General features: G+C 66.9%; 45 protein-coding genes (2 of these 45 cut by a window edge). 25 read left to right on the top strand and 20 right to left on the bottom strand.

Going from position 1 to position 57671, the window contains the following annotated elements; all coding sequences use genetic code 11:
* From GGD82_RS03045 to GGD82_RS03020, 6 genes are all read left to right on the top strand, one after another.
* Positions 1 to 1079, top strand: the 3' portion of a protein-coding gene (locus GGD82_RS03045; protein ID WP_150061076.1) for an aldehyde dehydrogenase family protein. It extends 577 nt beyond the left edge of the window; the window shows 1079 of its 1656 coding nt (coding positions 578-1656); its start codon lies off the left edge, out of view; it ends in the stop codon at positions 1077 to 1079.
* Positions 1080 to 1254: 175 nt separating this feature from the next.
* Positions 1255 to 1542 carry a BMC domain-containing protein gene (locus GGD82_RS03040; RefSeq protein WP_150061077.1) on the top strand — a complete coding sequence of 96 codons (288 nt, stop codon included), beginning with the start codon at positions 1255 to 1257 and terminating at the stop codon, positions 1540 to 1542.
* A gap of 84 nt (positions 1543 to 1626) precedes the next feature.
* Positions 1627 to 2544, top strand: a complete 918-nt coding sequence (locus GGD82_RS03035; RefSeq protein ID WP_150061078.1) for a glycyl-radical enzyme activating protein — start codon at positions 1627 to 1629, stop codon at positions 2542 to 2544.
* A gap of 434 nt (positions 2545 to 2978) precedes the next feature.
* Positions 2979 to 4313, top strand: coding sequence for a sensor histidine kinase (locus tag GGD82_RS03030; RefSeq protein ID WP_150061181.1), 1335 nt, complete (start codon positions 2979 to 2981; stop codon positions 4311 to 4313).
* Between the two features lie 39 nt (positions 4314 to 4352).
* Positions 4353 to 5399 carry a response regulator gene (locus tag GGD82_RS03025; protein ID WP_150061079.1) on the top strand — a complete coding sequence of 349 codons (1047 nt, stop codon included), beginning with the start codon at positions 4353 to 4355 and terminating at the stop codon, positions 5397 to 5399.
* Positions 5400 to 5811: 412 nt separating this feature from the next.
* Positions 5812 to 6717 carry a DUF7973 family transport facilitator gene (locus GGD82_RS03020; protein ID WP_150061080.1) on the top strand — a complete coding sequence of 302 codons (906 nt, stop codon included), beginning with the start codon at positions 5812 to 5814 and terminating at the stop codon, positions 6715 to 6717.
* A 461-nt stretch (positions 6718 to 7178) separates the two neighbouring features.
* On the opposite strand, the gene GGD82_RS03015 is transcribed toward GGD82_RS03020, so the two are convergent.
* From GGD82_RS03015 to GGD82_RS02975, 9 genes are all read right to left on the bottom strand, one after another.
* Entirely contained in the window at positions 7179 to 8429 is a 1251-nt protein-coding gene (locus GGD82_RS03015; protein ID WP_150061081.1) for an acetate/propionate family kinase, read from the bottom strand.
* 273 nt (positions 8430 to 8702) lie between these two features.
* Positions 8703 to 10130, bottom strand: coding sequence for an amidase (locus GGD82_RS03010; RefSeq protein WP_150061082.1), 1428 nt, complete (start codon positions 10128 to 10130; stop codon positions 8703 to 8705).
* Positions 10131 to 10245: 115 nt separating this feature from the next.
* Complete coding sequence (locus GGD82_RS03005; RefSeq protein WP_150061083.1) at positions 10246 to 10620, bottom strand: HesB/IscA family protein; 375 nt, start codon at positions 10618 to 10620, stop codon at positions 10246 to 10248.
* A gap of 69 nt (positions 10621 to 10689) precedes the next feature.
* Entirely contained in the window at positions 10690 to 11088 is a 399-nt protein-coding gene (locus tag GGD82_RS03000) for a DUF59 domain-containing protein (protein ID WP_150061084.1), read from the bottom strand.
* A gap of 64 nt (positions 11089 to 11152) precedes the next feature.
* Positions 11153 to 12418 carry an aminotransferase class V-fold PLP-dependent enzyme gene (locus GGD82_RS02995; protein WP_246163708.1) on the bottom strand — a complete coding sequence of 422 codons (1266 nt, stop codon included), beginning with the start codon at positions 12416 to 12418 and terminating at the stop codon, positions 11153 to 11155.
* Positions 12415 to 13755 carry a Fe-S cluster assembly protein SufD gene (sufD, locus tag GGD82_RS20945; protein WP_150061086.1) on the bottom strand — a complete coding sequence of 447 codons (1341 nt, stop codon included), beginning with the start codon at positions 13753 to 13755 and terminating at the stop codon, positions 12415 to 12417. The genes GGD82_RS02995 and sufD overlap by 4 nt, the downstream gene beginning before the upstream one ends.
* Before the next feature lie 34 nt (positions 13756 to 13789).
* A complete protein-coding gene (gene sufC / locus GGD82_RS02985; RefSeq protein ID WP_150061087.1) occupies positions 13790 to 14560 on the bottom strand; it encodes a Fe-S cluster assembly ATPase SufC in 771 nt (256 codons plus the stop codon).
* 83 nt (positions 14561 to 14643) lie between these two features.
* On the bottom strand, positions 14644 to 16098 hold the full coding sequence (gene sufB / locus GGD82_RS02980; RefSeq protein WP_150061088.1) for a Fe-S cluster assembly protein SufB: 1455 nt from the start codon (positions 16096 to 16098) through the stop codon (positions 14644 to 14646).
* A gap of 100 nt (positions 16099 to 16198) precedes the next feature.
* The gene (locus GGD82_RS02975) at positions 16199 to 16696 is read right to left on the bottom strand and encodes an SUF system Fe-S cluster assembly regulator (RefSeq protein WP_150061089.1); all 498 of its coding nucleotides are present in this window, start codon (positions 16694 to 16696) and stop codon (positions 16199 to 16201) included.
* 534 nt (positions 16697 to 17230) lie between these two features.
* Here GGD82_RS02975 and GGD82_RS02970 point away from each other — a divergent pair.
* From GGD82_RS02970 to meaB, 4 genes are all read left to right on the top strand, one after another.
* A complete protein-coding gene (locus GGD82_RS02970) occupies positions 17231 to 17593 on the top strand; it encodes a DUF2934 domain-containing protein (protein WP_150061182.1) in 363 nt (120 codons plus the stop codon).
* Positions 17594 to 18030: 437 nt separating this feature from the next.
* Positions 18031 to 20265: a 1,4-alpha-glucan branching protein GlgB gene (gene glgB / locus GGD82_RS02965; protein WP_150061090.1), complete on the top strand. Its 2235-nt coding sequence runs from the start codon at positions 18031 to 18033 to the stop codon at positions 20263 to 20265.
* 4 nt (positions 20266 to 20269) lie between these two features.
* Positions 20270 to 22195 (top strand): glycogen debranching protein GlgX, encoded by a 1926-nt coding sequence (gene glgX / locus GGD82_RS02960; protein WP_150061091.1) that lies wholly within the window; start codon positions 20270 to 20272, stop codon positions 22193 to 22195.
* A gap of 93 nt (positions 22196 to 22288) precedes the next feature.
* Complete coding sequence (gene meaB / locus GGD82_RS02955; RefSeq protein WP_150061092.1) at positions 22289 to 23284, top strand: methylmalonyl Co-A mutase-associated GTPase MeaB; 996 nt, start codon at positions 22289 to 22291, stop codon at positions 23282 to 23284.
* 122 nt (positions 23285 to 23406) lie between these two features.
* Here the strand turns inward: meaB and GGD82_RS02950 are convergent, their stop codons facing one another.
* The 5 genes from GGD82_RS02950 to GGD82_RS02930 form a co-directional block, all read right to left on the bottom strand.
* Complete coding sequence (locus GGD82_RS02950; protein WP_150061093.1) at positions 23407 to 24108, bottom strand: formyltransferase family protein; 702 nt, start codon at positions 24106 to 24108, stop codon at positions 23407 to 23409.
* 281 nt (positions 24109 to 24389) lie between these two features.
* On the bottom strand, positions 24390 to 25724 hold the full coding sequence (locus GGD82_RS02945; RefSeq protein WP_150061094.1) for a dihydroorotase: 1335 nt from the start codon (positions 25722 to 25724) through the stop codon (positions 24390 to 24392).
* A 63-nt stretch (positions 25725 to 25787) separates the two neighbouring features.
* On the bottom strand, positions 25788 to 26828 hold the full coding sequence (locus tag GGD82_RS02940; RefSeq protein WP_150061095.1) for a glycosyltransferase: 1041 nt from the start codon (positions 26826 to 26828) through the stop codon (positions 25788 to 25790).
* A 190-nt stretch (positions 26829 to 27018) separates the two neighbouring features.
* On the bottom strand, positions 27019 to 28014 hold the full coding sequence (locus GGD82_RS02935; protein ID WP_150061096.1) for a glycosyltransferase family 9 protein: 996 nt from the start codon (positions 28012 to 28014) through the stop codon (positions 27019 to 27021).
* Between the two features lie 10 nt (positions 28015 to 28024).
* Entirely contained in the window at positions 28025 to 29083 is a 1059-nt protein-coding gene (locus GGD82_RS02930; RefSeq protein ID WP_150061097.1) for a glycosyltransferase, read from the bottom strand.
* 98 nt (positions 29084 to 29181) lie between these two features.
* Between GGD82_RS02930 and ygfZ the strand changes: the two genes are divergently transcribed.
* Both ygfZ and leuB read left to right on the top strand, forming a co-directional pair.
* Positions 29182 to 30114: a CAF17-like 4Fe-4S cluster assembly/insertion protein YgfZ gene (gene ygfZ / locus GGD82_RS02925; protein ID WP_150061098.1), complete on the top strand. Its 933-nt coding sequence runs from the start codon at positions 29182 to 29184 to the stop codon at positions 30112 to 30114.
* A 302-nt stretch (positions 30115 to 30416) separates the two neighbouring features.
* The gene (gene leuB / locus GGD82_RS02920; protein WP_170284163.1) at positions 30417 to 31514 is read left to right on the top strand and encodes a 3-isopropylmalate dehydrogenase; all 1098 of its coding nucleotides are present in this window, start codon (positions 30417 to 30419) and stop codon (positions 31512 to 31514) included.
* Between the two features lie 49 nt (positions 31515 to 31563).
* Here leuB and GGD82_RS02915 read toward each other — a convergent pair whose 3' ends face one another.
* Positions 31564 to 34692 carry an ABC transporter transmembrane domain-containing protein gene (locus GGD82_RS02915; protein WP_150061100.1) on the bottom strand — a complete coding sequence of 1043 codons (3129 nt, stop codon included), beginning with the start codon at positions 34690 to 34692 and terminating at the stop codon, positions 31564 to 31566.
* A 236-nt stretch (positions 34693 to 34928) separates the two neighbouring features.
* On the opposite strand from GGD82_RS02915, the gene paaI reads away from it, so the two are divergent.
* Positions 34929 to 35378, top strand: a complete 450-nt coding sequence (paaI, locus tag GGD82_RS02910) for a hydroxyphenylacetyl-CoA thioesterase PaaI (RefSeq protein ID WP_150061101.1) — start codon at positions 34929 to 34931, stop codon at positions 35376 to 35378.
* Positions 35379 to 35499: 121 nt separating this feature from the next.
* Positions 35500 to 36813, top strand: coding sequence for a phenylacetate--CoA ligase PaaK (gene paaK / locus GGD82_RS02905; RefSeq protein ID WP_150061102.1), 1314 nt, complete (start codon positions 35500 to 35502; stop codon positions 36811 to 36813).
* A gap of 15 nt (positions 36814 to 36828) precedes the next feature.
* On the opposite strand, the gene GGD82_RS02900 is transcribed toward paaK, so the two are convergent.
* The 4 genes from GGD82_RS02900 to GGD82_RS02885 form a co-directional block, all read right to left on the bottom strand.
* Entirely contained in the window at positions 36829 to 38226 is a 1398-nt protein-coding gene (locus tag GGD82_RS02900) for a sensor domain-containing diguanylate cyclase (protein ID WP_170284150.1), read from the bottom strand.
* Between the two features lie 285 nt (positions 38227 to 38511).
* The gene (gene rpoH / locus GGD82_RS02895; protein ID WP_150061104.1) at positions 38512 to 39450 is read right to left on the bottom strand and encodes an RNA polymerase sigma factor RpoH; all 939 of its coding nucleotides are present in this window, start codon (positions 39448 to 39450) and stop codon (positions 38512 to 38514) included.
* An 803-nt stretch (positions 39451 to 40253) separates the two neighbouring features.
* The gene (gene trpE / locus GGD82_RS02890) at positions 40254 to 41753 is read right to left on the bottom strand and encodes an anthranilate synthase component I (RefSeq protein ID WP_150061105.1); all 1500 of its coding nucleotides are present in this window, start codon (positions 41751 to 41753) and stop codon (positions 40254 to 40256) included.
* Between the two features lie 52 nt (positions 41754 to 41805).
* Positions 41806 to 43695, bottom strand: coding sequence for a SurA N-terminal domain-containing protein (locus GGD82_RS02885; protein ID WP_150061106.1), 1890 nt, complete (start codon positions 43693 to 43695; stop codon positions 41806 to 41808).
* A gap of 223 nt (positions 43696 to 43918) precedes the next feature.
* Here GGD82_RS02885 and tpiA point away from each other — a divergent pair, with 223 nt between their 5' ends.
* From tpiA to GGD82_RS02850, 7 genes are all read left to right on the top strand, one after another.
* Complete coding sequence (gene tpiA, locus GGD82_RS02880) at positions 43919 to 44686, top strand: triose-phosphate isomerase (RefSeq protein WP_150061107.1); 768 nt, start codon at positions 43919 to 43921, stop codon at positions 44684 to 44686.
* A gap of 180 nt (positions 44687 to 44866) precedes the next feature.
* Positions 44867 to 45253, top strand: coding sequence for a preprotein translocase subunit SecG (gene secG / locus GGD82_RS02875; protein WP_150061108.1), 387 nt, complete (start codon positions 44867 to 44869; stop codon positions 45251 to 45253).
* Positions 45254 to 45415: 162 nt separating this feature from the next.
* A complete protein-coding gene (gene pyrG, locus GGD82_RS02870) occupies positions 45416 to 47050 on the top strand; it encodes a CTP synthase (RefSeq protein ID WP_150061109.1) in 1635 nt (544 codons plus the stop codon).
* A gap of 54 nt (positions 47051 to 47104) precedes the next feature.
* The gene (gene kdsA, locus GGD82_RS02865; protein WP_150061110.1) at positions 47105 to 47977 is read left to right on the top strand and encodes a 3-deoxy-8-phosphooctulonate synthase; all 873 of its coding nucleotides are present in this window, start codon (positions 47105 to 47107) and stop codon (positions 47975 to 47977) included.
* A gap of 77 nt (positions 47978 to 48054) precedes the next feature.
* Positions 48055 to 49332: a phosphopyruvate hydratase gene (gene eno / locus GGD82_RS02860; RefSeq protein WP_150061111.1), complete on the top strand. Its 1278-nt coding sequence runs from the start codon at positions 48055 to 48057 to the stop codon at positions 49330 to 49332.
* Between the two features lie 269 nt (positions 49333 to 49601).
* Complete coding sequence (locus tag GGD82_RS02855; protein WP_150061112.1) at positions 49602 to 52319, top strand: bifunctional acetate--CoA ligase family protein/GNAT family N-acetyltransferase; 2718 nt, start codon at positions 49602 to 49604, stop codon at positions 52317 to 52319.
* Between the two features lie 46 nt (positions 52320 to 52365).
* A complete protein-coding gene (locus tag GGD82_RS02850) occupies positions 52366 to 52632 on the top strand; it encodes a TerC family protein (protein ID WP_211364689.1) in 267 nt (88 codons plus the stop codon).
* 28 nt (positions 52633 to 52660) lie between these two features.
* Here the strand turns inward: GGD82_RS02850 and GGD82_RS02845 are convergent, their stop codons facing one another.
* A complete protein-coding gene (locus GGD82_RS02845; protein WP_150061113.1) occupies positions 52661 to 53257 on the bottom strand; it encodes an HD domain-containing protein in 597 nt (198 codons plus the stop codon).
* Between the two features lie 323 nt (positions 53258 to 53580).
* Here GGD82_RS02845 and GGD82_RS02840 point away from each other — a divergent pair, with 323 nt between their 5' ends.
* The 4 genes from GGD82_RS02840 to GGD82_RS02825 all read left to right on the top strand — a co-directional run.
* A complete protein-coding gene (locus tag GGD82_RS02840) occupies positions 53581 to 54372 on the top strand; it encodes an SDR family NAD(P)-dependent oxidoreductase (protein ID WP_150061114.1) in 792 nt (263 codons plus the stop codon).
* Positions 54373 to 54522: 150 nt separating this feature from the next.
* Entirely contained in the window at positions 54523 to 55020 is a 498-nt protein-coding gene (gene slyA / locus GGD82_RS02835; RefSeq protein ID WP_150061115.1) for a transcriptional regulator SlyA, read from the top strand.
* Complete coding sequence (locus GGD82_RS02830) at positions 55021 to 56166, top strand: HlyD family secretion protein (RefSeq protein WP_150061116.1); 1146 nt, start codon at positions 55021 to 55023, stop codon at positions 56164 to 56166.
* Positions 56159 to 57671 carry the 5' portion of a DHA2 family efflux MFS transporter permease subunit gene (locus GGD82_RS02825; protein ID WP_246163710.1) on the top strand. The gene runs 92 nt beyond the window's last position, so the window shows 1513 of its 1605 coding nt (coding positions 1-1513); it begins with the start codon at positions 56159 to 56161; its stop codon lies off the right edge, out of view. Before GGD82_RS02830 ends, GGD82_RS02825 begins: the two co-directional genes overlap by 8 nt.

Genomic DNA, 57671 nt, shown 5'->3' with positions numbered 1-57671 from the left:
CCGAAGATCTGACCACCCAGGCGATGAGCGGCGACGATGGCCTGTCGCTGGTCGAGTACTCGCCCTACGGCGTGATCGGCGCGGTCTGCCCGACCACCAACCCGACCGAGACCATCATCTGCAACGCCATCGGCATGTTGGCCGCCGGCAACGCGGTGGTGTTCAGCCCGCACCCGCGCGCCAAGGGCGTCTCGCTGCTGATGGTGCGGATGATCAATGAGAAGCTGGCCGCCCTGGGGGCTCCGGCGAATCTGGTCGTGACCGTCGCCACGCCGTCGATCGACAACACCAACGCCATGATGTCCCACCCGGACATCAAGATGCTGGTGGCGACCGGCGGCCCCGGTATCGTCAAGGCCGTCATGTCCACGGGCAAGAAGGCCATCGGCGCCGGCGCCGGCAATCCGCCGGTCGTGGTGGACGAAACCGCCGACATCGAGAAGGCGGCCCGCGACATCGTCAACGGGTGCAGCTTCGACAACAACCTGCCCTGCACGGCGGAGAAGGAACTTATCGCGGTCGATCAGATCGCGGATTTCCTGATCCATTGCATGAAGGGCTGTGGTGCCTATCACGTCACGGACCCGGCCGTGGTCCAGAAGCTGGAAGCCCTGGTCCTGACGGAGAAGGGCACGCCCAACACCGGCTTCGTCGGCAAGAACGCCCAGTACATCCTGGAAAAGGCCGGCGTTTCGGTGACGGACGACGTCCGCGTCATCCTGATCGAACTGCCGAAGGAGCATCCGTTCGTTCAGGAAGAACTGCTGATGCCGATCCTGCCCCTGGTGCGGGTGCCGGATGTGGATCAGGCCATCCTGCTGGCGATTGAGGTGGAACACGGCAACCGCCACACGGCGATCATGCACTCCACCAACGTCCGCAAGCTCACCAAGATGGGCAAGCTGATCCAGACCACGATCTTCGTGAAGAACGGGCCGTCCTACGCCGGGCTCGGTGCTGGCGGCATGGGCCACGGCACGTTCACCATCGCCGGCCCCACCGGCGAGGGTCTGACCTCGGCCAAATCGTTCGCGCGCCTGCGCCGCTGCGTGATGGTCGAGGCGCTGAACATCCGCTAATCGGCCCCACCCCCGGCCGATGGGCGGGTGCGGTCCCGGGGTACCCAGGCCCCGGGATCACCCCGGCCTCGCGGACGGCGCCCTCCTTTGACGGGGTTCTCCCGTCCGGTGCCGTCCGTGGGACCGGCCCGTCCGCTCCCTCACGTCCCTTTGCCTCTGTCAGGAGGATCCCAGCATGAACGCCCGCATCATCAACGCCCCCGGACCCGATGTGATGCACATGCTCGGACGGCGCATTCACCCGGATATGCGCGCGACCGTGAAGGAGCAGACGTTCGGGGCCGTCGGTCTGGTCCAGGCCAGTGTTGCCGATTTGTACTTCTTCGCGGACGTCGCCCAGAAAGCGGCGGACGTTCTTGTCGTCGAGCTGTTCGGAAGCTGCCCGCAGCACGTCACCACGCTGGCGTTTTTCGGTGAAACGTCGGCCGTGCGCACGGCGATGCAGGCCATCGAGCGGGCGTAACACGGCGGCCCTCCCGGCCCCGTCGCCCCGTTGGCCCGCGTATCGGTTCGTGGCGCCGCACTTCGTTTTTGGGTGGACCCAGTTATGAGCGAGATCAAATTCGACCAAACCGGTGTTGTTTTCGACATCCAGCGCTATTCGATCCACGACGGTCCCGGGATCCGCACCATCGTGTTCCTGAAGGGGTGCCCGTTGGCCTGCCGGTGGTGCTGCAACCCGGAATCCCAGGCGCTCCAGCCGACCCTGATGTACCAGGATTCGAGCTGCATTCACTGTGGTCGCTGCCTTGAAGCGTGCAAGTACGGGGCACTGTCGCGGAACAATCCCGGGTTCGTCGACCGCAGCAAGTGTGTCGGCTGCGGTGCCTGCGCCGAGGTGTGCCCGACCGATGCCCTGACCCTGAAGGGGAAGCGCATGACGGTCTGGGAAGTCATGCAGGAGCTCCGGAAGGATGCCACCAACTACCGCCGGTCGGGCGGGGGCATGACTCTGTCGGGTGGTGAGCCGCTCGGCCAGCCCGACTTTGCGCGCGAATTGCTGAAGGCCTGCCGGGAGCAGGGCTGGAACACCGCGATGGAGACGACCGGTCAGGCGCCCAAAGAGGTTGTGGAGGATGTCATTCCGCACGTCGACCATGCGCTTTGCGATCTGAAGTCCATTGATCCGGCTGTGCACCGCGCGAGCACCGGCGTGGACAACCGGCAGATTCTCGAAAACGCGCTGCGCATTGCCTCGCTGACCCATACCGTCGTGCGGGTGCCGACGGTGCCGGGCGTCAACGCAGATCCGGCCTCCATGGAGGCCATCGGCCGGTTCGCCCTGCGGATGCCCGGGGTGGATACGGTCCATATCCTGCCGTACCACACCTATGGCGAAAACAAATACGCCCTGCTGAACCGGGAATACCCGATGGGGGATACGCCGTCGTTGTCCAAGGATGCCGTGGCGACGCTCAAGGGGGTGATTGAGGGATTGGGCCTGGCCTGTGTGATCGGCGGCTGACCGGACTCTACCGTCTCGATCTTGAAACGGTCCGGCCTTGGTCGGGCCGTTTCTGTGTGTCTGAGACTCGAGACGGCGACACGATGGTGGACAGGGCTTCGTTAGGTTGTAAGAACTAGACTTGGATCGGAAGGCAGGCATTAAGAAAGGGTGTAGTATATCGAAGGTAAATACCAAAGACGTGTGTTCCCGCACGAAAGACGGAGCTACTTCGTCGGTGTGTCATCCCTCTGTGCGTTTGAGTTCCCTGCCGTGCTGCGGCAATATTACAGCGTCATCGTTTTTTAGGCACCCAACAAGCGCAAGCCTTATTTTGTTGCTTATGCTTGGCTTGAGGGCGCCTGAATCGGTCGTGCGATGACGTCGCGGCCGACCGGGCCGCGGGGATCGGGGCGCCAAAGACCCCCAGCACAGGGAGAACGCCGGTCGTGAACATGCAAGCAGCGCGAGATGCCGAAACGGCCGCCGCGGCGGATCACGGCGCGCCGCGTGACGTTGGGTTTTCCGAAGAAACGACCCAGGACCAGCGCGTCCCAAGCCTGTCGGACCTCATCAGTGTTGAGCGGTTGCAGAAGGTTCAGGACAACTTCAGCGCCGCCGTTGGCATCGCGATGATCATCGTCGGCCGCGACGGCCAGCCCGTGACCCAGCCGAGCGGCTTTTCCAATTTCTGCCGAACGGTGCGTCTGGTGGAGGCGCGGCGGGATCAATGCTTCCGGTGCGACAACGAAGGCGGACGCATGGCCATGGCGACGGGGCAGCCCAGTCTGTACCAATGTCACTGTGGTCTGGTGGACTTCGCGGCGCCGATCGTGATCCGGGGCCACTACCTGGGGGCCGTCATCTCCGGCCAGGTGCGGCTGAACGATGTCGCGCCGGAGGAGCTTCCGGATTACATCTTCCCGCCCGACTTCGCGTGGTTGCAGGATCCCACTCTGGTGGCGCTGCGCGAGCAGACCAACATGATTCCCTACACCAAGCTTCGGTCGGCCTCGTACACGCTGTACTATTTGGCCGAGTATTTGGTGGAGGAGAGCTATTCGAACACCGTCAGCCAGGAGCTCAGCGCCAAATCGCTGAAGCTGATGGAGGAATCCAAGAAGCGGGTGGAACTGGAAAAGTCCCTGCAAGAGGCCGAATTGCAGGCGCTGTCGTATCAGGTCAATCCGCACTTCCTGTTCAACGTGCTGAACACCATTGGGCGCTTGGCGCTGATGGAGCACGCCGACAAAACCGAGGAGATGGTCTACGCCTTCTCCGACATGATGCGCTATATCCTGAAGAAAAGCAGTGCGCAGATCGTGTCCCTGGGGACCGAACTGGAGCATGTGCGCAACTATCTGTACATCCAGAAGGTGCGCATGAGCGGGCGCTTTACGTTCGACATCGATGTGCCGGCCAAATATCTGAGCGTGCAGTGCCCGTTCATGGTGCTGAATCCGATTGTCGAGAACAGCATCCATTACGCGGTGGAACCGCACGCGAGCGATGGCCGGGTGACCGTGACCGCACGGGACGACGGCACCGATGTGATCCTGGAGGTTGTGGATACCGGTGATGGGGTCGATCCAGCGATGGTTGCGGCGGCCCTGGACGGGCGCGCCGAGCACCACGGTCGCACCAGCATCGGCCTGCGCAACGTCGACAGCCGCCTGCGGCATTTCTTCGGCGAGGACCATGGCCTGGAGATCGAGAGCCCGGTTGCCGACGGCCGGGGGACCCGGGTCCGTATGCGCTTTCCGCTCGAATTCGATCCGTTTGACCTGTAGCCGGCGGCGCCATCGGTCACGCCGCCCGGGAGGACCGAGATGTATGATGTGGTGATCGTGGAAGACGAGGAACTGGAGCGTCAGGCGCTGCGCTCCATCCTGACCGATCATGTGCCCGGGCTGAATATCCTGGGTGAGGCCAAGAACGGAGCCGAGGCTATTGAGCTGATTGACCGATACGATATTGATCTGGTCCTTCTTGACATCAATATCCCGAAGCCAAGCGGCCTGGAGGTGCTTCAGAAGTTGCGTGATAAGCACGCTCAGACGAAGGTCATCATTACCACGGCTTATGATTACTTCGATACCATGCGCGCGGCCATCCAACTGCGGGCGGACGATTACCTGCTGAAGCCAATCCGACCGAGCGCTCTGGTTTCGGCGGTGGAAGGCTGCCTGGAGCATCTCAATACCGGCAAGCGCAGTGGCGATCTGGCGCATGAGGTCGGGACTTTGCTGGAGCAGTCCGCCTATCGCGAGGCCGTGGCGCTGGTGCGGCGGCATGGCGAGTGGATCTTCATGCAGCGAGAAGAGGCGCCACGCCATCTGGCGCTTGAATTCGCCACCGCGCTGGTCGATCTGGCGAAGGAACGCAACCTGAGGCTCCCGGAGACTGTGGCCCAGGAGGTGCACAATCTGCAGACTTTGCGGTTGGACGATCGCAGCCGGCACCATGTGTTGGGGGTGTTCCGTTCCATGACGGATGCGCTGTTCGACTCGGTGCGGGAGCGCTGCGGCCAGAGCCCGGAGCGCATGCAGAAGGCGCTGAACTTCATCGAGCGAAATCTGGATAAGGGCGTGACGCTGGAAGACGTTGCCGAACACATCAATGTCAGCGCCTGCTATTTGAGTCGTCTTTTCAAGAAGAAGATGAACATTAATTTCATCGCCTACTTGACCACGCGCCGGATTGAGCTGGCGAAGGAATTGCTGTCCGACAGCGAAGAATGCGTGACGAATATCGCGTTTGAGCTGTCCTATAGCGATGTCAACTACTTCTGTAAGTCCTTCAAGAAGGAGGTTGGCGTGTCGCCGTCGGCGTATCGCCAGCAGTGCCGGGCACCAACGGCCATCGCGGCCGAATAAGAACCAAGCCCGCTGAGGACGGGACCGTCCACCGCCGCATCCTTGGGGTGCGGCGGTGTCTTGGTGTGGGGTGAATCACGCCTACGACCGTGAGTATAAGACCGCAGCGTGTTGGTCTGGTTTTGGCGTGATTTGGAGACGATCCAATATACGGGATCGTTCATTTGATGTGCGTCAATATTGGCGCCGGCAGGCGGACAAATATTTACGGCATCTGGTCAAGCCCGTCCGGAGCCTGTCACGGCCTATCTCAGGTAATCCTTTGCATCACTCGTCCGAAGACAACGTCTTCGGCGCGCAATGCAACGGGCTGGCCCTGTCCTCTGAGGCCACTGGGGATCGCGACCGGCCTGTGCGAGCGCCCGGCTGGGGATTGCTCCGGCCGGGCCGGTGCACGATCCTGGAGGAAACTATGACGCTCATCGGTGTGCTCGCCGCGTTCGGCGGGGGTATTTTCGGCGCGGCGATCGGCGCGCTGCCGGCGTTTGAATTCGTCGGCTTTCTGGTCATGATTGGCGTGGCGATTGATCTCGCCGGCGCGGGCGGGGACTTTTACAGCATTCCGTTCGGCATGTTCGGGCCGCATGTGGGCGGGTTCGCCGCCGGTGTCGCGGCTGCCGCCTATGCCGCGAAGAAGAAGAAGCTCGATACCGGCCGCAACATCGTCGCCGGCCTGATGGGCCTGAACAGCCCCGACGTTCTCCTGGTCGGCGGGGCGTTCGGTATCCTCGGGTATCTGCTGCAATGGACGTTCGCGCAGGTGCCGGATTTTGGGCCGGGTATCGCCTGGACCGATACCGTTGCGCTCACCGTGGCGGTCTCCGGCATCATCGCGCGCTTCCTTTGGGGCACCTGTGGCCTGTGCGGCTGCGCGGAACCGGGCCGGCACTTTTACGCGCCGACCGATGGCGCCAAGTGGCTGGTGTTCATGAGCGACTGGGGCCAGCTGATCGTGATCGGTCTGGGCGGTGGCCTGATGGCTGGCTATCTGGGCCTGACCTTGGGAGCGCCCGGTATTTTCTTGTCCTTCGGCATTGCGGCCGCGAGCCTGATTTTCCTTCAGTTCGGTGTGAATGTGCCGGTGACGCACCACATTATGCTGCCGTCGGCCATCGTTGCGGTGTCGTCGGGCAGCCTGATCGCGGCGGGGATCGCGGGCGTGCTGTGCGCCTTTGTCGGCGAGTTCTTCGCACGCACCTTCCTATCGCATGGCGACACCCACATCGATCCGCCCGCCTGCACCATTGCCACCATGACCCTGGTGTTCAACGGCCTGACGGCGCTGGGCGTCTGGGCCATGATCCCGCTTCCGGCCTGATGTAGGGACGAAGCGCGCCGGTCCTCGACCGGCCAACGACCGCACGGCGATGGAGTTCCCGTCGCCGTGCGTTTTTGTGTGTGGGGGGCTGGGCGGGGCGCATGGCGTGGGCCAGGGCGAAGACATCAGACCCGCCGGCGCGGGCGGGGACGATCCCGGCGCGCTCTTGAGAAAACCCGGATGGTCACGACACCGCTTTCAAGATTCCGCCGCCCCTCTCGGGGCGGTCGGCATGATGTTTCCTCTATATAAAACAAAGGACAAGGGTATCGCGACCGAGCGGAGCGAGGGGAGGGATCGCGCGAGGGATCAAACCCGCGGCGCGGTGCCGGTCCACGGAACGTCTGCGCCTGTTCACAGCGCCGCGCAAAAAAGACCCCATGACCCGGGTGCAGGGGTCATGGGGCGGAGGGACCCCGCGCCGGCCAATGTCGGGCGCAGGGGAGGGAGGATCGTGAACCCTACTCGGCCGGCTCCATCTCGGAGGCGGCGCGGCGCCCGGTCGCCAGCGCGGCGTCGCCTGCCATGGCGATCCGCCGGGTATCCTCGGCGATCATGCGTTCCTCGTCGGTGGGCACGACCAGGGTCGCAACCGAGGCACTGGGGGCGCTGATGTCGACCGCGACGCCGCGCGTGGCGTCGTTGGTCGCCTCGTTCAGCGCGATGCCGAGGAAGCGCAGTCCGGCGCACACACGCGCACGGATGTGGGCGCTGTTCTCGCCGATACCGGCGGTGAACACGAGCGCGTCCAGACCGCCCATGGCGGCGGCGTAGCTGCCGATGTACTTCTTGATCGCGTAGGTGAACATGTCGAGGGCGAGAACGCAGCGTGCGTTACCGGTTACGGCCTGCTCCACGACCTCGCGCATGTCGTTGCTGACGCCGGACACGCCCAGCAGGCCGCCGGTCCGGTAGCACATCCGTTCGATCTCGGTCAGGCTCAGGCCCAGTGTGTTGTGCAGATAGAAGATCAAACCGGGGTCGAAGTCGCCGGATCGGGTGCCCATCGGCACGCCCGAGAACGTCGCGAAGCCGATGCTGGTGTCGACGGAGCGGCCCCCGGCGACGGCGTCGATGGTGACTCCATTGCCCAGGTGGCAGATGACCATGCGCAGGTCGTCAGCCGGACGGTCGAGCAGGTCTGCGGCGCGCTGGCTGACGTAGCGGCAGGACGTGCCGTGGAACCCGTAGCGGCGGATCTTATGCTCGTCGTACAGCTCGTAGGGCAGCGCGTAGACGTGCGCGTGCGCCGGCATGGTCTGGTGGAACGCGGTATCGAACACCACGACGTGCGGCACGTCGGGCAGGCGGCGGCGCGCCTCGCGGATGCCGATCAGGTTGATCGGATTGTGCAGCGGCGCCAGCGGTGTGCAGGCGTCCAACTGCTCCAGGACCGCGTCGGTCACGGCGACGGAGTCCACGAACGTGTCGCCGCCGTGCACTGCCCGGTGCCCCACGGCGCGGATGGCGTGGATGTCGTCGATGGCGCCGACCTCGGCGTCCATAAGGGCGTCGATCAGCACCTCCAGGGCGGCGCCATGATCGGCGGCGGCCACCTCGCAGTGGACGGAGCGCGCCCCGGCGGTGTGGTCGAGGGTCGGGCGGGGCTCGCCGATACGGCTGACGATGCCCTTGGCGGCGACCGTCCCCAGGTCGTCGCTGTAGAGCTGGTACTTCAGGCTCGAACTGCCGCAGTTGATGGTCAGGATCATGTCACTCTCCCTGAAACGGGCGAGGGGAGAGGCGCGGGGCCAGATTGTGCCCGGCCGCGCCGGGACCCGCGCATGAAGGCGTGGTCCGCGTAACCCCTGTGCTTAGCGTGGGAGAAGAGTAGGAAACGACCGTCCCTTCCGGCAATCCGACAGGCTTGACGGGTTGTCGTAAAAAATTGACCTCACGCGGCGCGGAATCACACGCCAACGGATCGAAACAGACCAAGCATTTTTTGGACGGGGGGGGGATCGGATCGGTCCGTGCTTGGCCGGTTAAATGCCGATCCGCGGCTCGATGGGGGCGAGGCAGTGGCCGAGGAGCCCCTCCAGAAGCGCGGCGTACGACAGCAGCGCGGCCTCCCCGCGCGGCCGGGCCATCAGTTGCAGGCCGACCGGCAACCCCGCGGTGGTCGTGCCGCAGGGGATCGACAGCACGGGGCATCCGGTCAGGGTCAGGGTGTAGGTGATCCCCAGCCAGTCGAGGTAGTTGTCGAACCGTTGCCCGTTGGCCGATTCGACGTACCTTTGGGTGACCGGGAACGGGGGCACGACGGTGGTGGGGCAGGCGAGCAGATCAAAGGTTTCGAAGAACGCCGCCACGCGGGCCGTCAGAGCGGCGCGGGCCCGCCATGCGTCGGCAACATCGGCGGTCGTTTGGGCCATGCCCTTGGCGATGTTCCACACGACGTCGGACTTCATCCGGTCGCGGTGCTGGTCCAGCAATGGTCCCAGATTGGCCACGAACGACGCGGCCCGCAGCACGTGAAAAACGGTATCGGCGCCGGTGAAATCCGGGCACGCAGCGTCCACGGTCGTGCCCGCGGTCTCGAACCGGCGGACGGCGCGTTCACAGATCGCCGCGATCTCCGGATCGACCGGCCAAAGCCCCAGGTCCGGGCTCCAGCCGACGCGGAGCGGGGCCTGCGGCCGCTCGGCGGCGGCGAGGAAGGGGTGGGCCGGCGCCTCCAACGCAAACGGATCCGCGGCCGTGGCGCCGCATTGCGCGTCCAGCAGCAGGGCGCAATCGGCGACGTCCCGGGCCATCGGGCCTTCCACGGTCATGGGGCACCATGGGTCCGGCACCGGGCCGCGCGCCACCCGCCCGGGGCTGGGCCGCAGGCCCACCACACCGCAGAAGGCCGCGGGAACGCGCAAGGACCCGCCCAGGTCCGACCCGGTGGCGAGCCATGCCATGCCGGTGGCCAGGGCAACCGCCGCGCCGCCGGACGAGCCGCCGCAGGTCAGGCGGGTGTCATGGGGATTGAGGGTGGCGCCGAACACCGGATTGAAGGTGTTGGCGCCCGCGCCGAACTCGGGCGTGTTGGTCTTGCCGAGCACAACGGCACCGCGCCGCTCCAGCGTCTCGACGACGAGATCGGAGCGGTCGGGCCGGTGCTGGGCGAAGATCGGCGAACCGTGGGTGGAGCGCACCCCGGCGACGTCCGTGAGATCCTTGATGAACACCGGCAGGCCGGCCAGCCACCCGGGCGCGGTCACGTCCAACCCGGCGGGATCATCCATCAGGCGCGCCGCCGCCGTGCGGGCGCGATCAGCGCATAGGGTTGGCACGGCGTTGACGGTGCCGTCCACGGCGGTGTGGCGGTCCAGCGCGGCGTCGATCAACTCCAGGGGAGAGACTTCGCCCCGGCGAAGACAGCGCACAACGTCACGGGCCGGGCGGCGGATGAGGTCCAAAGTCATGGCGGCAATGTCCGGACAGATCGTATGTTTGCGCACATATTGGCGCAAATCATACCGGTCCGTCATCTTCCTTGGTCGATGGCACGTATGCCCCTCGGCCGCAACCGTGTCCGCGTCAAACCGAGAAGCTCTCACCACAGCCGCACCGGCTCTTCTCGTTCGGATTCCGGAACACAAAGCCGCTGTGCATCTTCGTTTCCTCGTAATCCATCTCAGAGCCGAGCAGGTACATGACGGCCATTGGGTCGATGTAGACGCGCACGCCTTTCGATTCCACAACGTCCTCGAACGGACCCGCTTCCTCGACATAGTCGACCTGATATTGCAGGCCCGAGCATCCGGCCTTCTTCACACCGATGCGGATGCCCAGCACCGGCTTGCCGGCGCGGTCGATCAGGGTGTGCACGCGCGCGGCGGCGGCATCGGTGAGCGAGATCGGCGGCGGCGGGGCCGCCCGGCCCGAGGCCGGCTCGACGGTGGCGGTGGTCATGGCGACGCCTCCAAAAAACGAAACGCGGAAGGGGGGGACTGACGGGATGAGGACGGGCCGACGCTCGGCTCAGTACATATCCAGTTGAACCTTCGCCACCTCGGACATGTTGGCCGGGGTCCACGGCGGGTCCCAGGTCAGCGTGACCTTGACGACGCCCACACCCGGATCGGCGGCCACGGCCTCGGCAACCTGGCCCGGTAGTTCGCCCGCCACCGGACAGGCCGGCGCGGTCAGCGTCATGACGATGTCCCAGTTGCCGATACCGTTCGGCTCAATCTCGTAGATCAGGCCCAAGTCATAGATGTTCACCGGGATCTCCGGGTCGTAGACGGACCGGAGCGCTTCCACCACGGTATCCTCGTTGGCGACCGCTGCGGTGTCGGCCAACGGGCTCCCGGCGGTGGCGAAAAAACCCTCCTCCGGCGGCGGCTCGGTGGAGGCGGGCATGGCGTAGGGCGGCATCATGGCATCAATTTCCCTTGATAAAACAAAGGTCGGTCCAGCGGTGATCGCAAACGGACCCGTGCGGTCACAACAGGATTTCGCGGGCCCGTTCCAAGGCGCCCACAAGGGCGTCAACGTCCGCGCGCGTATTATACAGGCCGAAGGAGGCGCGCGTGGTGCCGGTGACACCCAGCTTGGCCATCAGCGGCTGGGCGCAGTGATGCCCGGCGCGCAAACACAGGCCATAGCGATCCAGCAGCATGGACAGATCCTGCGGATGGATGCCGTCTATGCTGAACGACACGACGGCCGCCTTTGGGGCGGCGGTGCCATGGATCGTCAGGCCCTCGACCGAGGCCAGGCGCTGCATGGCGTAGCGCAGCAGGTCAGCCTCGTGCGCCGCGATCGCCTCCATGCCAAGGCTTTGCATGTAGTCGATGGCGGCCGCCAATCCAATGGCCTCCACGATGGCGGGCGTTCCGGCCTCGAAGCGGGCGGGCGGCTCCGCGTAGGTGGTTTTCTCGAAAGTGACGGACTCGATCATGTCGCCGCCGCCCTTCCACGGCGGCATGGTCTCCAGCACCTCCAACCGGCCGTAGAGCACGCCGATCCCGGTGGGCCCGTACAGCTTGTGACCGGTGAAGGCGTAGAAATCACAGTCGATGGCCTGGACGTCCACCGGGCCATGCACGACCGCCTGACTGCCGTCGATCAGGATCCGCGCACCTACGGCATGCGCCCGTGCCGTTATCTCCGCCACCGGCTGGATGGTGCCGAGCACGTTGGAGCAGTGGGCGACCGCCACCAGCTTCACGCGCGAGTCCAACAGCCGGTCGAAGGCGGCCATGTCCAGGGCGCCGTCGGCCGTGATGGGGACCACGCGAATCTCACAGCCCACGGCATCACGCAGCAGCTGCCACGGCACGATGTTGGCGTGGTGCTCCAACTCGGTGATCACGATGGCGTCGTCCGACCCCAGGTTGGCGCGGCCCCACGTCTGGGCCACCATGTTGATGCCGTCGGTGGCGTTGGCGGTGAACACAACCTCGTGATCGCTGGCGGCGTTGATGAACCCGCGCACGGTTTCGCGCGCGGCTTCGTACAGTCGCGTGCTTTCCGCCGAAAACGCATAGGCGCCTCGGTGCACGTTGGCGTAGGAGCCGGTCTGAAGCCGCTCCATCGCGTCCAGCACCGCCCGGGGCTTCTGAGCCGAGGCGCCCGTGTCCAGATAGACCACCGGCTTGCCGTGGACAGTCTGGGCCAGGATCGGGAAATCCGCGCGCACGGCCTCCACGTCGAACGGAGCCGTCGCCTGGGTGGGGCCCGCGTTTCGAATGATGGCCGCGGTCATGCTCCGATCTCCCATGTGCTGGCGTGCCGACGGGTCTGCCACGCCCGGACGCTGGCCAGGAAGGCGTCGCGCAAAGGACCCTCGGGGATCGCCTCCACGACATCGTCCAGGAACGCCTCGACCAGAAGGGCGCGGGCGTCGGCTTCCGGGATGCCGCGCGCCATCAGGTAGAAGAGCTGATTCTCGTCCAGTTCCCCGACCGTGGCGCCGTGGCTGCATTTGACGTCGTCGGCGTAAATCTCAAGCTCGGGCTTGGTGTAGGCGTCGGCGTCGCGCGACAGCAGCAGCGCCTTGTGAAGCTGGTTGCCGTCGGTGCGCTGGGCGTCCTTGCGTACGATCACCTTGCCCTGGAACACCGCCTTGCCGCCGGCGTCGACGACCCCCTTGAACACCTGATCGGAGCGGGCATCCGGCACGACGTGATCGACCAGCAGGGTGGTGTCGAAATGCTGGGCGTCGCGCGCGCCGTAGGCCCCACGCAGGCCAGCCCAGGCGTTCGCGCCCCGCAGGCGGACGCGGCCCTCATTGCGCACCAGCCGCCCGCCGAGGGTGAGCGTGAAGGCGTCGTAGGTCGCGCGGTCGGCCAGGGTGGTTTCCGTCAGGTCCAGATCCACGGCCGTCTCGGCACGATTGACCAGCCGCAGGTGGCGTAGATGTGCGTCCGCGCCGACGGCGATTTCCGTCACCGCGTTGCACAGCGTTTCGGCCGACTCCGGCCCGGTCACGCGGCTTTCCACGATCGTGGCCGCCGCGCCGTCGCCCAGCACGATCAGGTGACGGGGGTGTCCGTGGCGCGCCTGGCCGTTCGGCGCCTGGGCGATACTGACCAGATGAATGGGCTTGTCCAGCACGATCCCGGCGTCCACCAGGATCACGACCCCGTCGCGCATCAGGGCCCCGTTGAGCGCGCCCATGGGCGCGTCGGAGAGGTCGGCGATGCGGCCGAGGTAGGGTTTCACCAGCGCCGGCTCGGCCTCCAGCAGGTCCGCCAGACGGGCCATGCGCACGCCGGCCGGCAGGTCCGTCGGCAGGTCGGTCGGACGCCCGTTCACGAGCGTCACCCGGTACGTGTCCTCCGGCGGAAGCGGCAGCACGTCCCCGGCGATGTCCGCGTCGGCGGGCGCGGGCACGCCGCCGTCATCCAGGACGTACGGGATCTTCTTCAGTCCGGCGAGGCTGGTGTACTTCCACGCCTCCACCTTCACCGTGGGCAGGCCGCGCTCGGTGTAGATCGACAGCCCGGCGCGGCGCAGGTCCGACAGCCATGCGGGCTCGTCGTTCGCGCCGGCGGCCAGGGTTTCCGGCACCAGGGGAATTGTTTCGACAGGGTCGGTCATGCTCGGGTCACTCTCCGTCTCGCGTCGCGCAGGGTCAGGCCGCAGCCCCCGTGAATTCGGCGTAGCCCTTCGATTCCAGCTCCAGCGCCAGAGACTTGTCGCCGCTCTTGACGATGCGGCCGTCGGCCAGGACGTGCACGACGTCGGGCACGATGTAGTCGAGCAGCCGCTGGTAATGCGTGATGACCAGCATGCCCCGGTCCGGCGCCCGCAGCGCGTTGACGCCGTCCGCCACGACCTTGAGCGCGTCGATATCGAGGCCGGAGTCCGTCTCGTCGAGCAGGCAGAGGCGTGGCTCCAGCATGGCCATCTGGAGCACCTCGGCGCGCTTCTTCTCGCCGCCGGAGAAGCCCACGTTGACCGGCCGCTTCAGCATATCGTCGGCGACGCCCAGCTTCTTCGCGTTGGCCTTCATCAGCTTGAGGAAGTCCAGGGCCTCGATCTCCGGCTCGCCGTTGGCCTTGCGGCGGGCGTTGATGGCCGTTTTCAGGAACGTGCCGGTGGCGACGCCCGGGATCTCCACCGGGTACTGGAACGCCAGGAACAGGCCGGCGCGGGCGCGCGCGTCCGCCTCCATCTCCAGCAGATCGACACCGTCGTAGGTGACCGACCCGCCAGTGACGGTGTAGCCGGGCCGCCCGGAAATCACGTTCGACAGCGTGCTCTTGCCGGCGCCGTTCGGGCCCATGACGGCGTGCACCTCGCCCGGGTTGATGGTCAGGCTGATCCCCTTGAGGATCGGCTTGGGGCCGGCGTCGCCGTCGTCCACGGTGGCGTGAAGATCCTTGATGTCGAGCAGGGCCATGTCCGGTGTGTCCTTGTCGTACGGTGCGTCGTGCGGGAGTGTCGTGCGCGTGCGGGGGGCGGCAGGGTGCGGCGGGCGATCGATCAGCCCACGCTGCCCTCCAGACTGATGCCGACCAGCTTTTGCGCCTCGACCGCGAATTCCATGGGCAGCGTCTGCAGGACCTCCTTGCAGAAGCCGTTGACGATCAGCGCCACCGCGTCCTCCTCGGGGATTCCCCGCTGGAGGCAGTAGAACAGCTGGTCGTCGCTGATGCGACTGGTGGTCGCCTCGTGCTCCACCTGGGCCGACGGGTTGCGGCTTTCGATGTAGGGCACCGTGTGCGCCCCGCAGGTGTCGCCGATCAGCAGGCTGTCGCACTGCGTGTAGTTCCGCGCGCCTTCCGCTTTCGGCATCATGCGCACGAGGCCCCGGTAGGTCTGATCGGCGCGCCCGGCCGAGATGCCCTTGGAGATGATGCGGGACCGCGTTTTCTTGCCGATGTGGATCATCTTGGTGCCGGTGTCGGCCTGCTGGGCGTTGTTGGTGATGGCGACGGAATAGAACTCGCCCACCGAATTGTCGCCCTGGAGGATGCACGAGGGGTACTTCCAGGTGACCGCCGAGCCCGTTTCGACCTGCGTCCACATCACCTTGGAATTACGGCCCCGGCAGGCGGCACGCTTGGTGACGAAGTTGTAGATGCCGCCCTTGCCGGTCTCGTCGCCCGGGTACCAGTTCTGCACCGTGGAATACTTGATCTCGGCATCGTCCATCGCGATCAGCTCGACCACGGCGGCGTGCAACTGGTTGTCGTCGCGCTGGGGGGCGGTGCAGCCCTCCAGATAGCTGACGTAGGCGCCCTCGTCGGCGATGATGAGCGTGCGCTCGAACTGGCCGGTGTTCTGCTCGTTGATGCGGAAATACGTCGACAGCTCCATCGGGCAGCGCAGACCCTTCGGCACGTAGACGAACGAACCGTCGGTGAACACCGCCGAGTTCAGCGTGGCGAAGAAGTTGTCGGAGTAGGGCACGACCGAGCCGATGTACTTCTGAACCAGCTCCGGGAACCGCTGGGTCGCCTCGGAGATGGAGCAGAAGATGACGCCCATCTCCTCCAGCTTCTTCTTGTACGTGGTCGCCACGGAGACGCTGTCGAACACGGCGTCCACCGCGACGCCGGCCAGCATTTCCTGTTCCTTCAAGGGGATGCCGAGCTTCTCGTAGGTGCGCAGCAACTCCGGATCGACCTCGTCCAGGCTCTTGGGCGCGTCATCGCGGCTCTTGGGCGCGGCGTAGTAGTAGGCGTCCTGGTAGTCGATGGCCGGATAGCCCACCTTCGCCCAATCCGGTTCTTTCATCGTCAGCCAGTGGCGGTAGGCCTTCAGACGCCAGTCCAGCATCCACTCCGGCTCGTTCTTCTTGGCCGAGATGAAGCGGACGATGTCCTCGCTCAGACCCTTTGGCGCCTTGTCGGATTCGATATCCGTCACAAAGCCGTACTTGTACGTGCCAGAGGCCTCCGCGATCCGGTCGATCGTGTCCTGGGTGGCCGCCATGTCCGTATACTCCACTATGCTGCCCTGGTGCGTCCCGGTGCGGCGGGTCGGGCCCGGCCGTCCGCGGTCGCGGAGCCTTTTCGTTACGCGTGTCGGCCGGTTATTCCGACGCCAGATAGACGGCGCCGCCGGAGTCTCGTGGGCCGGTGCTGGTTCCGCTGCCCTGACTGGCGCGGTTGGCCCAGACGGGCGGGTGGCAACTGCCGGCCACATCGGCCAGCGTAATGCCGACCAGCGCCCGACGCACCGCGTGATTGACTCGATTCCAATGCCCGGCCATGGGGCAAAACCCTTCCCGCTCGCAACCGTCGTCCGCGTGGTCCACGCAGGCCGTCATGGCGATGGGCCCCTCCAGGGCCTCAATCATGTCGGCCATCACGATCCGATCCGCCGGGCGGGCGAGGACGTACCCGCCGCTGGCGCCGCGCGTCGATCGTACCAAGCCCCCACGGACCAGCGCCTTCATGACCTTCGCGACGGTGGGTACGGGCACCCCGGTTTCGGCCGCAATGTCGTGGGCGGCCCGAACCCTCTGTGTGCGGGCCATGTCCACCAGCAGGACGACGGCATAATCCGTCAACTTGTTGATCCGGAACATCTGTTCCCCTTGATGTGGTGCGCGGTCGGCGTCGGATCCATCGGCCCGCCGTGGCCGTCGGCCTGGGCGGACCGACAAGGGCGCGACGGACGCGCCGCAAATCGGGACCAAATCAGTCCCATTTCTATAATCAACGCCGCCGGGGAATTCAAGGCCCCCATCTCCTGGATTGCCTCTTGGATCGCGGTTGCGGTGAGGCCTTTAATCGCGCGGCAGGTGCGCCGCCGGGCGTGCGTCCCGGGTGTGTCCGAAGAGCCATACCTACGCACGCGACAAATCCCGACAAGTCCACTCGCCACTAAGGCGTTGCATTGCACGTACGGGAACGGGATAAGACTCGCAGGGATGATGCCAGCGATGGCGTCCGGTCGCCCCCGGCGTGTGGCGCGTCCGTCGGCCGTGGCACCGCGTGCCGGGACTCCCCGATCCGGTGGGGTCCATGTCCGTCCCGCCCTCCGTATACCCCGTCTTTGACCCGGCCGACGCAGGATCACGAGACGTAACGCACCCCATGATGAGACACGAGGCATGGCCATGCAGCACGATGTTGAGGAACGGATCCGGCACCGCGCGTACCTGATCTGGCTTGAGGAAGGCAAGCCGGACGGCCGCGACGCGGAACACTGGCAGCGCGCACACGCGGAAGTGACGGCCGAGGTGAATGGTGACGGCGCGACGGTCGCCGAACCCGCTGCGGACGCCGCCGCGCCCGTGGCGGCGCCGGCCAAGCCGAAGCGCACCACCACCCGCAAGAAGGCCGCCGTGCCCGCCGATGGCGAGGAAGCCCCGGCCAAGACCCCACGCAAACGGACCGCGAAGGCCGCCACGGCCGACACCGGCGACACGCCGAAACCGAAACGGGCCAGCCCCCGCCGCAAGAAAACCGACGACGCCTGAGACGGCCGTCCCGACGGGCCGTCCCTCATTTCAGGAGTTCCGGGGTCCGATCGGTGGACCGGGACCAGCGGCCCTTGCCCCTTGCGTGTGCCACGGTCATTTGGTGGCGCCGAAGTGGGACCGTCACTTGACGGATGCGCTCCCGCCCCCCACCCTCAACGGGGTGTGGGGCATGCGTCGTGTGTCCCCAAGATGCGAACGCTTGCGCCGGGCCGGAACCGCGGAGCCGTCGGGCGCGCGGAAGTGGCTCCATCCCCACCCAGGGGATCGGGAAACGGTCCGCTGATACGCCGCGCCGCCGCGGTTCTTTTGCCGTTCGCGCCGTCCGCCGTCACCACTCCGGACGGGGACGGCCGTCCCTTGGTCCTTCGATCCGGACCGCTTCCGGGTCCGTCCCCGGCCGATTTCCGCAAGACAATCCAGGAGAGTGTGCTCCGATGTTGACCAGCCCCATCGCCGATTCCGTTCGGGCCATTGTGGAGGCACGCCACGGTGATCCGTTCGCGTTCCTCGGTCCGCACGCCGGCAGCGCCGACGGTACGGATGCGAAGGGACGATGCGTCCGCGCCCTGTTGCCGTGGGCCACGGCCGTCACGCTGATCGATCCCGAGAACGGCTCGGTCCTGGGCGAGGCGACCAAGACCCACGAGGCGGGTCTGTTCGTCGCGGACTTCCCGGAGGCGCAGGACGCGGTTCCCTACAAACTGCGCGTGACCGGACCCGACGGGCCGATCGACCTGTGGGACCCGTACAGCTTTCCCCCCGTTCTTGGGGAATTGGATACCTACTTCATCGGCGAAGGCACCCATCTGAAGCTGTACGAAAAGATGGGCGCCCACATGGCCACGCTGGCGGGCGTGCGCGGCGTGGCGTTCACCGTCTGGGCGCCGAACGCCCGGCGCGTCAGCGTGGTCGGTGACTTCAACGGCTGGGATGGTCGCCAGCACACCATGCGTAAGCACCCCAACTGCGGTGTGTGGGAAATCTTTCTGCCGGAAGTGCCGTCGGGCACCCGCTACAAGTACGAAATTCTCGGCGCCGACGGGAACCTGATGCCGCTGAAGGCGGACCCGTATGCATTCTATGCCGAGGTTCCGCCGGCCACGGCCTCCGTGGTGTGGGATCTGGCCGAGTACCCGTGGAGCGATGACGCCTGGATGGACCGCCGCGCGAAGACGGTCGACCGGTCGGCGCCGATCTCGGTCTACGAGGTGCACATCGGATCGTGGAAGCATGTGACCGATGCCGAAACCGGGGCGTCGCGGCCCATGACCTACCGCGAATTGGCGGCGGAGCTGCCCGCCTATGTGCGGCGCATGGGCTTCACCCATATCGAGCTGTTGCCGGTCAACGAACACCCGTTCGACGGTTCGTGGGGGTATCAGCCGATCGGTCTGTTCGCGCCCACCAGCCGGTTCGGCACGCCCGACGATTTCCGTTATTTCGTCAACCGCTGCCACGAGGAAGGCATTGGGATCATCGTGGATTGGGTCGCCGGCCACTTCCCGGAGGACGCGCACGGCCTTGTCTGGTTCGACGGCACCCATCTTTACGAGCACGCCGATCCGCGCCAGGGCCGGCACATGGACTGGGGCACGCTGATCTACAACTACGGCCGCACGGAGGTGCGCAATTTTCTGTTAGCCAACGCGCTGTTCTGGCTCGACAAGTTCCACATCGACGGGCTGCGCGTCGACGCCGTGGCGTCGATGCTGTACCTGGACTACAGCCGCGAGGCCGACGACTGGATTCCGAACAAGTTCGGCGGACGTGAGAATCTGGAAGCCATCGACTTTATCCGTCGCATGAACGAACTGGTGTACGGCCAGTTTCCGGGGGCCATCACGCTGGCCGAGGAAAGCACGGCGTGGCCGATGGTCTCGCGGCCGACGTACTTGGGCGGGCTCGGCTTCGGGTACAAATGGAACATGGGGTGGATGAACGACACCCTGAGCTATATCGGCGAGGACCCGATTCACCGCCAGTACCATCACAACGAACTGACGTTCAGCCTGATCTACGCCTTCAACGAGAACTTCATGCTGCCGCTGTCCCACGACGAGGTGGTGCACGGCAAGCGCTCGATCCTGGGGCGCATGCCGGGGGATTGCTGGCAGCAGTTCGCGAACATGCGGGCCTATCTGGCCTATATGTGGACCCATCCGGGCAAGAAGCTGATCTTCATGGGCACCGAGTTCGCCCAGGGCCGCGAGTGGAACTACCAGAGCAGTCTGGACTGGCACCTGCTGGACATCGACTATCACAAGCAGATGCAGGACATGGTCGCGGCGCTCAACGCGCTGTACCGCGACACCCCGGCCCTGCACGCGAACGACTGCGAAAGCGATGGGTTCTCGTGGATCGACTGCACCGACTATCAGAACAGCGTCATCGCCTATATGCGCCGTGAAAGCGCGGAGCCGGACGCGCCGTTCGTGGTGGTGGTGTGCAACCTGACGCCGATCGTGCGCGAGGACTACCGGATCGGCGCGCCCCGCGCCGGCTGGTACGAGGAGATCCTGAACACCGACGATGCGGCGTTCGGCGGATCCGGGGTGACCAACGGCCGCGTGGTGGCGCTGCCGCAGGAGGCGCATGGGCATGCCCAGAGCCTTTTGCTGAACCTGCCCCCCTTGGCGACCGTGGTTCTGAAGCCGGTCGGGGAGTCCTGATCGCATGGCGCGGTCGCGTCGCGCCCGGATCGGGGCCGTCTCAGCGGGGCGGCCGGACCCGCTGGGCGCGACTGTGGATCGCGCCGGGGTCGGGTTCGCGGTTGCCGCGCCCGATGCGACACGGGTCGAGATCTGCCTGTTCGATACGGCGGACGGGCCGGAGATGCAACGGATCGCCCTGCCGGAGCGCGATCCGCGCGGCATCTGGCATGGTCATGTGGCCGGCCTGAGAGACGGCCAACTCTACGGGCTGCGGGTGCACGGCCCCTATGATCCGGCGCGGGGTCACCGCTTCAATCCACACAAGCTGCTCGTCGACCCCTGGGCGCGCGAGGTCGTCGGCCGGGTGTCCGCCGACGACGCCACGTTTGGGTTCGTGCGTGGCGCCCCCGGCCAAGACCTGACGCTCGACACCCGTGATAGCGCGCCGTTCATGCCGAAGGCCGTGGTGCGCCGGGCGGCCAAGCCGCCCTCTCCTGGTCCCGGAACGGCGTGGGCGGACACCATCCTGTACGAGGCCCATGTGAAGGGCCTGACCATGCTGCACCCGGACATTCCGCCCGAAGACCGGGGCACCTTCCGGGGGGTGGCCCATCCCGCGATCCTCAACCACTTGGTGGACCTGGGCATCACGGCCCTAGAATTGCTACCGGTGTTCGCGTTCTCGGACGAGCGACATCTGCCGCCTTTAGGGTTGTCGAACTACTGGGGCTACAATCCCTATGCCTTTCTGGCGCCCGATCCGCGCTATGGCACGCCGGACGACATGCGCACCATGGTCGCCGCCCTGCATGACGTCGGGATCGAGGTCATTCTGGACGTCGTCTACAACCACACGGCGGAAAGCGACGAGCAGGGTCAGACGCTGAGCCTGCGTGGGCTCGGCAACCGGACCTTCTACCGGACCTGCGAGGGCGGGCGGCACTACGTCAACGACAGCGGCTGCGGCAACTCGCTGCGGCTGGAGGATCCTCTGTGCCTGCGGCTGGTGATGGACAGCCTGCGCCACTGGGTGACGGAAATGGGCGTCGACGGTTTCCGGTTCGATCTCGCCCCCACGCCGGCGCGGCACAACGGCGCGTTTGACGTGGCGGGGCCGTTCCTGGCGGCCATCGGTCAGGATCCGACGCTGCGCGCGGTCAAGCTGATCGCCGAGCCCTGGGACCTGGGCGACTCCGGGCATCAGACCGGTGCGTTTCCCGCCCCGTGGGCCGAGTGGAACGATCACTTTCGCGACGCCGTCCGGCATTTCTTCGCGGGGCAGGGGGATGCGGGCGCGCTTGCCGCCGCGTTGTCCGGGTCGAGCCACACCTTTGCGCCGTCGCGCCGTCCCCCACAGGCCAGCATCAACTTCGTCACCGCGCATGACGGATTCACGCTGCGGGACCTGGTCACGTACGACCACAAACACAACGAGGCCAACGCGGAGAACAACCGCGACGGCACCGAACGCAATTTATCCTGGAACGAAGGCGTCGAGGGTGAAACCGACGACCCGGCCATCCTCGCGGGGCGTGACGCCCGGCGCACGGGCCTGATGACCGCGCTGATGGGCGCCCTGGGCGTGCCCATGCTGCTGGCGGGGGACGAACTGGGCCATACGCAGGGCGGCAACAACAATGCCTACTGCCAGGACAACGCCCTGTCCTGGATCGACTGGACCCGGGTGGATGATGCGTTCCTGGCCGTGGTGAAGGAGCGCATTGCCTGGCGCAAGGCGACGCCGGCCGTGCGGCGGACGGCATTCTTTACCGGCGCCCTTGATCCCGCGACCGGACGGCGCGACGTCACATGGCTGGACGGCGCTGGTCGCCCCCGCCTGGAGGGGTTCGACTGGGCGCACGATCGTGATGTGCTCGGCATGGCGCTGGGGGAGGCCGCGGTCGACGCGCCGCCCTTGGTTTTCCGGGCCCCCCGCCGCGCATCATAGGGACCCGTTGACGCCTCCAGGACTTGCACCGCCGGGCCGAACCGGGTTTCAGTACTCCCCCCACCATTTTTCGTCCGATCCAAGAGAGATCCCATGTCCCGTGCCCCCCTAACCGTCGAGGATTATGTCGCCGGCGTGCGGTCTGGCGACCGCGCCGCCTTGGGCCGCGCCATCACGCTGGTGGAAAGCCGCGCGCGCCGCCACCAAGACATGGCGCAGGACATGCTGCTTGAGTTGCTGCCGCACAGCGGCAGCGCCCACCGCGTTGGCATCACGGGCGTGCCCGGCGTGGGCAAGTCGACCTTCATCGAGGCCCTGGGAACCATGCTGACGGCGCGCGGCCACAAGGTCGCCGTGCTGGCGGTCGATCCGTCGTCCACGCGCACCGGCGGCTCAATTCTGGGTGACAAGACCCGTATGGAAGCTCTGTCCATCGATCCGAACGCCTTCATCCGGCCGTCGCCGTCGAGCGGCCGGTTGGGGGGCGTTAACCGGGCGACGCGCGAGACCATGGTGGTGTGCGAGGCCGCCGGATTCGACGTCATCCTGGTCGAGACCGTGGGTGCGGGTCAGAACGAAACCGTCGTCGCCGACATGGTAGACTTCTTCCTCGTGCTGATGCTCGCGGGGGCGGGCGACGAGTTGCAGGGCATCAAAAAGGGTGTGCTGGAACTGGCCGACATGATCGCCATCAACAAGGCCGACAGCCTGGGCGGTCACGTTGCCCAGCAGGCCGTGCACCAATACCGCAACGCGGTTCACATCCTCCAGCCGCCAAGCCCGAACTGGGCGGTGCCGGTCGTCACCTGCTCCGGCTTGAATGGCTCTGGCCTTGAGGATCTGTGGAGCAAAGTGGAAGAGCACTGGGGGACGCTGTCCGCCAACGGCGAGATCGAGGAGAAGCGCCGTCGTCAGCGCGTCAACTGGATGTGGTCGATGGTGGAAGACCGGTTGCTCGACGCCGTGCGCGATCACCCGCAGGTCAAGAACCGGTTGCCCTCTCTGCTGACCGGGGTGGACGATGGTTCGCTGACGGTGACCTTGGCGGCGACGGAGATCCTGGAGACATTCGGCGTTCGCGCGGAGTAGGGCAGGGCCGGAACGCCGGGAGTCCGATCGGCAACACCGGGAGTACAACCGGCGACATCATGCGCACGAACCGGGGTCGCGGTGAGGCTCTCCCTCGCACCTCCACTCTTGGCCGCTGGGTGCTATCCGACGGCGACGCCCGCCTTGACCACCAGAGCGTCGGGGTGTTCGGGCTCTAGGCGGAACCAGCGACCGAACAGAGGCACGCGCAGCGCATGGTACGGCCCCTCGCCGACCGCGCGCAGGCGGCGCCGGAACTCCGCCTCATCGACGTCAGGCGGCAGGCGGCACAGCGCGTCGAAATCCGCCGCACGGCGGGCGGCGCGCGCCCAGGTGATCTCCATCGGCGGCAGAGGTGTTGCGACGTCCACGAGGTCCTCGGCGAGGCTGCGCAGCAAGTGATGGGCCATGCGTCGGCTGAGGATTTCCAGCCCGAGGCGGTCCATGTCCGGCGGCAGATCGACGCGATTGGTGGCCACGATACGGCCGGCGTCCACGTCGGGTGTCATTTCATGCAGGGTCGTCCCGAACGCGGTGGCGTTGTCGTAGAGGGCAAACACAGCCGGATGCAGCCCCGGATACTCTGGCGGCCCCGGGTGCAGGTTGTAGGAGGGCCCGGGAAGCCGGCTCAGAATGTCGGCCGGAACGATCACCGGGGTGCAGAATGCCAACAGGCGCGCCATCGGATAGTGCGACACGGCTGCATCAAGTTGAGACCGGTGCGTGACAGGGACAACCGTCAGGTTCGGCGCGGCCAGCCGCAACGGCTCCACCGCAGCCTCGTGCTCCTCCGCCGGGACCAGTAGGATAATCGCGTCCGTCATGTGTCCGTGGTGCTCTGTGTCCTGCTTTTACGCCGTGTGCGCATCGCATGGTCCCCGGCCGTTTCGCACGAGCCGTCGGGACCATAGGGCGCAGCATCGTGCATTCTACCACATCACGTCCGCCAGGGCGTCAAGGCGCGAGGGCGACGCCTCTCGTCGATGCCGGAAAACCCGCCACGGTCACCATCGCCGCCATCATGCGAAAGTGCGTCGTCCTGGCAAAGGCCTGCTCAAGGCAGGGCGATCCTGGATGCCAGAGCCGCCTGATCAACACGGATACTCTATATGCCCTGAAATCGGACGGGCGCGCCGGCGGGCGGGCCGGACAGCTCCCCCTCGCGCATGACGACGCGGCCACGGACAATGGTCGCCATCGGCCAGCCGGTCACCGTCAGCCCGTGATAGGGCGTCCAGCCGCTTTTGTTGGCCATCCAAGCGTCCTCAATGGTGCGCCGCGCCTTCAGGTCGACCACCGTGAAATCGGCGTCATAGCCGCGTGCGATCCGGCCCTTGCCGGCGATGTTGTAGATGCGCGCCGGCCCCGCATTGGTAAGGTCGATGAACCGCTGCAGGCTCAGGCGTCCCGCGTTCACGTGGTCCAGCATCACGGGGACCAGGGTCTGAACGCCGGGCATGCCGGAGGGGCTGGCCGGGTAGGGGCGCGCTTTTTCCTCGCGCGTATGCGGCGCGTGGTCGGAGCCGATGACATCGACGACGCCTTCGGCCACGGCGCGCCATAGCGCCTCCCGGTGGCGCGCTTCACGGATCGGCGGGTTCATCTGCGCCAGGCTGCCGAGCCGCTCGTAGCAGTCGGGTGCCGTCAGGGTCAGATGTTGTGGGGTGACCTCGACCGTGGCGAGGTCCTTGGCCTCGGCCAGCAGTTCCATTTCCTCGGCGGTGGTGATGTGCAGCACATGGACCCGCCGACGGGTTTCGCACGCCAGGGCAAGCAGCCGCTGTGTGGCTCGCACCGCCGTTTCGACGTCGCGCCAGTCCGGATGGGCGGCCGGGGTGGCGCGTTCCGCCGCGATCGCCTTGCGCTCGCGCAGGCGGGCCTCATCCTCGGCATGGACCGCGACACGGCGCCGGCCGCCGGCCAGCACCCGCCCCAGCACGGTGTCGTCCTCAACCAAAAGGGAGCCGGTGGACGCCCCCATGAACACCTTGACGCCGGCGCAGCCGGGCAGCCCTTCCCACGTGCCCAGCTGTTCGGCGTTGGCGTCGGTGGCGCCAATGAAAAAGGCGTGGTCGCACCAGGCGCGGCCCTGAGCGCGAGCCAGCTTGTCGGCCAGTGCCTCCGGCGTGTCGGTGTTCGGGGTGGTGTTGGGCATTTCGAAGATGGCCGTCACGCCGCCCAGCACGGCCCCGCGCGTGCCGCTTTCCAGATCCTCCTTGTGCTCCAGGCCCGGTTCGCGGAAGTGCACCTGAGTGTCGATCACCCCGGGCAAAACGTGCAGGCCGCTGAGGTCGAGCGTCTCGACCGCGTCGGCGCCCTCGGGCACGCCCAGGGCCACGATTCGCCCATCCCGCACCGCCACGGTGGTTTGCGCCAGGCCGGATGGCGTGGCCACCTCGGCGCCGCGCAGCAACAAGTCATAAGGGCGGGTCGTTTCCACGGCGATGGTCTCCCGGTTAGCAGGACAGGCACAGAGGCGAGAGAGTCGCGAATCAGCGGCGGGCTAGGCGCGCGCCGACTCCTGGGCCACATGCGCGAACAGACCCCGGTACTGCGCCAGCACCTGCGGCGCCGTGTAGCCTTGGCCAAATGTCTCCCGGCCGCTGTTGACCAGAATGTCAAGCGCGTCCGGTTCGGTCAGCAGCCACTTCAGCCCCTGAACGATGGTGACGGGATCGTCCGGCGGCAACACCAGCGCGTTTTCATTCTCGCGAATCGCCGAATGGGGGTCGATGGGGCCAATGGCCACCACGGGCTTGCCATGCGCCCAGGCCTCCACGGCGGCATGGTCCGGCACACCGTCCAGTCCGCCGCACACGACCACATCGCTGGCGGCGTACAGGGCGCCGAGGTTGTCGCGCCAGCCCAGGAACCGCACCCGGGGCTTGATTCCGAGTTCGTAGGCGATGTGCTCCAGGTTCTCGCGCTCCGGCCCGTCCCCGGCGACCCACAGATAGACGTCGGGCAGGCGGTGCACGACGTGCAACAGCGTGGCGAAATCGCGTCGCTTGGTCATCTGCCCGGCCGCGAACAGCAGGGGCGCTTGCGCGGGGGTGAATAGGGTCCGTCGGGAGACCGGCTCCATCGGCGCCTGATCGACCAGCGGCGGCAGCAGGTGAATTCGCTCGGGCGGCCACCCCCGGTCCAGGAGGGTTTCGCGCTCAACCCCGCGGTGGACCAGCAGATGCTGGCAGTGGCGGTAGTCATCCAGTGGGCTGTCCGCGCCCCAGCGGCCGAGCACCGGAACGCCCATGCCGGTGACATGCGGCACCGTGTCGGCGGTCCAGGCCACCACCAGCCCGGGCTGGAAGTTGCGCAGGTAGGTCCGAATGCGGCGACGAACGAGAAACGACAGGCCCTCGTATTTCATCGGAACGGGATGAAGGCCGCCTTCGCGCAGTTGGGTTACACGATCCGCGCTGTCGCGCAGCATGACCAACTGCTGAATACCGTCACGATGCAGGGCAACGATGAGCCGTTCAAAGAACCGTTCGGTACCCCCGAAGGCGTCACCGGTGATGGCCTGCAACACGCGCGGATCCATGAACGGGGCTCCCTTGGCGAGACACGGTGATTGGAACGGACCGGGTCGCGTGGACGCGACGCAACGCCGCAGGGCCGAACCGGGCGCCAGAGGGCGCGGCGAGCCCCAGCATAACCCCGATGGTGGCGAGATGGTGGCAGACTATGCCGCAGCATCCTTCTGACCATCACAGGGCAAAAGATGGGGCGGGTCAACGGGTCCCGGACGGCGCGCGTAAGGATGCCACATCGTTTAGGAGGGCGCGCGCGGCGGCCGTGACCCGCTCCACGGGAAGGGAGTCGAGCAGGCTGCTCTCCACCGTCCTGGGATCCAGGTCCGGCGGAAAGAGCACGTCATAGGGTTCGTCGGTACGCACCGCGCGGCAGAACGGCCCCCAGGGGGCGTAATGGGCGTCGCGTGACGGCCCGAACAGTCCGAGCGTCGGCGCGCCGGCGGCGGCGGCCATGTGCATCAACCCGGAGTCGTTGCCCACGAACAGTGAGGCCCGGCGCAACACGGCCTGGACCCCCAGCAGGTCCAGGTGTCCGATAAGATCGATCAGAAGGGGGCCGTCGAGGGCGTCCAGCACAGGCTGGGCGGCGGGCCGCTCGTTGGGCGCGGCGACGACCGCGACGCGCACGCCGGGCAGGGGTCCGTTCGGCCCGGTCAGGTCCTGGGCGACCCGGACGAATCGTTCGGCGGGCCACACCTTGCCGGCCCAGTTCGCCGTGGGCGCCAGCACCAGCAACGGCCGGCCGGTGTCGGGGCCGAGGATCGCGTCCGCCGCGGCCTCATCCTCCGGCCGGATCCAGAGGACGGGGGGCGGCGGGTTCGCGAATCCGGCGGGGCCGAGCGCGGAGCCGATCTGGCGCACGCGGTGGTCCAGGGCCGATCGGTCGGCGCGCGGGATCAGGCGGCGGCGCGCCCGCAGCAGCCAGGGAAGGGGCGAACCGCGCAGGTCGACCAGCAGGTCCCAACGGGTGCCGACCGTTGCGGCCCACAGGGTGCGCCAGTGGCCGGCCCGGGGCTGCTTGCGCATGGCGTGGAGGGTCTCCAGGCCGGGCACGCCCTGGAACAGAGGCGCGGCGACCGGACCACAGGCCACCGTGACGCGAAGGCCGGGATGGCTGCGGATCAGGTGAGCCAGCAGGCCGGTGGACAGCACCGCGTCCCCGATCCGGCTGTTGGTGATGAACAGCAGTTTCATCGGAGGCGCTTCATCGGAGAAAGGACGTCCAGTGGCCTTCCAGGTCTACGGCGGCGTCGTCCCAGGAGCGTCGGCGGCCGGGCGCGCGGGCCTCTTCGACCATGCCGGCGTACAGTCCGTCGTCCCGCAGGATCTGGACCGTGACGTTTTCGAACGCGGCTTCGTCCGGCACAAGCATGCCGCTGTCGCCGTTGGCGATTCGCTCCGCCGCGCCGCCAAGGGGACGCGCGACGGCGGGCAATCCGGCCGCCTGCGCCTCGACCAGGGACCAGCACCCGAAATCCCACGCCTGCCCGGGGTGCAGGAACACGCGGGCCGTGCTCCAGGCGTCGGCCAGGGCGCCTTCGGGCTGGGGTTCCCGGACCTCGACCCCCGCATCCGAGAGAGCCTGGACGCGTTCCACCATAGGTTTGACGCTGGGTGGTACGCGCTCGCCCGCCACGCCCGCCGACAGAAGGGCTGAATAAATGTGCAGGCTCGCGTCGGGCAGGAGCGGGGCTATGCCCCGTTCCCAGCGGTCCAGCAGCCAGTCGAGCCCGCCATGCACCGGATGGGCGGTGGTGACCGCGACCGGGGGCAGGGCGGGTTTGGTGTCCGGGACGTCGAGGAACGCGGGCGCTGCGCCCGGCGCGACGACCTCGGCGCTCGCCATTAGGCTGGCCGGGCCGGCTGCCCTTTGACTGTCGCTGACGTACAGCAGGTCGGGCCTGTGCGTCGCCAGACGGGCACGGACCGACGGCCGGATCAGATAGTCCGGTTGGCCCATCACCCAGACGACCCGGCGGCCGGGCCGGACGGGCAGGGCGAGCAACGACGGTCGCCGCACCGCGACCAGGACATCGACATCATCCGGCAGGGTTCGGTCGCCCTCGTCCATCGGCAGCGGAAGCCAGTCCACACCGTCGATCCGCTCCGGCTCGACGATGGGAGTCGCCACCGAGACGCCATGCCCCCGCGCAGCCAGGGCCCGCGCCAGACCCACGACGGCGCGTTCGCCACCGCCCAGCGGGTCCTCGGCCGGCGTCCGCCCATCGTAGGGCACGCCATCGTCGGCAAACAGAATACGCATGCCCGGCCTTATACGCTTCGCGCCGGGACCTTGCCAAGACGCCCGCGCGGCCTACGTGTCCGGTAGCCTTGAACCACGCCAAGCGGAGTGATCCGACCATGACCGACCTGTGTGCCAGCGTTCTGGAGACTCGGGGCGTTTTGTCCCTGACGGGCGACGATCGGGTTCGGTTCCTGCAAGGCCTCGTGACCAACAACGTGGAGAGGGTGACCGCTGAGCACGGCATTTACGCCGCGCTGCTGACGCCCCAGGGCAAGTTCCTGTTCGACCTGTTCGTGCTGCCGCACGGCGAGGGCTGGCTGCTCGACAGCGAGGCGGCACGGTTGGAGGACCTGCGTGCGCGCCTGAAGAAATTCAAGCTGCGGTCGCAGGTCGACCTGACGGTGGGGGACGGGTGGAGCATTGCGGCGGCCTGGGGGGATGGTGTGTGCGCGGCGTTTGGTTTGCCCAACGTCGCCGGTGCGGCCCGAGCCTTGGGCGGCGCGGAGGCCGGCGTTGCGGTGGTGGACCCGCGCCTGCCGGAGGCGGGGGTGCGCCTTGTCCTGCCGGCGGAGACGGCCGGGGCGTGGTTGGAGGGCCACGGCGCCCGTCTGGTGCCGCCGGAGGCCTATGATCGGCACCGGCTGGCGCTGGGCCTGCCGGACGGCGCGCGCGATCTGGTCGTGGAGAAGACCACCGCCCTGGAGGGCGGGTTCGAGGATCTCCATGGCGTGGACTTCCAGAAGGGCTGCTACATGGGGCAAGAGCTGACCGCCCGCACCAAGTACCGGGGCCTTCTGAAGCGGCGCCTGATGCCGGTGTCGGTGGACGGTCCGGTGCCGGAACCCGGCACACCGCTGCGAACCGAGGTCGGCAAGGACGCGGGCGAGATGCGGTCCGGTCTGGTGCTGGAGGACGGCGGCGGCCTCGGTCTCGCGATCGTGCGGCTGGAGGCGTTTGCGGAGGGCGGTTCGCTGCACGCGGGCGAAAGCCGGATTACGCCCCATCGGCCCGACTGGATGGTGCTGCCGGAGCCGGCGACGGCGGACTGACCGGGCGCAGAGGCGGCCGTACGGGCCTTACCCGCGTGTGACGGGTCTGATCGACACGGTGCGTTCGGTGCCGACTGACGCGGCACGAGATGTGGCGTCGGCCCAACGCCGTCCGGCTTGTCCGGCCGGATCGTGCCACGGAGCCCCGCCACCTCCGACAGGGTCCCGAGCTCCCCAGGGAGCGTCCACGAATACCGGGGCTGGTGAGGGCTGGACAAGGTCCGTGGTGCCGCGCATACCTTGCGACCATCCATGACGGCGTTCCGACGGGACCCGAGACTCCGACCCGAAGACACGAGGTGATTATGTCCAAGAGTGTGCTGATTCTGCCGGGCGACGGCATCGGTCCCGAGGTGATGGCGCAGGTGCGCCGCCTGCTCGATCGCATCGGCGGCTTCAGCCTCAGCGAAGGCCTGGTGGGCGGCGCGGCCTATGACGTGCATGGCACGCCTCTGGCGGACGACACCATGGCCCAGGCTCTGAAGGCGGACGCTGTGCTGCTCGGCGCCGTCGGGGGGCCCAAGTGGGACAGCCTGCCCTTTGCCGACAAGCCGGAGCGCGGCCTGCTGCGCCTGCGCAAGGACATGGAACTGTTCGCCAACCTGCGTCCGGCGTTGGTGTTCGACGCCCTTGCGGGCGCGTCCACGCTGAAAACCGATCTGGTGCGCGGCCTGGATCTGATGATCGTGCGCGAACTGACCGGCGGCGTGTATTTCGGCGAGCCCCGGGGCATCGAGGATCTGCCCAACGGCGAACGGCGCGGCATCAACACGCAGGTCTACACCACCAGCGAGATCGTGCGGGTGGCCCGCGTGGCGTTCGAACTGGCGCGCAAGCGGGACAGCCGCGTGTGCTCAGTCGAGAAGGCCAACGTCATGGAAAGCGGCGTGCTGTGGCGCGAGGAGATCACGAAGCTGCGCGAGGCCGACTACACTGACGTTGCCCTGTCGCACATGTACGCCGACAACTGCGCCATGCAGTTGGTGCGGGCGCCGAAGCAGTTCGACGTCATCGTAACCGATAACCTGTTCGGCGACCTACTGTCGGACTGCGCCGCCATGCTGACCGGCTCGCTCGGCATGCTGCCGTCGGCCAGCCTGGGCGCGGAGGACGCTAACGGGAGCCGGAAGGCGCTGTACGAGCCGGTGCACGGCTCCGCCCCGGACATCGCGGGCCAGGACAAGGCCAATCCGATGGCCTGCATCCTGTCGGCCTCCATGATGCTGCGCTACTCGTTCGACATGGCGGCCGAGGCGGACCTCATCGACGCGGCCTGTCAGGACGTCCTGAACGCGGGCATCCGGACCGGCGACATCGTCGAGTCCGGCATGACGCCGGTTGGCACCGTCGCCATGGGCGACGCCGTGCTGGCCGCGATGGACAAGCGCAGCGGCGGCTGACACCCGCTGCAATGGTCGGGCGGCTTGCACCTGGGCCGCCCGACGTCCCTTATCCGCCGCTCAGTTGCCGCATGACGTCTTCCAGGCGGTTGGCGATGGTGCGGGTGAGGGAGGCGCCGACCTGCGGGTTGTCTTCCAGCAGGCGGACCAGGACGTCCCGCGAGATCAGCAGCGTTTCCAACGGCGTGGAGGCCCGTACGGTGGCGCTGCGCGGGGCGTCGCACAGCAGGGCCAACTCCCCGATCAAGTCGCCCGGCCCGCGCTCCGCCACCGAGGTTTCGCGACCGTCGCGCTCGACCAAAACCTCGGCCGTTCCCTCGACGATCACATGGGCGTCGTCTCCGGGTTCGCCCTGGCGCATCAGCACTTCGCCGGACCGGTACACGACACGGCTGCTCGTGAAGGCGATCAGCTTGAGGGTCGATGCGTCCAGGTTGGCGAAGAACGCCAGCCGTTTGAGGAGGGCGGCTTCGCTGGCGAGCGCCGCGGATTCGTCGTCGTCCAAGGCGGGGCTCGGCGTTCGCGTATCCTGATCGGACTCCGGGGCGGCCGGCGTCGGGGCCGCATCCGGCCGGCCGCGCACCTTTCCGTCTGCCAGTTCATAGACGGCGCCGAAGGGCGCCGCGCCCGGCGCCTCGCTGTCGGCCCATACTAGGGCCCGTCCGTCCATGTGCTCGGTCAGGGCCGAGGCAAGGGCTTCGCGGCCGGCACTATCCAGCGCGCCGGTGGCGCTGTTCAGCACCATCAGGCGCGGGCGCTTCATCAGGCCGCGCGCAATGGCCAGCTTCTGGCGTTGGGCCGTCGAGAGCCGCCGTCCGCCGACGCCGATTTCGGTTTCCAGGCCCAACTCGGTCAGAGGCCCCGCCAGATCGTTCCGGTCCAGCACCCGCGTCACGATCTCCTGAACCCGCCGTTCGGCATCGGGACGATCCGCGGCCACACGTCCGAACAGGACGTTGACCCGGACCGCAGCGTAGGGATGGTAGGCGTCCGGATCCAGGAACACGACGTCGAGTCCGTTGGCCTGGGGGCTGTTGGAGAGAACCTCGCGGATGCGGGGCCGCGCGGCGACGATCCGGGCCTGCGCGTCCTCGCCCAGCAAGCCCAAGCGGTGACGGGCGGGAATCAAGCCGAGCGTGAGGCTGCGCAGCAGGGCCTGATCCTCTTCCGGCAGGCGGCCGGGCCCCTTGGACCGGGCCTCCCGGATCAGGCGGACGTGATCGTCCAGCTTGGCGACGTCGAAGAAGGAATAGCGGTCGAAGAACTCATGCCCTGGCGGCAGATCGTGGAACAGTTCCACCATCCGCTTGGCCACCCGCAGACCGACATCCAGCAATGGCTGGAGCAGATCCACGGCCGCCAGCGCCTCCCGGAATGCTGGATGTCCGGCCAGTGCCAGCGGTCCGCCGGCCTGCTCGCGCGCCAGCCCGAACACTAGGTTTGCGGCCACGGTGGCATTCCGGTTGTACCGATCCGGGTGGAAACGCTCCACGAGATCCGACGCACCCTCCAGTTCCAGCTCCGAGGCGAACTGTCGACGGGCCCGCAAAAGAGTATCGGCCAAGGTCGGGCGCGCCGTCGGATCGACCCTGGCGCGCTGACCCAGGGCCAGTACGTCGTCCCCCAGTCCGACCACACGCAGGACCTCCAACGCGCGGGCATGCAGCGCGCCGGTATCGGTGCCGGCCTCGTCGTCGGGATCCAGCCAGGGCACATCCGGCCGTTCGGTCGAATTGCCGGACAGGGCTGCCTCGAATGTGGCGCGGGACGCGTCCGTCCCGTCGGCACAGATGTCACCCTCCTCGGCTTGCGGTTCGCGTCGCAACCCGTAGTACAGGGCATCGCCCAGGGTGCCGGCGCGGAAGCTGGGGTCGTGATCCACATAGGCGATGGCTCGCCCGAGCAGCGCGGGCGGCAGGGTGTCGAACGCGCGGCCGTCCAGGGTCAGGCGGCCCCGGGATAGGGGTTGCAGGCCGGCCAGGACCTGCGCCAGCTCCGGCCGCCCGCTGCCCGAATGACCCAGGATGGCGATGTGCTCGTTCAGGCGCAGCGACAGCGTTGCGCCGTCCAGCGGGCGCGTGCCGTCATCGTGCTCGACCACGCCGTTGCCGAGGACAAGCTCGCTGTCGGGGGTGAGCGATATCGGGGCGGCGGCGGTCTCCGACGCGGGGCCCATCCGGCTTTCCGGCAGAAGGTCGGGCGGAATGAACTGCTCGGTCAGCACGCCGTATCGGACGCGCGCGTCCTCCAGCGTCTGGTAGTAGGTCAACAGCTCTTTCCAGGGAGCGTAAATGTCCTTGTAGGCGGCCAGAACGGCCACCAGGGCGCCGATCGACAGGTCTCCTTTGATCACCAGATAGCCGCCGATGGCGTAAAACAGAAAAGGGGTAAGCTGGGCAAAGAAATTATTGAGGAACTTGATAAGGAATTTATAGCGGTAGATGTCAAAGCGGATGAAAAAAATGCGGTGCAGGATGCTGGAAAAATTGGCCAGCTCGAACCGTTCTGTGTTGTTGACACGAATGTCGGTCACGCCCGTCACGGTTTCTCCGATCCGGTCCGACATATGTCGCAGGGCTTTCACGCGCTCCTTGTTGAGCCGGTTTACGCGCCGCTGAAGCTTTGGAATCAGCCAAACCTGAACTGGATACAGTGAGATGGCCGCAACCCCCAGAACCGGGTCCTGGGCGAACATGAAGGCCAGGATGGTCAGCAGAATCCCGCCCTGGAACGCCGGCAGCGCGAAGGAATCGCCGAAAAAGCCGCCCAGCGGTTCGCTTTCCTGTGAGATCATCGACACCGTCTGACCGGCGCTGACGGAGCGGAAGTGCGGCAGCGGGAAACGCAGCACGTGCGCGATCAGCATATAGCGCAGGCGGCGCAACATGCGCTCCGCGATCACGCCCTTGTAGACCTGGATCACGTACTTCAGGCCGCCATTGGTGAGCACCAACGCTAGGAAGGCGCCGGATAGAAGCCACAGGTACTCGATCTGAGACATCTCCCAGCCCAGCACCCTGCGCGGTCCTTCGCCGCCGCCGATGGCGTCGTTGACGATCATCTTCGGCACTTCGAAGGACAGGTACAGAAACGGAAACGACACGACCGACAGCAACAGAATCCGGATCTGCTGAAACCGGCTGAAGCGCCAGACATAGGAAAAAACCGAAGGCGGCATGGGGTCTTTCCGCGCCAAGGGCGAACTGCGCGGTGCCGTCCGCCGGGTTCGCCCAGAATGCCCGCTCCCCGAGTTCGGGAAAAGGGAAAGCCGCGCGGGGCTTGGGGCGTGCACACCCCTTGAAGGCCTGCGCGAACCTCTGTCCTATGTCCAAGGCCCACCGAGGATACCGTCGTATGATGAGACGATGGCATCCTCCGCGGACTTCACCGGCCGTTGACGGAGAAAGGCACCCGATGGACCCCGAAACCCGACTGGTCGTCGCCGAGGCCACTACCCGCGCCATGTATCCGCGCGACAACGCGGCCCGCCATATGGGAATTACGATCGAGGAAACACGCCCCGGCTACGCCCGTGCCACGCTGGAGGTGCGGGATTTCATGGTGAACGGTCATGGCATCCTGCACGGCGGGATCTGCTTCACGCTGGCCGACACCGCGTTTGCCTACTGCTGCAACAGCCACGATGTCGTCACGGTGGCGAGCGCCTGCTCCATCACCTTCCTCGCGCCCGGCAAGCTCGGCGACCGGCTAACCGCTGAGGCGTCGGAGATCATCAAGAAGGGGCGCGCGGGCATCACCGACGTGACGGTCACCAACCAGCATGGGGAGGTGCTGGCGGTGTTCCGCGGCAACTCCCGCACCCTGTCCGGCCGCGTGACCGAGGGGCTGGATCCGCCACTCTGACAGCCGCGAACGCCCGTGACAGCGAAACGCATGGGCGCACCTCGCATTGCGGCTTGACCCCGTGGCGTGGAACGGACAAACAACCCGTTCGACGAAAAAAGCTCCCGGGGGAATTGGGACAATGGACCTCACCAAGCGGCCGCTGGAACACGAACTGGATCCGATCGAGACTGCCACACGCGACCAGTTGACCGCCGTACAGACGCGCCGCATGGCCTGGAGCCTGCGCCACGCCTATGAGAACGTCGCCCACTACCGCGCCAAGTGCGACGCTGTGGGAGTGAATCCGGGCGATTTCCGAGAGCTGTCCGACCTCGCCAAGTTCCCCTTCACCGCCAAGCAGGATCTGCGGGAGACCTATCCCTTCGGCAGTTTCGCGGTGCCCATGAGCGAGGTGGTCCGCATCCACGCCTCGTCCGGCACCACCGGCAAGCCCACTGTGGTCGGCTACACGCGCGCCGATATCAATATGTGGGCCTCGGTCATGGCCCGCTCGATCCGCGCCGGCGGGGGGCGGCACAGCAGTCGGGTTCTGGTCTCCTACGGATACGGTCTGTTCACGGGGGGACTGGGCGCGCACTACGGCGCCGAAGGGCTGGGGGCCACCGTGATTCCCATGTCCGGCGGTCAGACCCAGCGGCAGGTTCAGCTCATCCGTGACTTCGAGCCGGATATCATCATGGTCACGCCCTCGTACATGCTCGTCATCGCCGACGAGATGGAGCGCCAGGGCATGGATCCGCGCGCATGCTCGCTCAAGATCGGCATCTTCGGGGCGGAACCCTGGACCGGGCAGATGCGCGGCGCGTTGGAACAACGCCTGAACATCGACGCCATCGACATCTACGGCCTGTCGGAGGTGATCGGCCCCGGCGTGGCCCAGGAGTGCATTGAAACCAAGGACGGCCTGCACATCTGGGAAGATCATTTCTACCCCGAGATTATCGATCCGGCGACTGGCGCGGTTCTGCCGGATGGCGAGCAGGGCGAACTGGTGCTCACCAGCCTGACCAAGGAGGCCATGCCGGTCATCCGCTACCGCACCCGCGACCTGACGCGCCTGATGCCCGGAACGGCGCGCACCATGCGGCGGATGGATAAGATCACGGGCCGCTCCGACGACATGCTGATTATCCGGGGCGTGAACGTGTTCCCCACCCAGATCGAGGAACTGGTGCTCCGGGACGAGCGGCTGGCCCCGCACTACCAACTTGAGGTTCGCAAGGACAATCACCTCGACCATGTCACGGTGAAGGTCGAAGTGCGGCACGGTCTGACCGACGCGAGCGCGGGGCCGGCGGCGGCGCAGGCCCTTCAGCATCACATCAAGAGCCTGATCGGGATCAGCACCACCGTCACCGTGATGAACGAGGGCGACATCGAACGGTCCATGGGCAAGGCGAAGCGCGTCGTGGACCTGCGGCCGAAGCCGTAAGCCGGGCCGGGCCCGCTATCGCGTCGTGCCGTCGGCCGGGTCGGGGGCGCCTTGGTCGACGCATACCCGGTTCCGGCCGGCGCGTTTCGCGCTGTACAGGGCGCGATCGGCACGGCTCAGCAGGACATCAAGGGTTTCCTGACCGTCCGTCGGATGTTGGGCCGCGAGGCCCAGGCTGACTGTCAGGGACAGGTCTTGGGGCTGGCCGCTCAGGTCCGTGACGCGCATGATCGTGGAGGCCACGGCCTGCCGGATGCGTTCGGCAACGTCATAGGCTTCCGCAACATTCTCCGCCAGCAGAATGGCGAACTCCTCGCCGCCCATGCGTGCGACCAGATCCGTGTCGCGCAACGCGGCGCGCAGCATCCGTGCGAGGGCCCGCAACGCTTCGTCGCCGGCGGCATGGCCGAGGCTGTCGTTAATCTGTTTGAAGTGGTCGATGTCCACCATCAGCACGGCCGTGTCGGCCGAACGGTCGGTCACGGCCCGGCTCGCGTGTTTCTGGAACGCGCGCCGGTTCGGCAGGCCGGTCAGCGTGTCGGTCAGCGCGGCTTGCCCCAGTTCTAATTCGCGGGCTTTGCGTTCGCTGGCCTCCAGCACCAAGCCGGCCAGACGCCCAGGGCGGCCGGTGGTCTCGTTCGCGTTGACGGTGTCGGTGATGAGCTCCAGCCAAACCGGGGTGCCGTTCAGGCGGTGGGCGTGGCAATCCATGCGAAAGCCGGGACTGGTTCCGTCCAGACACGCGCGAACGGCGGTCATGACCCGGGACTGATCGTCCCGGTCGAGATGCCGGACCAGACGCCGCACGTTCATCTGCGCGTAGGGCGGTGGATAGCCGAGCATGGTGAACAGCGAGTCCGAGCACCACAGCCGGGGAGGGGCGAGAACCAACTCCCACATGCCGCTGCCGGTGAAGCGTTCGATGACCGTCACTTGGCGAGCCAAAGCCGTGCGGTGCTGGCGGTGGATAGCGCCGGAGATCAGACCCGCTGCGGTCTGGAGGTACGCCGTATCGTCCGGTGACCATTGAATTGCGCGCTCGCAGTCGTCCAGCCCCAGGGTTCCCCACCACTCGCCACCGACCATGATCGGTGCGGTGAGCATGGATAGGATGCTCTGGGATTCCTGGTCTTCCCGCAGAAAGCCGGGGTCGATGCGATCCGTGACAAAGGCCGCCGGCTGGCCGCGAATACGCCCCTCAACAAGGTGGCGGTACGAGGGATCATCCAACGTGCTGCGGAAGAGCCGGAACTTTTTGCGGTGCAGCTGCGCCCAGCGCGGGTTTGGGGCGTACTCGAAAATATGGTCCTGAAGGACGTGATCGTCGCCGCGCGACAGGGTCTGGAAGATCCAGGCCCGACTGACCCCGGTGGCATCGCCCACGATCTGAAGGGCGGCGCGTACGGACGTCACCCAATCCTCGCCGCCGTCCAAGGCCATCGCGCAACGCGCCAGGCTCGGCAGATACTGGCTTTGGTCTAAACGCGTTCTGGCGTGCATGGAGACAGGGGGGCGGACACAAGAGACGACACGAAAACGAACGGACGCCTTCGGTATTGTGCGGTGTCTCGGACCTCAATCACAATCCGGCGCGGAAACATATGGCCTTGGGCCGAGTGTCGGGAGGGGACGCAACGGCGGACGGACGTTCCCTCCCGGAGTGGCGACCGCCGATGCCGTGCCCGGACGTCGCGATCATCACGCCAGGGCGGCGGCCATCGGGTGGTGGTCACGCGCATCCATGGCCTTGCGGTTATTGTCCGCCGCATTGCGCAGAACCGCCTTGCGGACCTTTTCAAAGGCACGGTTCTCAATCTGCCGGACCCGTTCTCGCGAGACGCCATACTCCTTGCCCAGGTCCTCCAGCGTTTCCGGATCGGAACTGAGGCGGCGGCGCGTGAAGACGTCACGCTCCCGGTCGTTCAGGCCGTCCATCGCCCCGTCGAGCAGGGCCATGCGGTAGCCCGACTCCGACTGCTCCATCAGGATGGTCTCCTGGTTGGGGCGGTCGTCTTCAAGCAGGTCCATCATCTCGATATCGCCGTCCTCGCCGACCACGCGGTTCAGTGAGCCGTCGCGGGCGCTCATGCGCCGGCTCATGTTGACGAGGTCCTTTTCCGAGACGCCGAGTTCGGTGGCGATCAGGGTCGTTTCCTCCGGCGACAGGTCCCGGTTGTCGAGGAGTCCCAGACGTGCCTTGATCTTGCGCAGGTTGTAGAACACCTTCTTATGGGCGGACAGCGTGCCGATCTTCACCAGCGACCAACTGTTCAGGATGTACTCGTGGATGGAGGCCTTGATCCACCACATGGCGTAGGTCGCCAGCCGGAATCCCTTCTCGGGGTCGAACTTCTTCACGGCCTGCATCAGGCCGAGCGTTCCCTCCGACACCAGATCCGCCACGGGCAGACCATAGTGACGGTAGCCGAGGGCGATCTTGGCCACGAGGCGCAGGTGACTGGTCACCAGCGCATGAGCGGCGTCCACGTCATCGTGATCGTGGAACCGGCGCGCCAGCATGTACTCTTCCTCGGGCGCGAGAACCGGGAACTGCCGGATCGTGCGAAGATACCGATCCAGTCCACCATCGGCGGACACGGCGGGCAGGGACGGCATCGTGGCAAGGGCCTTGGACATGGTGTGTGCTCCTGGGTTCGGGACAACGCGAACCGGCCGACCGGATTTTTCCGGGATAACGCGCGAAGGCGCGGCGGGTTGCGGGGTCCGGACGGCGAACGGACCAGTATGAGGAACTGGCGTGCGATTACGCGCGGGTCGATGAACGACCCGCGATGCTCCGCGTCACGGACATGCACAATGCGTGTGTTGACCCGATTCCGGGCGGGGCGTCTGACGATCCTGCCAGAGACACCGTGGCGCGGCTTTCTGAAGCGCGCCGAGGCGGATAGGGTGATCCGTCATACTCTCATCCTCCTTCGAAGCGATGATGACGATCCGGTTCCAGACGGCAACCGGCCCATCTTGCGAGGCTGAACCCGCTTTGCAGCATCCAGCCAACATAAGTATAGGCGGGGCCGGGGTGGGTTTCAAGACGATCCCAAAACGGCGTGGCGCAAAGCGGGCCTTCCGTCGTCCAACACCGCAAGACGACCCCGTCAACGCTTGAGCGTTCAAAGAAACGCTTCGTCCACCCTTTCGATTTCCTAAATAAACAAATAAATGGGGCATAGGTAAGGCGGATCGTCCGCCCTTACCCGCGCAAAAATGGTCCTCCCCGTCGAGACCGGGAGGGCGAGTCCCAGCCCCCGGTCTGCGAAACCCGGTGACCCGAGAGGCCACCGGGCACGCGCCAGGACGTGGATCTCCGGACTTCGAAAACGGAAGGTGGGGGCGCCGTCGATCCGGAAGGGACCGGTTCGGCAGCATCCCATGTCACGGTCTCACGGTCGTGTAAGGCTCGTTTCCGCTGGGCGACGGTCTTACCGTGCGGCGAACTTGACCGCCTGCTTGGCCGCCGCGATCAACGCTTGCGCCTTGTTCCAGCACTCCTGGCGTTCCATTTCCGGGTCGGAGTCCGCCACCAGCCCGCCGCCGGCCTGGATGTGCACGACACCGTCCTTCACCAGGGCGGTGCGCAGAGCAATGCAGGTGTCCATGCTGCCACCGGCGGAGATGTAGCCCACCGTGCCGGCGTAGAACCCGCGCCGCACGGTCTCCAACTCCTCAATGATTTCCATCGCGCGCACCTTGGGCGCGCCGGAGACGGTGCCGGCCGGGAAACCGGCCATCAGGGCGTCCATGGCGTCCTGCCCCTTGCGGAGCTTGCCCACCACGTTGGACACGATGTGCATCACATGGCTGTAGTACTCGACATAGAACTTGTCGGTAACTTTGACCGTGCCGACCTCCGCCACGCGCCCGACGTCGTTGCGCCCCAGGTCCAGCAGCATCAGATGCTCCGCCAGCTCTTTCGGGTCCGCCAGGAGATCGGCGGCGTTGGCGGCGTCCTCGGCGGCGTCCTTGCCGCGCTTACGGGTGCCGGCGATGGGGCGGATGGTGACCTCGTCGTCGCGCAGGCGCACCAGAATCTCCGGGCTGGCGCCGACGATCTGATAGCCGTTCAGGTCGAGATAGACCATGTAGGGCGACGGGTTGGTCCGGCGCAGCGCGCGGTACAGGCTGAACGGCGGCAGGCGGAATGGCAGCGTGAACCGCTGCGACAGCACCACCTGGAAGATGTCGCCAGCCATGATGTATTCCTTGGCGCGGCGTACCTTGGCCTTGTAGTCCTCGGCGTCCATCATCGGCGTCGCTTCGGGCTCCGGCTCGGGGTCCGCGGCGAGGCGGCTCAGCGGCAAAGAGCGCTCCAGGTCGGCGGCGACATCGGCCAGCCGCTCGCGCGCCTGTGCGTGGGCCGCGTTGGCATCCACGCCCGGGCGCGGCCATACCGGCGTGGCCAAGGTCATGCGGTGCAGGATGTTGTCGAACACCACCATGATGGTCGGCCGTAGGAACACGCCGTCCGGCACGTTGATCGGGTCCGGGTTCTCGTCGGGGATCCGCTCGACCAAGCGGATGGTGTCGTAGCCCATGTGGCCGAACAGCCCGGCCACCTGCGCGGGCAGCTCCGGCGGCAGGTCGATGCGGCTTTCCCGCACGACGGCGCGCAGCGAGTCCAGTGGCGGCAGAGAGTCCGGCTCGAACGCGGTCAGGTCGTGGCGCGCGTTGCGATTGATCTCGGCCTTGTCCTTATGACAACGCCAGATCAGATCGGGCTTCAGGCCCAGGAACGAATACCGTCCCCGCACCGTCCCGCCCTCGACACTGTCCAGAAGGAACGAGTACGGGCGGTTTTCACACATCTTCAGGAACGCGGAGACCGGCGTTTCCAGGTCCCCGACGAGGTGCGTCCACACCACCTGCGCCCGATCGGCCATATAGGCGGAACGGAAATCGGCGAGGCTGGGCAGCGTGTCCATGGGTCGGGATTCCTATGATGAGGCTCGGGGGTGGGCGACAGGAGGACGGCCCCTACTGGAAGGCGGACTGAATTACGGCGCGGTTGATCTCCACGCCGCGTTCACGCGAAAGGGCGTCGGTGAACTGGATGTACAGGTCGTTGCCGAGGGCGTCGTTGAGGGCGGTGCGGGTTTCGGTCCGAGTGTCCGCGTCATCCGTGGCCGTGTCGAGAACGTCCACCAGCCGCACGACATGCACGGCATCGCTGGTCTCGACCACGCGGCTGGCGCCCGGATCGAGGGCGAACAGCGCCTCGATCAGCGGGCGGGGCGGGGCCTTGGCGTCGTCGTCCGCGGCGGTGCCGTCCCGGTGCACGGCCGGCAGACGAGTCGGGGCCGATGCGCCCTCGGCCTCGGCCGCGCCGCTCAGGGTGCGGCCCTCGCTTGCGGCGGCCACAATGGCTTCGGCGCGGGCGCGTTGGGTTTCAGCCTTGCGCTGCTGCGTCCACAGCGCCTCGACCTGCGCCCGGACATCCTCCAGCGGGCGCGGCGCCGAGGGGGTCACGCCATCCACGCGCAATACGAAATAGCCGCTGTCGCTTTCCTGCATCAGGGTCTGCTCGCCCGGATCGCTGGCGAACACGGTGTTGAGGAAGGCCGGCGCCTGCGGTACCGCCGCCACGGGCGTTCCATCTGGGGCGCGGCCCTGGCGGTCGATCGCCGGCACGGTCACCAGCTCCAGGTTCAGGGTGTCGGCGGCCTGTTCGAGGGTGGCGCCGCCGCCCAGCGTATCGTCCAGGTCCACTGACAGCTCATAGAGCGCGTCCACGGCCTCGTGATTGGCCAGTTCCTCGCGGATCTCGCCCTTCACGGTATCGAAGGCCTCAACGGTCCCGGCCGTCACAGCCTGCACCTGAAACACATGCCATCCGAAGGCGCTTTCCACCGGATCGCTAACGGCGCCCTCGTCGAGCGCAAAGATGGCGTCCGACTGGGCGTCGGGCAAACTGTCGGGGCTAACCTTGCCCATATCGATGGGGGCAGGGGCACCAGCCTCGGCGGCCGCGTCGGCTAGGGAGGCCCCGCTGCGAACGGCCTCCACGACGGCGCGCGCGGTCTCGGCGTCGTCGGCCAGGACCTGCTCCACTGTACGGCTTTCGGGCGTCGTGAAGTCGGACTGGCGGGCTTCGTATTCGGCACGCACGGCGTCGTCGCTGACCGAGACCAACGGCCGGGCGTCGTCCAGATCGAGCACGATCGCGGTGACGGCGCGGTACTCCGGCGCGGTGAAGGCCGCCCTGTTGTCGTCGTACAGGGCCTGGAGAGTCTCCTCATCGGGCGCGGTCTCCGGCTCCGGCGCATCGGCGACGGCCAGGGTGACAACCTCGCCGACCCGTGTCTCGTTGCGGTACCGATCCAGTGCCGCGACCATGGACTCCGGCGCATGGGCCCCGCCAGCCACCGGCTGCATCAGCGCCGTCCGCACGAGGTCGCTCCGGATCTGCTCTGTGAAGCGCGCCTCGGTCATGGAGTTATTGGCAAGGATGGCCTGGAAACGCTGCCGGTCAAACGTGCCGTCCGATCCCTGAAAGGCCGGGTTCGCGACGATGGTGCGGGCCACCACCTCATCCGGCACCGTCATGCCCCAATCCTGTGCGGTCTGGGTCTGCACCACCTCCGTCACGACGCGGCCGATCGCCCGCTCCAGGAAGCCGAGTTGCAGAGCCTGCTCTGCCGTGAAGTCGCTGCCCAGGCGCTGACGCAGCGCATTGACCTCGCGGTTGAACTCGGAGCGCAGGGCGGCGGTGCTGACCTCGGTGTCCCCCACGGTGATGGCGGGCGGTGCGTCGCCGCCGCCGGTGAGGAAATCGCCGATGCCCCACGCGCCGAAGCTGATGACGAGCAGGCCGAGAAGGCCTTTCGCTACCCAGGATTTCGAGGCCTTGCGAAAACTGTCAAGCATGCCGTTGCCTGTCTCTCTCGTGCAATGGGGGACGGTGACGAGGCCGGATCGCGCCCGGGCCAGCGCGGCGCATCATAGGGGCGTCTCCCCGCGCCCCGCAACAATGGAGGGGGGCGGTGCGCGGGGGAACGGCGTTGGGCGGCTTGGGGCCGTTCAAAAGCCCGTGTTTGCGTGCTACACAGACGCTCAGGTCTCACGGATTATCGGAAACAGGGGACATATCATGAGTGCGCGACGCCCGTTGATCGCCGGCAATTGGAAGATGAATGGCCGCAAGGCCGATGGCCTCGCCCTGGTGCGGGCGCTGGCCGACTGGCTGGCGGGTGAGGGGGCCGCCCATCGTGACCGGTTCGACATGCTGGTGTGCCCGCCCGCGACCCTGATCGCGCCGGTCATCGATGCCTTGGGGGGCGCGCCCCTGGATGTGGGCGGTCAGGACTGTCACGCCGCCGAAAACGGCGCCCACACTGGGGACATCAGTGCCTGGATGCTCAAGGACCTGGGGGCGACTCATGTCATCGTCGGCCATTCGGAGCGCCGTACGGATCACCACGAGGACGACGAGCAGGTGCGGGCCAAGGCCGCCGCGGCCCTCGCGGCCGGGCTTGTGCCCATCATCTGCATCGGCGAGACGGAAGCGGAGCGCGACGCCGGTCAAGCGTTGGCGATCGTCGCGCGCCAGCTCAACGGCTCCCTGCCCGAGGGTGCTACCGGCACGAACGTGGTCATCGCCTACGAACCGGTGTGGGCCATCGGCACCGGCCGGACCCCGACCGCGCAGGACGTGGCCGAGGTGCACCAGCGTATCCGCGCGGAGGCGCGCGGGCGGATCGGCGACGGGGCCGATGCGCTGCGGATCCTCTACGGCGGCTCGGTGAAGCCCGGCAATGCGGCCGAACTGATGGCCATTGAGGACGTCGATGGCGCTCTGGTGGGCGGCGCCAGCCTTAAGGCGGCGGACTTTCAGGCCATTGCCCTGGGCTGTCCCTGACATCCAGGCCGATGTGTGCGCCCAAGGTCCCAGAAACCGCTGGCCTTGGGCCGGACGGATGATTACAACAGCGGGCACTTACCCCGGTCGCTGCGACCGGGGCCGAACAGGGCGCGATGTCGCGGGGTGGGGGACGACCCGCCGCCGGCATCGCGTGTTTGTGGGCTGCGTCGAGGACTCATGATTACTGTCATTCTGGTCATACACCTGCTGATTGCCATCGCCATGGTGGCCCTGATCCTGCTCCAGCGGTCGGAGGGCGGCGCCCTCGGCATCGGGGGCGGCGGTGGCGGCGGGGCCGGCCTGATGACGGGCCGGGCTGCCGGCAACCTGCTGACGCGCGGCACGGGAATTCTGGCCGCCGCCTTCATGGCGACCAGCCTGACCCTGGCGATCCTGGCGGATGGCGGCGCCCGTACGAGCAGTGTGCTGGATGTCGCGCCGGTGAGCGGGGGGGCCGAGGCGCCGTTGCCCGGCGATATTCCAGCGCAGCCCGAGGGCGGGTCCGGTGAGGACTCGGCGCCGCCGCCCGCGCCGACGGTGCCTTCGGCGCCGCTGTCAGAGTAAGACGACCCGATTCGGGTGCGGTGGACGGGCGCAGGGCGTTCGGGGCCGCCGCATGCCGATAGGCCGGGGCGCTTGGCCCCGGACGGTAGAATCATGCCGGTTGGGACACCACCCGGGGCCGGTACACGAGTGGATGCGCGAACAAGGACACGCGGTCGGATCATGACGACACGCTTCATTTTCATTACGGGCGGCGTGGTGTCGTCCCTGGGCAAGGGGCTCGCGTCGGCGGCCCTCGGCGCGGTGCTTCAGGCGCGCGGATTTTCGGTCCGCATGCGGAAGATGGACCCCTACCTCAACATTGACCCGGGCACCATGAGCCCGACCCAGCACGGCGAGGTCTACGTCACCGATGACGGGGCGGAGACGGACCTGGACCTGGGGCACTATGAACGCTTCACGGGCGTGGCCTCGCGCCAGTCGGACAACGTGACCGCCGGCCGCATCTACAAGACGGTGCTGGAGCGGGAGCGGCACGGCGACTACCTGGGCGGCACGGTTCAGGTCATCCCGCACGTCACCGACGCCATCAAGGAGTTCATTACCGGCGATCTGTCGGACGAGGACTTCGCGCTGATCGAGATCGGCGGCACGGTCGGCGATATCGAGAGCCTGCCGTTCCTGGAAGCGATTCGTCAGCTCGGCAATGAACTGGGGCCGGAGCGCGCCATGTTCGTGCACCTGACCTTGCTGCCCTACATCGCGACGGCCGGAGAGCTGAAGACCAAGCCGACGCAGCACTCGGTGAAGGAGCTGCTGAGCCTCGGTATTCAGCCCGATCTGCTGCTGTGCCGCAGCGAGCACCCGATTCCGGAGAGTGAGCGGCGCAAGATCGCCCTGTTCTGCAACGTTCGGCGGGAAGCGGTGATCGCCGCCTACGACGCGCCGTCGATCTACGACGTGCCGATCAACTACCACGACGAGGGCCTGGACGTAGAGGTATGCCGGCACTTCGGCCTGGGCTGCGAAAAGGAGCCCGACCTGACGCGGTGGACCACCATCGCCGGGCGTCTGCGCCAGCCGGAAGGCGACGTCACCATCGCCGTCGTCGGCAAGTACACGACGCTGCTGGACTCTTATAAATCCCTCGCGGAGGCCCTGACGCATGGCGGCATCGCCAACAACGTGCGGGTCAAGCTGAAGTGGCTCGACAGCCAGGTGTTCGAGACCGCCGATAACAGTTACCTCCTGGAGGACGTGCACGGCGTGCTGGTGCCAGGCGGCTTTGGCGAGCGTGGGGCCGAGGGCAAGATGGCCGCTGCCAAGTTCGCGCGGGAAAAGAACGTGCCGTACTTCGGCATCTGCTTCGGGATGCAGATGGCGGTCATCGAGGCGGCGCGGAACCTCGCCGGTATTCCGGGGGCGGGCTCGACCGAATTCGGCAATCCGGAGGCCAAGGTGGTCGGCTTGATGACCGAATGGATGCGCGGCAACGAAATCCAGGTGCGCAAGTCCGGCGACGACCTAGGCGGCACGATGCGCCTGGGGGCCTACCCGTGCATTCTGAAGCCGGGGTCGCGGGCCCGTGCCATCTATGGCGATGCGCAGACGATCCAAGAACGCCATCGGCACCGGTACGAGGTCAACAACGCCTACATCGGGCCTTTGGAGGCGCGCGGGCTGGTGTTCTCCGGGATGTCGCCGGACGGCCTGCTGCCGGAGATCGTCGAGATTCCGGACCATCCGTGGTTCGTCGGCGTGCAGTTCCATCCTGAGCTGAAGTCCAAGCCGTTCGAGCCTCATCCGCTGTTTACGTCCTTCATTGGGGCTGCGGTCGAGCAGTCGCGTCTGGTCTGACACCGTGGCGCCGCGTCCCGCGTGCGTTCCGACCGTTGATTGGGAAGGTCCGTGATGCCCGAACGTGATGCCGCATCCCCAGCGCCGATCCGCGCGGTGGCCTTAGGCGAGTCCTGTGTGCTCGGCAATGATCGGCCCCTGGCGCTGATCGCCGGGCCGTGCCAGATGGAAAGCCGCGATCACGCCCTTGAGGTGGCCGAAGCCCTGGTCGGCATGACTGCTGCACTTGGCATGCCCCTGATCTTCAAGACATCGTTCGACAAGGCCAACCGGACCTCGATATCCGGGGCGCGCGGCATGGGGCTGGCGGCGGCGCTGCCGGTGTTCGCCGAGATTCGGGAGCGGTTTGGCTGTCCGGTGCTGACGGACGTGCACGAGGCCGAGCAGTGCGCGCCCGTGGCGGAGGTCGTGGACGTCCTGCAGATTCCCGCCTTCCTGTGCCGGCAGACCGATCTGCTGGTGGCCGCCGCCCGGACCGGGGCGGTCGTCAACGTCAAGAAGGGGCAGTTCCTGGCGCCGTGGGACATGCGCAACGTGGTCGCCAAGCTGGACGCCGCCGGCAATGATCGCGTTCTTGTCACGGAACGCGGCGTGTCGTTCGGTTACAACACGCTGGTGACGGACATGCGGAGCCTGCCGATCATGGCGCGCGACACCGGGTGTCCGGTGGTGTTCGACGCGACGCACTCGGTGCAGCAGCCGGGCGGGCAGGGCGGATCCTCGGGCGGCCAGCGCGAGTTCGCACCGGTGTTGGCCCGTGCCGCCGTGGCGGTCGGCGTGGCCGCCGTGTTCATCGAGACGCATCCGGACCCGGACCATGCGCCGTCGGACGGCCCCAACATGATTCCGTTGCGGGACATGCCCGGGATCTTGCGGCTTCTGACCGACGTGGACCGGTTGGCGAAGGCCCATCCGGTTCGGCTGTAGCCGCTGAGTTTTTTCGCTTTCCTCCTTCACCGGCCCGGGGTTCACCGGGCCACGACGACGACGGGAGACCACAGATCATGGCTGAAATCATCGACATCACAGCGCGCGAGATTCTGGATTCGCGGGGCAATCCCACCGTCGAAGTCGATGTGCTGCTGGACAGCGGTGCGACGGGCCGCGCGGCCGTGCCGTCGGGCGCCTCGACGGGCGTGCACGAGGCCGTGGAACTGCGCGACGGCGACAAAGGCCGCTACGGCGGCAAGGGTGTGCTGCGGGCGGTTGAGGCCGTGAACGGCGAGATCTTCAGTGCGCTGGCCGGCATGGAGGCCGACGAGCAGCTCCTGATCGACACCACCCTGATCGATCTGGACGGCACCCCGAACAAGGAGCGCCTGGGCGCCAACGCCATCCTGGGCGTGTCGCTGGCCGTGGCCAAGGCGGCCGCCGAGGACGCCGCCCTGCCGTTGTACCGCTACATCGGCGGCGTGTCGTCCTGCCTGCTGCCGGTGCCGATGATGAACATCGTCAACGGTGGCCAGCATGCCGACAACCCGATCGACATCCAGGAGTTCATGATCATGCCCGTGTCGGCCAGCAGCCTGGCCGAGGGCGTGCGCATGGGAGCCGAAGTGTTCCACGCGCTGAAGAAGCAGCTCAAGGACGCCGGTCATAACACCAACGTCGGTGACGAGGGCGGGTTCGCGCCGGATCTGAACGGTGCCGACGACGCCCTGGGCTTCATCATGAAGTCGATCGAGGCGGCCGGCTATGTGCCGGGCGAGGACATCATGCTGGCGCTCGATGCCGCCTCCAGCGAGTTCTACAAGGACGGCAAGTACGTCATGGAAGGCGAGGGCAAGACGCTCGACGCCGCCGGTATCGTGGACTACTACGCCGACCTCGTGGCCCGCTATCCGATCCTGTCGATCGAGGACGGCTGCGCCGAGGACGACTGGGACGGCTGGAAGCTGCTGACCGAGCGTCTGGGCGACAAAGTTCAGCTTGTGGGCGACGACCTGTTCGTGACCAACCCGGTCCGCCTGGAAGACGGCATCGTCAAGGGTGTGGGCAACTCCATCCTGGTTAAGGTCAACCAGATCGGCACCCTGTCGGAGACCCTGCGCGCGGTGGAAATGGCGCATAAGGCCCGCTACACGGCCGTGCTGTCGCACCGCTCGGGTGAGACCGAGGATTCCACCATCGCCGACATCGCGGTCGCGACCAACTGCGGCCAGATCAAGACTGGCTCGCTGTCGCGCTCCGACCGCATCGCGAAGTACAACCAGCTCATTCGTATCGAGGAAGAACTGGGCCCGTCGGCGCGCTACGCCGGCAAGAGCATCCTGCGCCGATAACGCACTGCGGTTCGCCGCACGCTTTTTTCGTTGGACGAACAAGACGGGGTCCTTTCGCGCACGGCGCGAGGGGGCCCCGTTTTGTTCGCGGGCCTGTGGTGAGCCACTCTATGACCTTGGCGTTCGCGCAGAATTCATTCGTCGCGGATCCGGATCGCCTTGAAGTGCTGGGGGAAAAGCGTAGGCTCGATCCCGTTCCGGTGGACTCGTGGCCGGGGCGGCACTGGCAAAGGGGGCACCACGAAGGGGCTTCGATAAAGGGGGCATCCATGAGCACGCGCAACCTCGACAAACTGTTCGCGCCCACCTCGGTCGCGGTGATCGGGGCGTCCAACCGGCATCACACGGTCGGCAACCTCATCATGCGGAACCTTCTGGCCGCGGGCTTCGAAGGCCCCATCATGCCGGTGAACCCGCGGAGCCCGGCGGTGGCCGGCGTGCTCGCCTACAAAACGGTCGAGGATCTGCCGATGATCCCCGACATGGCGGTGATCTGTGTGCCTCCCGGCGCTGTGGCCGGCGTCACCGAGGCCCTTGGGGAAAAGGGCGTCAAGGCGGCCACCGTCATCACCGCCGGATTGGGTCTGCATAAAGACGCGGAGGGGCGTTCGGCCCAGCAGCGGACTCTGGAGATCGCCGGGCACTACGGCATGCGCCTGCTGGGCCCCAACTGCGTCGGCACGCTGGTGCCCGGGGTCAATCTCAACGCCAGTTTCCTGCACGAGCAGGCAAAGCCGGGCAAGGTCGCCTTCGTCAGCCAGTCCGGCGCCCTGTGCACGGCGGTCATGGACTGGGCCGCGCCGCGCGGCATCGGGTTTTCGCACTTCATCTCGCTGGGCGACGGCCTGGATGTCGATTTCGGCGACACCATCGACTATCTGGGCACCCATCCCGACGTCCGCGCCATTCTGCTGTACATCGAGGCGGTCCGAGACGCGCGCAAGTTCGTCTCGGCGGCGCGCGCGGCGGCGCGCAACAAACCGATCCTGGCCATCAAGGCGGGGCGGTTCGCGGAGGGGGCCAAGGCGGCGACCTCGCACACAGGGGCGCTGGCCGGGGCCGACTATATTTACGACGCGGCGTTCCGGCGCGCCGGCATTTTGCGGGTGTTCAGCCTGGAAGAGCTGTTCGAGGCGGTGGAGACCGTCGCCCACCAGCGACGGCTGGTCGGTGAGCGCATGGCGATCCTGACCAACGGCGGCGGTATCGGCGTTATGGCCGTTGATGACCTGATCGAGATGGGCGGCACCCTGGCAACCCTGTCCGGGGAGACACTGTCCAAGCTGGACGCGGTTCTGCCGCAGACGTGGTCTCGCGGCAACCCGATCGACATCATCGGGGACGCCAACGGTAAGCGCTACACGGACACCATGGAAATCCTGTTCCGCGCGCCGGAGGTCGACTCTGTCCTGGTCATGTACGCCCCGACGGCGGTCAGCAGCGCTGATGAGATCGCGGAAAAGGTCATCGAGCTGTACAAGAAGACCCGTAAGGCACACGTCACGACGTGCTTTGTGGGCGAGGGCGCCGTGGCCACCGCGCGGCGGATGTTCACGCAGGCGTCGGTCCCGACGTATGAGACGCCCGATCAGGCGGTGCGTGCCTTCATGCACACCGTCACGTTCGCCCGCAATCGCAAGCTTCTGATGGAGACGCCGCCATCCCTGCCGGTGGAGTTCACGCCGGCGGCGACGACGGCACGGCTCATCATCGAGGCGTCGATGGCCGGCGACCGGCTCATCATGAGCGAGCCCGACGCCAAGGCCGTGTTCGCGGCCTATGGCATCGCAACGGTCGAGACGCACATTGCGCGCGGGCCCGATGAGGCTGCCGAAATCGCCGACCACATGGGCTGCCCTGTGGTCGTTAAGATCCTGTCGCCGGACATCACCCACAAGTCGGACGTCGGCGGCGTGGTGCTCGACCTCAACTCGCCGGAGGAAACCCGGCAGGCCGCCGAAAAGATTATGGAGCGCGTCGGTCGCACCTTCCCGGAGGCCCGGATCGAGGGCTTCACGGTGCAGAAGATGATGCGCCGGCCGGGGGCGCACGAACTCATCATCGGTGTGGCGACCGATCCGGTGTTCGGCTTGGTCATTCTATTCGGCGAGGGCGGCACGGCCGTGGAGGTGATCGCGGACCGCGCGGTCACGCTGCCGCCCCTGAACATGGCCCTGGCGCGCAACCTGATCGAGGACACGCGGATCTACAAGCGTTTGCAAGGCTATCGCGACCGGCCGCCAGCGGATCTGGATGCCATCTGCTTGACGCTGACCAAGGTGTCACAGCTGGTCAGCGACGTTCCGGAAATCGTTGAATTGGATATCAATCCGCTGTTCGCCGACAGCCGGGGCGTGCTGGCGGTCGATGCGCGCATCAAACTGGATCCGAAGCAGAAGCGCGGACCGCATCGCCTAGCCATCCGGCCGTATCCGAAGGAACTGGAGGAATGGTTCACCATGACCAACGGCGGTCGGGTGCTGCTGCGCCCGATCCGACCGGAGGATGAGCCGAAGCACTACGAGTTCGTGTCGCGCCTAACGCCGGAGGATATCCGCTTCCGCTTCTTCGGTCTGGTCAAGGAGCTGCCGCACGACCAGATGGCGCGCCTTGCCCAGATCGACTACGCGCGCGAGATGGCGTTCATCGCCCGCGCGGATCTCGATAAGGACGGCGAGGAGGAAACCCTGGGCGTGGTGCGCACGGTCACCGACGCCGACAACGAGCGGACCGAGTTCTCGATCGTTGTGCGCTCCGACCTCAAGGGGTCGGGCCTTGGTGTCGCGCTGCTGGAAAAGATGATCCGGTACTGCCGTGGGCGTGGCACGCGGCAGATGATCGGGCAGGTGTTGAAGGACAACACGCGCATGCTGCACTTCTGCGAAAACCTGGGTTTCGTGCGGGCTGGCATGGTCGAGGAGGATGTCGTGGAGCTCGTCCTTGAGCTTCAGGAAGTGCCGGAGCGGTCGGCGCACGACCCCGTTTGACGGGTGTCCCGATTCGGGCGCCGGTCATGCGGGAGGGGACGACGGAATGCTTGACCTGCTGGTGGTCGCGGTGGGCCTGATGTACTTGGCCTCCGGCCCCATCTCGCGCTTCGTGGGCCACAACCCCACCGTGGTCATGCTGGCGCTGGCGTTCCTGCTGGTGATCGGCATGGTTCTGATCGCCGACGGGTTCGGCACTCACGTGCCCAAGGGCTACATTTATGCGAGCATGGCCTTCGCCGCTTTTGTCGAGGGGCTAAACATGGCCGCCCGGCGCCGGAAGAACGGTCCGCCGCCGTCGGACGCCGACTGAGGTCGCCCCCCCTGGCCCCCGCCTGGACTCAAGCCGTCGATGGCTCGGAGGCGCGGGCGCTCGCCGAACGGGCGCGGGTGCGGTCGTCGACGGGACGGCGCAGCGCGGCGATGGTGGGAACGGCATCGGTGGCCGCACGCCCGTAGCTGAGGTTGAACGCGAAGTCGAAGTCGGGCACCTGTGCCCCCTCCACGTGCTGGAGGCAGGTTTCCAGCTTGTCCAGCGCCTTAACGAAGCGGGCTTCCGGTGTCGTGCCGGCATCGGCTTCGTCGTAGGCCGCGATGAGGGCGTCGCGCTGGGCCGGCGGCAGCGCCGCGACGACCGAGCGGACGTCCTGGCGTTCCCGCGCTTTGCGATCCGGGTCGGTGGTCTGGGCTGGCGCAGGTACGTCGCCGCCCAAGGCCTCCCCAAGGTCATGGATCAGGCACAATTGCAGCACGCGGGTCAGGTCCAGGCCGGGCTCGGTGGGGGCCAGGACAAGCGCCATCACGGCCAGACGCCAAGAATGCTCCGCCACGCTTTCCACCCGGCCGGTGGCGGTGCGCGCGCTGCGGAGCGTGTCTTTCAGGGCGCCGGCCTGCGTGAAAAACGTGAGGAGAGCGGAGGCCTCGGTCTCAGAGGGCATGAACCTGTCCTTTCGCATAAGAGCGGATTGCCTTTGCGCGGTCCTCCCACGGTCCCATGTTAGGGGACAGGGGGCGGGCGACAAGATCACAGCGGCCCCTTATGCGTACAGCCGGTCGCGGCGGAGCAGAACCTATGGGCCGTGCGATCGGGTGCATCGCTTCCTAAGGTCGGTGCCGGTTTCATCCGCACCCATTTTACATGACACGCAGGATCGGAGAGCGGCCAAGGGCCGCGTCGATCCCCCCACACCGCATGGCGTCCGCCGTCGGACGGCGTATTCGGCCGTCCGCGCGACCGTGCCAGAACGGGAGAACCATCATCATGCAGATTGACCTGACCGGAAAGACGGCGATCGTCACAGGCTCCACAAAGGGCATCGGTCTGGCGAGCGCCAAGGGGCTGGCGCAGGCCGGCGCCACCGTGATCGTCAACGGCCGCACCCGCGCGGCGGTGGATGCCGCCGTCGTGGCCGTCACAGACGCCGTTCCCGGTGCCTCGGTGTCCGGGGTCGAGGCCGACCTGGGAACCGCTAAGGGCTGTGCGGCTCTGGTCGAGGCCGTGCCGCGCTGTGACATCCTGGTCAACAACCTGGGCATCTTCGGGCCCCACGACTTTTTCGACATTTCTGACGACGAATGGACCCGCTTTTTCGAGGTCAACGTGATGTCCGGTGTCCGGCTGGCGCGCGCCTACCTGCCCGGCATGGAAGCGACCGGTTGGGGACGGGTGGTGTTTCTGTCCTCGGAATCGGCGCTCAACATCCCGGCTGACATGATCCACTACGGATTCACCAAGACGGCGCTGTTGTCGGTGGCGCGCGGGCTGGCCAAGCGGATGGCCGGAACCGGCGTGACCGTCAATTCGGTCTTGCCGGGCCCGACGCTGTCCGAGGGCGTGGCCGACATGCTGAAGTCCGAGGTCGACAAGACCGGCCAGTCGCTGGAGGAGGTCGCGGCGGGCTTCGTCATGGCGCACCGCCCCTCGTCGATCATCCAGCGCGCGGCGACGGTCGAGGAGGTCGCGAACATGATCGTCTACGCATGTTCGACCCAGGCATCCGCCACCACGGGCGCGGCGCTGCGGGTCGACGGCGGCGTGGTCGACAGCCTGTAGGTCCGACGGACGGCCCGAGCGTCGTGTCATCGCGGCACCCGGGCCGTCCGGTGCCCACGTGTAGGCCATTAGATAGGGTGCTATTAATTTGCAGAACGGTCGTTAGCACGCTATGTATTACCCAGCCTAACGATAACGGATCACACACCCATGGCGCTTTCCTCCGACGCGCGGGAACAGTTCGGTATGACCGTCGGTCGCATCGCCCGCCTGTGGCGGGGCGAGGTCGACCGGCGTCTTGCCCCGATGGGGCTGACGCAGGCGCGCTGGTACCTCCTGCTGACGCTGCGGCGGCTGGCCGAGGATGTGACCCAGAAGGAACTGGCGGAGGCCGCCAACATTCAGGGGCCAACTTTAGTGCGGACCTTGGATTCTCTGGAAAAAGAGGGGCTTATCCGCCGGTGCCCGTTGCCTGGCGACCGCCGCGCCAAGGTCGTGCGCCTGACCGATCAGGCCAATCCGGTTCTGGATCGCATCCAGGCCGTCGGCGCGTCAGTCCGCGAGGAAATTCTGGACGGGATTGATCCGGCGGACCTGGACGCCTGTCAGCGTGTGTTTGATCGGATTGGCGACCGCCTGACGGAGATACGGGCCCGGTCCCATCGCTCCCCTTTCACGCCTTCGGCCTCGGCCACGGACTCGAATTGAATGACACACCACGCCTCGCCCGCTGATACGGAAGCGGTCCCCGAATCCAAAACGTCCAGCCCGTCCCTTCGGCGACCCAGCAAGCGCCTTCTCGGTCTTGTGGTTGTTGTCGCCGCCGGCTTAGGCGTCGGCGGCGTCTGGTTGTTTCACCAGTTGACCCATGTGGTCGTCACCGACGCCCGCATCGCCGCCGACATGATCACCGTCAGCAGTCGGGTGCCTGGATGGATCGTCGATCTGTCGGTGACCGAAGGCGACCACCTGGACGGGGGCGCCGTCCTGCTGCGGGTGGATGATCGGGACACGCGGTTGCGCCTGAAGGAACTCGATGCTCGGTTGGCGGTCGTGGAGGCGCACCGGACCGAGATCAAGGCGCAGGTCACGCAAACCGATCAGGAAACCCACAGCCGAATCGCCGCGCGCGAGGCCGCCGTGACCGCCGCAAGCGCGACCCTGGCTGGCGCCCAGGCCCGGCTCGATCTCGCGACGGCGGAGAACAGTCGCGCCGTCCGCCTGGTGTCCACCGGGGCCGGGACCAAGGCGCATGTCGATCAGACCACGTCCGATTTGGAGGCCGCGCACCAGGATGTGCGGACCGCTCAGGCCCGTCTGACCTCCGCCGAGGCGGATCTTGAGGAAGCCCGCGCCGAACGGGGCGCTCTGGCGGTGCTGAACAGCCAGCTCGCCGGCCTGGAGCCGGAAGCGCGTGCCCTGGAGGCGCAACGCGACCGTCTCGCCCTGGATCAAGCGGACCGGATTCTGCGCATGCCGCTCGATGGTGTGGTGGACCGCGTCTTCGTCGATGCCGGGGAGTATGTGGACGCGGGCCAGCGCCTGCTGATGGTCCACGATCCGGACGCGGTGCGGGTCGAGGCCAACGTCAAGGAAACCAGCCTGCGGTTCCTCAAGCCCGGCGCCGAGGTCCAGATCACCGTGGATGCGGTGCCCGGTCGAACCTTTACCGGCACCGTCGATCGCCTGGGGCACGCGGCGACGAGCGAGTTCGCCCTCCTGCCCAGTCCCAACCCCAGCGGCAACTTCACCAAGATCACGCAGCGTCTGCCGGTGCGGATCGCCTTGCCGCAGGTCGACGGCCTCCTGAAACCCGGCATGATGGTCGAGGTGGAGGCGCGCGCCGGTGACTGACGGCTCCGCGACCTCCCATGCGGTCCCGGCGCCGGACTCGCCCGAGGGCCTAATCGCCCGCTATGGACCCGGTTGGCGCTGGTTGGTGACCGGCACGGTCATGATCGGCACTATCGCCACGGTTCTGACCGCCACCATCATCAATGTCGCCATTCCGGACGTGATGGGTACGTTCGGCATGGGGCAGGACAAGGCCCAGCTGCTGTCCACCGGGTTCCTGGCCGCGATGACCGGGACCATGCTACTCAACGCCTTCCTGCTGGAGCGGGTGGGGCGCCGGACCACCTACCTGCTGGCCATGGCCGTGTTCGTCGGGGCCTCGATCCTGGGCGGACTGGCCCCCGGGGAGTTGGTGCTGATCCTGGCGCGCGTGCTTCAGGGGGCGGCGGCCGGCATCATCCAGCCGCTGGCGATGCAGGTGATCTTTCAGGTCTTTCCGCCGGAGCGGCGGGGCACCGCCATGGGGATCTTCGGGGTCGGTGTTGTGCTTGCGCCGGCCATCGGGCCAACGCTGGGCGGGCTGATGGTGGACAGCTTCAGTTGGCGCTATGTCTTCTTCTTTCCGGTTCCGTTCGCGTTGATGGCCATGGCGCTGGCGCGGCTCTTCCTGCCGGGCCGGGAGCACAGCGAACGTCCGGCCCACCCCTTTGACGGCCTCGGCTTCGCTCTGATCGTGGCGTTTCTGGTCAGCCTGTTGAGCGCCTTGTCCAACGGGGTGCGCGAGGGCTGGCTGTCCGATCCCATTCTGATCGCCTTCACGGTCGCCGTGCTCAGCGGTCTGGCATTTGTGGCGTGGGAGATGTGGACCGCCCATCCGCTGCTCGACCCGCGTCTGTTCGCGAGCCCGACCTTCGCCGGGGCGTCCGTGGTGGCGTTTATCTTCGGGTTCGGACTGTTTGGCTCGACCTATCTGATTCCCCTGTTCGTACAGAGCATCCAGGGCTACACGCCGACGCGGTCGGGCCTGCTGTTGATGCCGGCCGGATTGGTGCTGGCGATGGTGTTCCCGCTGGCCGGGCGACTGAGCGACAGCGTGCCTGCGCCCGCGCTGATCGCGTTCGGGCTGGTCCTGTTCGGCGCGTCCCTGCTGCTGATGGGACACGCGGACACCAACACGCCGTTCTGGCTGATGGCCGGGTGGATCGTGTTCGGGCGCATCGGTCTGGGCTTCATCCTGCCCAGCCTGAACGCGGGGGCGCTGCGGGCGTTGCCGCTGCGGTTCCTGGGGCAGGGCGCCGGCACCATAAACTTCGTCCGCCAGCTTGGTGGGGCGCTGGGGGTCAACCTGCTGGCCATCGCCCTGACGCACCAGAGCCAGCAGCACACCGACGCCCTGACCGCCACGCAGGTGGCCGGCAACGCCGCGATGCACGAAAGTGTGGCTTTGTTGGAGCGGCTGTTTCACCAGGGGGGCGTGCCGGCCATGGTGCAGGAGCCGGCCGCCTTGCACTTCCTGGGGCGGATCATCCAGGCGCAGGGCAGTATGCTGGGGTACCGCGACGGCT

Source organism: Roseospira marina (genome assembly GCF_014197855.1).
Classification (GTDB): domain Bacteria; phylum Pseudomonadota; class Alphaproteobacteria; order Rhodospirillales; family Rhodospirillaceae; genus Rhodospira; species Rhodospira marina.
This window is presented reverse-complemented; position numbering and strand designations above follow the sequence as displayed.

What these genes read in the sequence shown, in the direction of transcription:
- rpoH (WP_150061104.1), bottom strand. Translation starts at nt 39,450, where the DNA reads ATGTCCAAGGCCCTTGCCACGATGCCGTCCCTGCCCGCCGTGTCCGCC.
- glgX (WP_150061091.1), top strand. Translation starts at nt 20,270, where the DNA reads ATGGCGCGGTCGCGTCGCGCCCGGATCGGGGCCGTCTCAGCGGGGCGG.
- GGD82_RS03025 (WP_150061079.1), top strand. Translation starts at nt 4,353, where the DNA reads ATGTATGATGTGGTGATCGTGGAAGACGAGGAACTGGAGCGTCAGGCG.
- GGD82_RS03020 (WP_150061080.1), top strand. Translation starts at nt 5,812, where the DNA reads ATGACGCTCATCGGTGTGCTCGCCGCGTTCGGCGGGGGTATTTTCGGC.
- sufC (WP_150061087.1), bottom strand. Translation starts at nt 14,560, where the DNA reads ATGGCCCTGCTCGACATCAAGGATCTTCACGCCACCGTGGACGACGGC.
- paaI (WP_150061101.1), top strand. Translation starts at nt 34,929, where the DNA reads ATGGACCCCGAAACCCGACTGGTCGTCGCCGAGGCCACTACCCGCGCC.
- GGD82_RS02970 (WP_150061182.1), top strand. Translation starts at nt 17,231, where the DNA reads ATGCAGCACGATGTTGAGGAACGGATCCGGCACCGCGCGTACCTGATC.
- secG (WP_150061108.1), top strand. Translation starts at nt 44,867, where the DNA reads ATGATTACTGTCATTCTGGTCATACACCTGCTGATTGCCATCGCCATG.
- GGD82_RS02975 (WP_150061089.1), bottom strand. Translation starts at nt 16,696, where the DNA reads ATGTTCCGGATCAACAAGTTGACGGATTATGCCGTCGTCCTGCTGGTG.
- slyA (WP_150061115.1), top strand. Translation starts at nt 54,523, where the DNA reads ATGGCGCTTTCCTCCGACGCGCGGGAACAGTTCGGTATGACCGTCGGT.
- trpE (WP_150061105.1), bottom strand. Translation starts at nt 41,753, where the DNA reads ATGGACACGCTGCCCAGCCTCGCCGATTTCCGTTCCGCCTATATGGCC.
- tpiA (WP_150061107.1), top strand. Translation starts at nt 43,919, where the DNA reads ATGAGTGCGCGACGCCCGTTGATCGCCGGCAATTGGAAGATGAATGGC.
- sufB (WP_150061088.1), bottom strand. Translation starts at nt 16,098, where the DNA reads ATGGCGGCCACCCAGGACACGATCGACCGGATCGCGGAGGCCTCTGGC.
- GGD82_RS03015 (WP_150061081.1), bottom strand. Translation starts at nt 8,429, where the DNA reads ATGATCCTGACCATCAACTGCGGCAGTTCGAGCCTGAAGTACCAGCTC.
- glgB (WP_150061090.1), top strand. Translation starts at nt 18,031, where the DNA reads ATGTTGACCAGCCCCATCGCCGATTCCGTTCGGGCCATTGTGGAGGCA.
- GGD82_RS02830 (WP_150061116.1), top strand. Translation starts at nt 55,021, where the DNA reads ATGACACACCACGCCTCGCCCGCTGATACGGAAGCGGTCCCCGAATCC.
- meaB (WP_150061092.1), top strand. Translation starts at nt 22,289, where the DNA reads ATGTCCCGTGCCCCCCTAACCGTCGAGGATTATGTCGCCGGCGTGCGG.
- eno (WP_150061111.1), top strand. Translation starts at nt 48,055, where the DNA reads ATGGCTGAAATCATCGACATCACAGCGCGCGAGATTCTGGATTCGCGG.
- GGD82_RS02915 (WP_150061100.1), bottom strand. Translation starts at nt 34,692, where the DNA reads ATGCCGCCTTCGGTTTTTTCCTATGTCTGGCGCTTCAGCCGGTTTCAG.
- GGD82_RS03010 (WP_150061082.1), bottom strand. Translation starts at nt 10,130, where the DNA reads ATGACTTTGGACCTCATCCGCCGCCCGGCCCGTGACGTTGTGCGCTGT.
- GGD82_RS02950 (WP_150061093.1), bottom strand. Translation starts at nt 24,108, where the DNA reads ATGACGGACGCGATTATCCTACTGGTCCCGGCGGAGGAGCACGAGGCT.
- GGD82_RS02935 (WP_150061096.1), bottom strand. Translation starts at nt 28,014, where the DNA reads ATGAAACTGCTGTTCATCACCAACAGCCGGATCGGGGACGCGGTGCTG.
- GGD82_RS02995 (WP_246163708.1), bottom strand. Translation starts at nt 12,418, where the DNA reads ATGACCGCGGCCATCATTCGAAACGCGGGCCCCACCCAGGCGACGGCT.
- GGD82_RS03000 (WP_150061084.1), bottom strand. Translation starts at nt 11,088, where the DNA reads ATGATGCCGCCCTACGCCATGCCCGCCTCCACCGAGCCGCCGCCGGAG.
- GGD82_RS03030 (WP_150061181.1), top strand. Translation starts at nt 2,979, where the DNA reads ATGCAAGCAGCGCGAGATGCCGAAACGGCCGCCGCGGCGGATCACGGC.
- kdsA (WP_150061110.1), top strand. Translation starts at nt 47,105, where the DNA reads ATGCCCGAACGTGATGCCGCATCCCCAGCGCCGATCCGCGCGGTGGCC.
- GGD82_RS02850 (WP_211364689.1), top strand. Translation starts at nt 52,366, where the DNA reads ATGCTTGACCTGCTGGTGGTCGCGGTGGGCCTGATGTACTTGGCCTCC.
- sufD (WP_150061086.1), bottom strand. Translation starts at nt 13,755, where the DNA reads ATGACCGACCCTGTCGAAACAATTCCCCTGGTGCCGGAAACCCTGGCC.
- GGD82_RS03035 (WP_150061078.1), top strand. Translation starts at nt 1,627, where the DNA reads ATGAGCGAGATCAAATTCGACCAAACCGGTGTTGTTTTCGACATCCAG.
- GGD82_RS02845 (WP_150061113.1), bottom strand. Translation starts at nt 53,257, where the DNA reads ATGCCCTCTGAGACCGAGGCCTCCGCTCTCCTCACGTTTTTCACGCAG.
- ygfZ (WP_150061098.1), top strand. Translation starts at nt 29,182, where the DNA reads ATGACCGACCTGTGTGCCAGCGTTCTGGAGACTCGGGGCGTTTTGTCC.
- GGD82_RS02855 (WP_150061112.1), top strand. Translation starts at nt 49,602, where the DNA reads ATGAGCACGCGCAACCTCGACAAACTGTTCGCGCCCACCTCGGTCGCG.
- GGD82_RS03005 (WP_150061083.1), bottom strand. Translation starts at nt 10,620, where the DNA reads ATGACCACCGCCACCGTCGAGCCGGCCTCGGGCCGGGCGGCCCCGCCG.
- pyrG (WP_150061109.1), top strand. Translation starts at nt 45,416, where the DNA reads ATGACGACACGCTTCATTTTCATTACGGGCGGCGTGGTGTCGTCCCTG.
- GGD82_RS02940 (WP_150061095.1), bottom strand. Translation starts at nt 26,828, where the DNA reads ATGGATCCGCGCGTGTTGCAGGCCATCACCGGTGACGCCTTCGGGGGT.
- GGD82_RS03040 (WP_150061077.1), top strand. Translation starts at nt 1,255, where the DNA reads ATGAACGCCCGCATCATCAACGCCCCCGGACCCGATGTGATGCACATG.
- GGD82_RS02885 (WP_150061106.1), bottom strand. Translation starts at nt 43,695, where the DNA reads ATGCTTGACAGTTTTCGCAAGGCCTCGAAATCCTGGGTAGCGAAAGGC.
- GGD82_RS02840 (WP_150061114.1), top strand. Translation starts at nt 53,581, where the DNA reads ATGCAGATTGACCTGACCGGAAAGACGGCGATCGTCACAGGCTCCACA.
- paaK (WP_150061102.1), top strand. Translation starts at nt 35,500, where the DNA reads ATGGACCTCACCAAGCGGCCGCTGGAACACGAACTGGATCCGATCGAG.
- GGD82_RS02930 (WP_150061097.1), bottom strand. Translation starts at nt 29,083, where the DNA reads ATGCGTATTCTGTTTGCCGACGATGGCGTGCCCTACGATGGGCGGACG.